Source organism: Luteimonas changyuni (assembly GCF_039548395.1).
Classification (GTDB): domain Bacteria; phylum Pseudomonadota; class Gammaproteobacteria; order Xanthomonadales; family Xanthomonadaceae; genus Luteimonas.
Genome location: NZ_JBCLUZ010000004.1, coordinates 113,416 through 168,535 on the forward strand (window position 1 = coordinate 113,416; position 55,120 = coordinate 168,535).

The following is a 55,120-nucleotide window of genomic DNA, read 5'->3' on the forward strand; positions in this document are numbered from 1 at the left end:
GTTCGTCGAGGATGTGCTGCGAGATCACGCTGCCGTCGGCCTGCCCCGCGCCCGACGGCTGCGCGTCCTGGGTCGAAATCGACGGCGCGGCGCCTTCCGCGATCGCGGCCAGGCGCTCAAGCAGGCGGTCGACTACCACCGGCTTGGTCATGAAGGCGTAGGCACCGGCACGCTCGCACTCGGCACGCGCCTCGGGCGTGGCGTCGGCGGTGAGCACGATGAACGGCGTGCGCCTGCGGCCGGCCTCCATGAAGCGCGCCTGCTTGAGCACTTCCACGCCGCTCTGGCCAGGCATGTGCAGGTCGATGATCACGGCGTCGAAGGCCTGTGCTTCGAGCGCGGAGAGCACGTCCTCGCCGTCGTCGACCACTTGCGCACGATGACCGGCCTTTTCCAGCAGGCGGCGCATCACCATGAGATTGGCGCCTTGGTCGTCGGCCACCAGCACGCGCAGTGGACGCACGCGCGCGCGGTGTCGCACGAAGGGGTCGCTGAAGGCGATGACATTGCTGCCGTCGGCAGCCGACGGCTGTGCCGCGACCGCAAACGGCAGCTCGACCCAGAAGTGCGACCCGCCGCCGGCCGTGCTTTCCAGGCCGATGCTGCCGCCCAGCTGCTCGACCAGTGCCTTGGCGATGGTCGTGCCCAGGCCGGAGCCTCCGAAACGACGCCCCAGGCCGCTGTCGACCTGCTCGAAGGCTTCGAAGATCCGCCCCTGCGCCTCTTCTGCGATGCCGATGCCGGTGTCCCGGACCGAGAAACGCAGCCAGATCGCGCTGTCATCGCGCGGCAGCCGCTCGACCTCGAGCGACACCCGGCCGTGGTCGGTAAACTTGATCGCGTTGGAGACCAGGTTCACCAGCACATGGCGCACATGGTTGCTGTCGCCGTGCATCTGCGCGGGAACACCGGCGGCCATCCGGGTCTCGAACAGCAGCCCCTTGGCCTGCGCCCCGGGCTCGAGCATCAGCTGGATGCCGCGGACCAGCTCGGTCAGCGAGAAGTCGGCATCCGTGCGCCTGAACTTGCCTGCCTCCATGCTGGACAGGTCGAGCACTTCGTCCACCAGCATCTGCAGCGAGCGCGCCGAGGTGCGTATGACCTCGGCGCTGTCACGCTGCTCGGCGCTGAGGGACGTGGAAGAAAGCAGCTCCGACATCCCGAGGATGCCGTTTAGCGGCGTGCGCAGCTCGTGGCTGATGTTGGCCAGGAAGCGGCTCTTGGCGCGGTTGGCCGCTTCCGCGGCTTCGGTGGCCTGAACCAGCTTGCGCAGCAGCGAGCTGAGGTAGAGCGGCACCGCGGCCAGTCCCACCAGCAGCCCGCTGCCCAGCAGCAGGTTCTGCTGCCAGTAGGGCGTGGTCATGAGCGCCGTGCCAAACGACACCGTCGCGAAGCCGATCGCCAGGTACAGCCAGCGCGGGCCGTAGCGCAGGCCGTTGCCGACCGTGACCCACATGATCACCACGTACATCCACGCCAGCAGGTCGCCCAGCAGGTACAGCCCCACGCCCATCAGGCTGTAGTCGGCGATCATGCCCAGCACCCGGCGCGGATACGACACGCCCGGCCGCGCCAGCAGCCACCCGAGGATCACGAAGCCGATCCCGAACTCCACGGTCAGCAGCTGCCACGACAGCCTCAGCGCGTCCGCCACCCCGGGCCGGCCGCTGACCACCACCTGCAGGTAGGCCGCCACCAGCACCAGCATCGCCATGCGTACCAGCGCCTGGCCGTGCTCGGTATCGGGGCGGCCGGTCAGGCGCTGCCTGGTCCATTGCAGGGCAGCGATCGTCACGCTCAGGCCTCCCTGGTCCCGGCCTCGGCCGACGCAGCCTCGGCGGCATAGCGGGCGCAGGTTTCTTCCACGCGCCGGCGGTTGGCCACCAGCGCATCGACACAGCGCGGGTCGAACAGTCGCCCGCTTTCGGACGTGATGTAGTCGAAGGTCTCGTCCATGCTCCAGGCGCGCTTGTACGGGCGCTGGGACAGCAGGGCGTCGAAGACGTCGGCCACCGCCACCACGCGCGCCTCCAGCGGGATGGCTTCGCCGACCAGCGCGTCGGGGTAACCGCTGCCGTCATAACGCTCCTGGTGGCGCAGCGCGATGCTGGCCCCCATCTGCACGAAGCGGTTCTGGCTTCCCTGCAACAGATCGTGGCCGATCTCCGGGTGCCTGCGCATCACCGCGAGTTCGTCTTCGGTGAGCGGACCCGGCTTCAGCAGGACGGCGTCGGGGATCGCGATCTTGCCGATGTCGTGCAGCGGCGCGGCCAGCTCGATGGTCCGGACCTCGTCTTCGCCCAGGCCCAGGCCTTCGGCGACGATGCCGGCCACCGCCGCCAGGCGCGCGAGGTTGGCGCTGGTGCCGGAGTCGCGGTAGGCGATCGCACGTGCCAGGCGGGTCAGGGTCTCGCGCTCGCGCTCCTCGACCTCGTGCATGCTTGAGAGCAGCCGCTGCTCGAGTGAAAGCGCGCGCTGCTTGACCGACTCCGCCTGCTGGCGGAGTTGCAGCAGGTTGCGGCAGCGCGCGCGCAGCTCGCGTGGGCGCACCGGCTTGACCAGGAAGTCGATCACGCCGGCATCGAGTGCCGCCTGCCGGATCGGCTCGTCGCCGACCACGGTCACCAGCACGATCGGCACGTCGCGGTGCAGCATCGGGCGGCGGAAGCGTCGGGCGAACTCCAGACCGTCCATCACCGGCATGCGGTAGTCGAGCAGCAGCAGGTCCGGGCGATTGTCCTCGCACCAGCGCAGCGCTTCCTGCGGGTCGCTGAAGTCCAGCACCTCGAGCTCGGGACTGATGTCCTCGAGGATGTGCCGCAGCATCGTGCGGGCCGAAGTCTGGTCGTCGACGATGACGATGTTCACGTGATTCCTGCCCCCAGCGCGATCGGTCCCGGCAAGGCACACGGGTGCCACCGGTAGTCAGGGCACGCACGACCCGTGCCCGCCCCGGCCCCCCGTTCTGGGGGGCCAAGATCCGAGAGTACGACAGAACCGGCGGAAATCGGGCACTTGCTGCCCTTCCTGGTCACCCGGGCGCCGTGCCGCTGGGGCGCATGTAGGGGAACAGCAGCACGTCCCGGATCGACGACGAGCCGGTGAGCAGCATCACCAGGCGATCGATGCCGACGCCCAGCCCGCCGGTGGGCGGCATGCCCACTTCGAGCGCGCGGATGTAGTCGGCGTCGTAGTGCATGGCCTCGTCATCTCCGCCGGCCTTGGCTTCGACCTGGGCGCGGAAGCGCGCGGCCTGGTCCTCGGGGTCGTTGAGCTCGGAGAAGCCGTTGGCCAGCTCCTTGCCGCCGATGAACAGCTCGAAGCGGTCGGTGATGCCTGGCTCCGAATCGGACTCGCGCGCCAGCGGCGAGACCTCCACCGGGTAGTGGGTGATGAAGGTCGGCTGCACCAGCCCGTCCTCGACCGTCGCCTCGAAGATCTCCAGGAGCAGCTTGCCCCAGCCCCAGGACGGCTTGACCGACACCTTCAGGCGCTGGCAATGGGCGGCGAGCGCGTCGCGGTCGCGGCAGTCGGCGGCGCTGATGTCCGGATTCAGTTCGCGCACCGCATCCTGCATCTTCCAGCGGCGGAACGCCGGCGCCAGGTCGATGTCGTGGCCGTCCCAGTCGAAGCGCGTGGCGCCGGTCGACTCCTGCGCCACGTCGCGGATCATGCCTTCGGTCAGATCCATGACCTCGATGTAGCTGGCATAGGCTTCATACAGCTCGAGCATCGTGAACTCGGGGTTGTGCCGGGTGCTGACGCCCTCGTTGCGGAAGTTGCGGTTGATCTCGTAGACGCGCTCGAAGCCGCCCACCACCAGCCGCTTCAGGTAGAGCTCCGGCGCCACGCGCAGGTAGAGCTCGAGGTCGAGGGCGTTGTGGTGGGTGGTGAACGGGCGCGCCGTGGCACCGCCGGCGATGTAATGCATCATCGGCGTCTCTACTTCCAGGAAGCGGCGCGCATCGAGCCAGCGGCGCATCGCGGCGATCACCTTCGAACGCACCACGAACACCTCGCGCGCGTCGGGATTCACGATCAGGTCGACGTAGCGCTGGCGGTAGCGCTGCTCGACGTCGGCCAGGCCGTGCCACTTGTCCGGGAGCGGGCGCAGCGACTTGGTCAGCAGGCGCAGTGAGTCGACCTTGACCGAAAGCTCGCCTGTGCGGGTACGCGTGAGCCCGCCTTCGGCGGCGATGATGTCACCCACGTCCCAGGACTTGAACGCGTCGTAGGTCTCGCCCAGCGCATTGGCCTGCAGGAACAGCTGGACGCCACCGCTGACGTCCTGCAGCTGCACGAACGCGGCCTTGCCCATCACCCGCTTGGCGAGCATGCGCCCGGCCACGGCCACGCGCCGGCCGGTTTCCTGCAGCGCCTCGGCGCTCCATGCCTCGGCATCGGCGTACTCATCCTGGAGGTCGCCGGCGTGGTCGGTGCGCCGGAAGTCGTTCGGGAACGCGACGCCCTGCCCGCGCAGCGTGGCCAGCTTGCCGCGACGCTCGGCGATGAGGCTGTTTTCGTCAGCGAGCTGCTGCGGCTGTGCGGGGGTGGTCATGGTGGTCTCTGGCATTGGGATTCAGGAACGGAGGTGACGATCAGTGGTGCATCGGGTGGAACATTCGCGGCTGTAGCCGCTCCCGCAAAGGCAAACGGCCCGTCAAGGGAGGTGCACCTAGCGTGGCGGCGCTCCTGTGGGAGCAGCCATGGCTGCGCGATGGCCTGTGCGATCAAATCGCATCCAGCCGCTTTGAACCCGCCTCCAGCCCGGATTTCAGGCTGGCCTCGATGAATTCATCCAGGTCGCCGTCCAGCACGTTCTGCGTATCCGAACGCTCGATGCCGGTGCGCAGGTCCTTGATCCGGCTCTGGTCGAGCACGTAGTTGCGGATCTGGCTGCCCCAGCCGATGTCGGACTTGGTGGCTTCCAGCGCATCCTTCTCGACGTTGCGCTTCTGCACTTCGAGCTCGTAGAGCTTGGCGGCCAGCATCTTCATCGCGGTGTCGCGGTTCTGGTGCTGGCTGCGCCCGTTCTGGCAGGCGACCACGGTATTGGTCGGGATGTGGGTGATGCGCACCGCCGACTCGGTCTTGTTGACGTGCTGGCCACCGGCACCGGAAGACCGGTACACGTCGGTCCTGAGGTCGGCCGGGTTGATCTGGATGTCGATGTCGTCGTCGACTTCCGGCGACACGAACACCGAGGTGAAGCTGGTATGGCGGCGGTTGTCGGAGTCGAAGGGCGACTTGCGCACCAGCCGATGCACGCCGATCTCGGTCTTCAGCCAGCCATAGGCGTACTCGCCCTCGATGCGCACCGTGGCCGATTTGATGCCGGCGACATCGCCGCCGCTGGCCTCCATGATCTCGGCCTTCCAGCCGCGGTTCTCCGCCCAGCGCAGGTACATGCGCAGCAGGATCTCGGCCCAGTCCTGTGCCTCGGTGCCGCCGGCGCCGGCCTGGATGTCGAGGAAGGCGTTGGCCGAATCCATCTGCCCGGAGAACATGCGCTGGAACTCCAGCTTCTCCACCTGGCCGCTGAGGCTTTCGACGTCGGCCTCGACCGCCTGCGCGGTCTCCTCGTCGCTTTCGGCATCGGCCAGGTCAAGCAGTTCGGCGGCGCCCACCAGGCCCTCGGTCATGTCGCGGATGCCGTTGACGGTCTTGTCGAGCAGCGAGCGCTCGCGCCCCAAGGCCTGCGCACGCTCGGGATCGTTCCAGATATCGGGATTCTCGAGCTCGCGCTCTACTTCCTCGAGCCGCTCGCGCTTGGTGTCGTAGTCAAAGAAACCCCCTCAGCGCATCCAGCCGACCCTTCAGGTCGGCGATGCGCTGGCGGACGGGATTGAGCTCCATCATGTGCTGTGGATCCGCATGGAAAGAGGCGGATTCTAGCAATTCCGGCGTGCTCCCTGCCGGCGCTCAGGATCGTGGCGCTGAGGCAAGCCGCGCACGGAGCGCTTCGCGATGGCGGCGGCTGCAAGGCAGCACCGTGCCATCGACCAGGTGCAGGCGGGCGTCGCCGGTGTCGAGTGGCTCGATCGAGGCGACCAGGTCGAGCCTGGCGATGTAGCTTCGGTGGATGCGCGCGAAGCGGGCGGGATCCAGCTTCGCCTCGATCTCGGCCATCGTGCTGCGCAGCGGGTAATCGCGCCCGGCCACATGCAGGTTCACGTAGTTGCCCGCGGCCTGCAGCCACTCGACATCGGCGGCGGCCACCAGGAAATCGCGACCCAGCTTGCGGACCAGGAAGCGCTCGGGCCGCCCCGGCGCGGGCGCCGGGACGCCCGGGTCGGGTTCGGCGAGCATGCGCACCTCCCCCTGCAGCCGCCGCCACAGCCAGCTGTACCCGTGCGCGATGAACACGATGGAAGCGAAGGTGCGGACGTCCTTCAGGTATTCGTAGGGCAGGCCCACGGCCCAGTCGAAGTCGTACCGGTCGCCCATGGCCGCATGGGCGAGCATGCGCATCAGCACCATCCCCGCCACGTGCAGCAGCGACCAGATGAGGCTCGCCGCCAGGTAGCCGGGCAGGCGCCGCAGCCAGGTGTCGACGTGCAGCGGCCAGCGCTCGCACAGCCACAGCAAGGGCGGCAGCAGGAGCAGCGACGCGATCGCGCTGCTGGCTTCCCAGACCGCCGGCTGCCAGGCCTCGAGCACCCGACCGTGGCGATCGGCATCGATCAATGCGACGGCCGTGTTGGCGATGGCGCCGAAGCCGAACACCAGCACCCACGCGGCGATCTCGACCGGACGCCTCCACGCCAGGTGCCTGTTCCAGAAATCCCGTTCGCGCGCGGCGGCGCGTCCCCTGTCGTCATGCATGCCGCGATTGTAATTGTCGCTCCGCTGCAGCCGGCCACGGTTCATCCCCGCCACCGGTCATTTCGTCCCCGGGGCGCGTCGTTACGGCACTTCCGGCTGGTCGCCTTCTCGTTTCCGGGGTGGAATCGCCCCTCTCCGAAAGGTACCCGGAACATGACGCGACGCCACGACATCGATGCCCTCAGGGTGATCGCCTTCGGCCTGCTGATCGCCTACCACGTGGGCATGGTCTACGTTGCCGACTGGGGTTACCACGTCAAGGCCGGGCAGCAGGCGCACTGGCTGCAGTGGCCCATGATCGCGGTGAACCGCTGGCGGATGCCGCTGCTGTTCATGATCTCGGGCATAGCCCTGGGCCTGGCGATGGCCGCCCGCCCAGCCCGGTCGCTGATGGGCTCGCGGAGCTGGCGGCTGCTGCTGCCACTGGCGTTCGGCATGCTCGCCATTGTGCCGGTCCAGGCCTACTGCGAAGCATTGTCGAACGGCACGATCGCACCGGGCTTCGGCTCCTTCCTCATGCGCTACCTGCAGCTGCGGCCGTGGCCCGGCGGCGGCTGGAGCGGCGCTCAGTACGGCGTGACCTGGAACCACCTGTGGTACCTGGCCTATGCCTGGACCTATACGGCGGTGGTGCTGGTCCTGGCCCGCGTCGCGGGCACGGCGGGCGCCGGCCGCCTCGGCGCATGGGTCTGCGGTCGCAGCGCCGCCTGCTGCGTGCTGGTCCCGGCCGCGTGGCTCTTCGCCTGCCTGTGGTGGCTGATGCCGCGGTTTCCCGAAACCCATGCCCTGGCGGGCGACTGGTACGCCCACGCGAAATACTTCGCCTTCTTCCTGGTCGGCTGGCTGGTGGCATGCGAGCCGCAATTCTGGGAGCGGGTGCAGGCGGCGCGCGGCCGGATGCTGGCACTGGCCCTCGGCGCGATCACGATCGAGCTGGGGCTGCGCGCAGCCGGGCGCAGCCTGCAGCCCGCCGACATCCCGGCGTGGGCGCTGCACGTGGACTGGGCCATGGTCGAACGCATGGCGCGGGCGCTGTATTCGTGGACCGCGCTGTTGGCGATCTTCGGCTGGGCAGGGGCGCTCCTGGACCGGCCGTTCCGCTGGCTGCCGTACGCCACCGAAGCGGTGTATCCCTGGTACATCCTCCACCAGAGCCTGATCGTGCCGCTGGCGTTCGCGGCGCCGGCGCTGGCGCCGCACTCCTGGCTGGAACCGGTGGTCGTGATCACGGGAACGGTCGCCGGCTGCCTGCTGCTGCACGAATGCCTCATCCGGCGCGTGCGCTGGCTGCGGCCCCTGTTCGGCCTGAAGCCCCGGGACGATGCGCAGAGCGTAAGCTTCCGGCGCCCGCCGTCGGGCCGTCCCGGAAAGCCCGCATGTTCGAAGCCGATCCGATCCTCTGGCTGCAGGGGCTGAGCGCGCCCTGGTTCGCGTGGTGCATGCACGCGATCAGCGCCCTGGGCGATGCCCGCGCCTATGTGCCCGCGATCCTCGTGCTGCTGTTCGGGCTGCGCCTGCGCCCGGGACTGGGGGTACTGCTGGCGCTGATGCTGGTGGTGATGGCGACCGACGCCGCCAAGCACGGCTTCGGGCTGCCGCGGCCCAGCGAGGTGGACGCGCGGATCCTCGACGAAGGCGAGGCCGGCCGGCACCTGGTGGGCGATGGCGCCGCGGACGGCTTCTGGGCGCTGCCTTCGCCGGAGGCCATCACCGCGGCCCGTGCCCGGCCCGACGCCAGCTTCGGCTTCGTCAGCGGGCACACCAGCGCCGCCACCGCCTTCGTGCTGGCCATGGCGCTGCTGATGCGCGCCCGGCGGGCATGGGCCTGGGGACTGGTGGTCGCCTGGCCGCTGCTGATGGGCGTGTCGCGGATGTACCTGGGCCGGCATTTCCTTGCCGACGTGCTCGGCGGGCTGGTGGTCGGCGTCGCTGCGGCGCTGCTGGCCGTGGCGTTCGTGCGCAGGCTCGAGGCGGGCGGCCCGGGTGCGTGGCGGACGTGGTTGCTCGGCCTGGCCGGGACCGTGGGCCTGGCGCTTGCGAGCGGCTTCGTGCCGTGGCTGGATCCCGGGCATGCCGGCGGCGTGGCGGGCACCCTGCTCAGCATCGGCGTGCTGATGCGCGCCGGCTTCCCCGACGACGCCGGACCCGCGGCCGTGCGGGCGGCGCGCGTGCTGATCGCGCTGGCGCTGGCCTACGGGATCCTTTCGCTGCTGGAAATCATCCATGCCGCCGGCGGCTGGCCGGTCCGGCACCCCGCAGCATTCGTGTCGACCGCAGGCGGCTACGTCGCGGTGCTCATCGGCGCGGTAGCGCTGCTGCGCGCGCTGCGGCTCTACCGGCCGGCGGCGGCCGCGACGGCGGGCTCGGCCGCGGGCTGATCCCCGGCGGCGGTGGCGTGTTCCACGATCAGCTGGATCGCATCGCCGCCGCGGTAGTCGTCGGGCGCAAGCCGGTAGGCAAGGTGCAGGCGCGACGGCGGCGGCTCGTTGCGCCAGCCGCCGAAGTGGATCGCCGCCAGCGGTGTCCGCGTACCTTCGCAGCGCAGGCCCAGTTTGAGGTGGCGTTCGCCGACCACGCGCCACTCGAGCACTTCGAACTCGCCGTCGAACAGGGGCTCGGGGAAGCCCTGGCCCCAGGGTCCGCCGTCGCGCAGCGCCTCGGCGTGGGCACGGTCGAACTCGGCGGGCGCCAGCGCCCCGTCGCTGTCGATGGTCGCTTCCAGGGTGGCGGCGTCTAGGGTGGCTTCGGCATGGGCGAGGAAGGCCGCTTCGAACGCGCCCAGGTTGCGCGCGTCCAGGCTGAGCCCGGCCGCCATCGCATGCCCGCCGAAGCGCTCGATCAGGCCCGGGTGGCGCGCGTCGACGGCGGCCAGCGCATCACGCACGTGGAAGCCGGGGATCGAGCGCGCCGAGCCGCGCAGTGCGCTTGCGCCAGGCTCCGCCGGCGCGAAGGCGACCACGGGCCGGTGCAGGCGCTCCTTCAGCTTGGATGCGACCAGGCCGACCACGCCGGGATGCCAGCCGGCGTCGTAGGCGCAGATGGCGGCGCGGACGCCGCCGCCCTGCCCGATCCCGTCCAGGGCCTGTACCGACAGGGCGCGCTCGGCCTCGTCCAGCATGCCCTGCTGCACGGTCCTGCGTTCGCGGTTGATCGCGTCCAGGCGCTGCGCAAGCTCACGCGCGCGCGCCGGATCGTCGCAGAGCAGGCACTCGATCCCCAGCGACATGTCTTCCAGCCGCCCGGCGGCGTTGAGGCGCGGGCCGACCGCGTAGCCGATGTCGCCGGCGCCCAGTCGCGATGCCGTACGACCCGCGACTTCGACCAGCGCCGCCAGGCCGGCGCAGCCGCGGCCCGCACGCAGTCGCCGCAGGCCCGCGGCAACCAGCGCGCGGTTGTTGGCGTCCAGGGGCACGAGGTCGGCGACGGTGCCGACGGCGACCAGGTCCAGCAGGCTCGAGAGATCCGGCCCCTTGCCCTGCAGGCGGCCGTCCGCGCGCATCCGCGCGCGCAGCGCCAGCAGCACGTAGAAGATGACGCCGACGCCGGCCAGCGACTTGCCGGCAAAGCCGTCGCCGCTGCGGTTCGGATTGACGATCGCGTCCGCCGCCGGCAGCTGCTCGCCCGGCAGGTGGTGGTCGGTCACCAGCACCTGCCACCCGAGCGCCTTGGCGGCGTCGATGCCCGCGTGGCAGGCGATGCCGTGGTCGACGGTGACCAGCAGGTCCGGCTGCAGCGGCGCCAGCTCGGCCACCAGCGAGGGCGACAGGCCATAGCCGTGGGTCACCCGGTTGGGCACCGCGTGCAGCACTCCGCGCGCGCCGAGCATGCGCAGGCCGCGCACGGCGACGGCACAGGCGGTGGCGCCGTCGGCATCGAAATCGCCAACCACGAGGATGCGGCGGCCTTCGCTGATTGCCGACGACAGCAGCGCGGTGGCGCGCTCGAGGTCGAGCAGGCCATCGGGCGGCAGCAGGTCGGCCAGCCGCGGGCGCGCGGAATCGATGTCCAGGGCCCCGCGCGCGGCGTAGATGCGGCGCAGCAGCGGCGGAATCTCCGCCGGCCATGCAGCGGCCTCGCGTCCGGCATCGCCGGGCATGGCGTCCGCCGGCAGCCGGCGCCGGATGCTGCGGAGCGTCGTCACGGGCCCGGCCACGGCGCGGCGCGGCGCCAGACGCGCAGCAGGTGTGCGCGCTTCAGCGCAAGGCGCCAGCCGTCGCCATCATCCAGGCACAGCGTGCCGATACCGCCCGCGCGCAGCGCCTCCAGCGCGGGCAGCAACCACTCGCCTTCGATCCACTGCAGGTCGCGCGTGCCCTCGATGTCGTAGACCCCGGGCTCGCCGGTGAACCGCGCAGGCAGCGGCTGGCCGCGTCCGCTGGCGGCGGCCAGCGCGCGCGCGGTGTCGTCGTCGCTGAAGCCGGTCGCGCCATCCCTGCCGCTTGCCGCCGGCAAGCGACCGCCGCCCCAGAACCACAGCGCATTCACCGGCGCCTGGCCGCGTGCCACCCGCCGTGCATTGAGCGGATGGTTGTGCAGCGTGACCTGGGCTTCGCTTTCCAGACTGCGCCAGCGCCGGCCTTCAGGGCTGATGTCGAGGTGGTCGAAGATGTCCTCGCCCAGCGCGTCGCCGGGATCCGAGAACTCCGGCACCTTCGCGTCCTTCGGCAGACGCAGGTACCAGCGCGCGGGATCCGGCGCATCGAGTTCGAAACCGGCGTCGCCGAACAGCGGACGCAGCGCCGGCAGCAGTTGGTCGCAGTCCTCGCGCGTCAAGGCCAATGCTTCGCCGTGCGCAAGCAGGCGTACGCCGTTGATGTCCGGGCGCAGCCAGACCGGGTCGGCGCGCAGCCAGGCGGAGCCGGCGGCGTCGCCAAGCTCGGCCTGTCGCGACAGCGCCGCGATCGGCCAGCCCTCGCCGTGCAGCGGGAAATGCCGGAGCAGCTGGGCGCGGCGCCCCGGGGCGCCGCTCGGGCCCGGGCGGCCGCGGCCGAGCAGCTTCATGCTCGCCGCGGACAGGCGCTGCCGCCCGAGTCGCGCGGCGGCCGGGAGCAGAAGGGTGATGCTGCTGGAAGCCGGCATCGCCGGATCAGCCGTAGCTGACCTCGACGATCTCGTACTCGCTGATGCCGCCGGGCGCCTCGATGGTCACCACCTCGCCGGCGTGCTTGCCGATCAGCGCGCGCGCCACCGGTGACGAGATCGCGATCAGGCCCAGCTTGATGTCGGCTTCGAGGTCGCCAACGATCTGGTAGCGCTTCTCCGCACCGGTTTCTTCGTCGGCCAGCAGCACGTTGGCGCCGAACACGACCTTGTCGCCGACCTTGAGCGTCGACACGTCGATCACCTGCGCGTGCGAGAGCTCGCTCTCGAGCTGCTTGATGCGACCCTCGATGAAGCCCTGCTGCTCGCGCGCGGCGTGGTACTCGGCGTTTTCCTTCAGGTCGCCGTGCGCGCGCGCCTCGGCGATCGCATTGATGACGGCAGGCCGCTGGACGCTCTTCAGTTCGTCCAGCTCCGCGCGCAGCCGCTGCGCTCCCTGCGACGTGATCGGTGGTCTCATGTCCGCTTCAATTCCTCATGCAGTTCGTGCAGTGCCCACACCGGGCCGCTGCCACGATATTCCAGAGAATGCAGCAAGGCCTTCGCACCGGCAATGGTGGTCGAATAGGTCACCCGCTGCTGCAGCGCCTCGCGGCGGATCGAGAACGAATCCGCGATCGCCTGGCGCCCTTCGGTGGTGTTGACGATGTAGGCGATGTCGCCGTTCTTGATCAGGTCGACAATGTGCGGCCGACCCTCGGCGACCTTGTTGACCTGCTCGCAGGCGACCCCGTGCTCGCTCAGCCAGGCGGCCGTGCCCGTGGTCGCGACCAGGCTGAAGCCGCGCTCCACGAGTTCGTGGGCCACGGGCAGCAGCCGCCGCTTGTCCGGGTCGCGCACGGAGACGAAGGCCTTGCCCGGCTCGGGCGCCTTGATGCCCGCCGCTTCCTGCGCGCGCGCGAATGCGGCGCCGAAGCTCTGGCCCACGCCCATCACCTCGCCGGTCGAGCGCATTTCCGGGCCCAGGATCGGATCCACGCCCTGGAACTTGGCGAAGGGGAAGATCGCTTCCTTGACCGAGTAGTAGCCGGGCACGACCTCTTCGGTCACGCCCTGGTCGGCCAGGGTGCGGCCGGCCATGCAGCGCGCGGCGATCTTCGCCAGCGGCACCCCGGTGGCCTTGGAGACGAAGGGCACCGTGCGCGAAGCGCGCGGATTGACCTCGAGCAGGAAGATCGTGTCATTGCCGTCCTCGTCGGACTGGACCGCGAACTGGGTGTTCATCAGCCCGACCACGCCCAGCGCGCGCGCCATCGCCGTGACCTGCTCGCGCAGGCGGGCCTTGGTATCGGCCGACAGCGAATACGGCGGCAAGGAACACGACGAGTCACCCGAGTGCACGCCGGCCTCTTCGATGTGCTCCATCACCCCGCCGATCAGCACCTGGCCATCGGTATCGGCAATCAGGTCGATGTCGACCTCCACCGCGTTGTCGAGGAAGCGGTCGAGCAGCACCGGCGAATCATTGGACACCTTGACCGCCTCGCGCATGTAGCGCTCGAGATCGGCTTCGGCGTGCACCACTTCCATCGCCCGGCCGCCGAGCACGTAGCTCGGGCGCACGACCAGCGGATAGCCGATCTCGCGTGCCAGCACCAGGGCCTGCTCGGCGCTGCGCGCGGTGCGGTTGGGCGGCTGCTTCAGGCCGAGCTTGTCGACCAGGTGCTGGAAGCGCTCGCGGTCTTCGGCAAGATCGATCGAGTCCGGCGAGGTGCCGATGATCGGCACGCCGTTGGCCTCGAGCGCGCGCGCAAGCTTCAGCGGCGTCTGCCCGCCGTACTGCACGATCACGCCCTTGGGCTTCTCGAGCTCGACGATCTCGAGCACGTCTTCCAGCGTCACCGGCTCGAAGTACAGGCGGTCGGAGGTGTCGAAGTCGGTCGAGACGGTTTCCGGGTTGCAGTTGACCATGATGGTCTCGTACCCGTCCTCGCGCAGCGCAAGCGCGGCGTGCACGCAGCAATAGTCGAACTCGATGCCCTGGCCGATGCGGTTGGGACCGCCGCCGAGCACGATGATCTTGTCGCGGTCGGTGGGCTCTGCCTCGCACTCTTCCTCGTAGGTCGAGTAGAGGTAGGCGGTGGTGGTGGCGAACTCGGCGGCGCAGGAGTCCACGCGCTTGTAGACCGGCTTGATGCCGAAGGCGCGGCGCAGCGCGCGCACGGCCTTCTCTTCAACGCCGACAAGCTGCGACAGGCGGGCGTCGGAGAAGCCCATGCGCTTGATCTCGCGAAGACGCGAAGCGGTCAATCCGTCAACGCCGGCTTCCGCGACCTGGCGCTCGGTGGCAACGATGTCTTCGATCTGGTCGAGGAACCAGGGGTCGATCCAGGACAGGGTGAACACCTCGTCCACGCTCATGCCGGCGCGGAAGGCGTCGGCGACGTGGAACAGGCGATCGGGACCGGGCTCGCGCAGCTCGCGCCGCAGCGCGGCCTTGCCTTCTTCGCTGTCCAGGTCCAGGCCGGTCGGGTCCAGCCCGGCCTTGCCGGTCTCGAGCCCGCGCAGCGCCTTCTGCAGCGACTCCTGGAAGGTGCGGCCCATGGCCATGACCTCGCCCACCGACTTCATCTGCGTCGTCAGGCGCGAATCCGCCTGCGGGAATTTCTCGAACGCGAAGCGCGGGATCTTGGTGACCACGTAGTCGATCGACGGCTCGAACGAGGCCGGGGTCAGGCCGCCGGTGATCTCGTTCTTCAGCTCATCAAGCGTGTAGCCAACCGCAAGCTTGGCCGCGACCTTGGCGATCGGGAAACCGGTGGCCTTCGACGCCAGCGCCGAGGAGCGCGACACCCGCGGGTTCATCTCGATCACCACCACGCGCCCGGTCTCGGCGTTGATGCCGAACTGGACGTTGGAGCCGCCGGTGTCGACGCCGATCTTGCGCAGCACGTCGATGGACGCCTGGCGCAGGCGCTGGTACTCGCGGTCGGTGAGGGTCTGCGCCGGGGCGACCGTGATCGAGTCACCGGTGTGCACGCCCATCGCGTCGAGGTTCTCGATCGAGCAGACGATGATGCAGTTGTCCGCGGTGTCGCGGACCACTTCCATCTCGAACTCCTTCCAGCCGAGCACGGATTCCTCGACCAGCACCTCGTTGGTCGGCGACAGCTCGAGGCCGCGCTTGACGATGTCCTCGAACTCTTCCCTGTTGTATGCGATGCCGCCGCCGCTGCCGCCCAGCGTGAAGCTCGGGCGGATGATGGTCGGATAGCCGACGGTCGCCTGGATCTCGACTGCCTGCTCGAAGGTCTTCGCGACCGCGGCCTTGGGGCACTCCAGCCCGATCTCGCCCATGGCCACGCGGAACAGCTCGCGGTCCTCGGCCATCATGATGGCCTCGCGCTTCGCGCCGATCAGCTCGACGCCGTACTTCTCGAGCACGCCGTGGTCGGCAAGATCCAGCGCGCAGTTGAGCGCGGTCTGGCCGCCCATGGTCGGCAGCAGCGCGTCCGGGCGCTCCTTGGCGATGATTTTCTCGACCATCTGCCAGGTGATCGGCTCGATGTAGACCGCATCGGCCATCTCCGGGTCGGTCATGATCGTGGCCGGGTTGGAATTCACCAGCACCACGCGGTAGCCCTCCTCGCGCAGGGCCTTGCAGGCCTGGGCGCCGGAGTAGTCGAACTCGCAGGCCTGGCCGATGACGATCGGGCCGGCGCCGATGATGAGGATGGTCTTGAGGTCGGTGCGCCTGGGCATCAGTGCGCCTCCATCAGCGCGACGAATCGGTCGAAGAGCGGGGTCACGTCCTGCGGGCCGGGAGCGGCCTCGGGGTGTCCCTGGAAGCTGAAGGCCGGCGCATCGGTAAGCGCGATGCCCTGGTTGCTGCCGTCGAACAGCGAGCGGTGGGTAACGCGGACGTTGTCGGGCAGCGTCGCCTCGTCGACCGCGAAGCCGTGGTTCTGCGAAGTGATCATCACCCTGCCCGACTCGAGGTCCTGCACCGGGTGGTTGGCGCCGTGGTGGCCGTTGGCCATCTTCAGCGTCCTGGCGCCGACCGCCAGCGCCAGCAGCTGGTGGCCCAGGCAGATGCCGAAGGTGGGCACGCCGGCGGCCAGCACCTCGCGGATCGCGGCGATCGCGTAGTCGCAGGGCTCGGGGTCGCCGGGGCCGTTCGACAGGAACACGCCGTCGGGCTTGAGCGCCAGCGCCTCGGCCGCGGTGGTGCGCGCCGGAACCACGGTCACGTCGCAGCCGCGGTCGGCGAGCATGCGCAGGATGTTGCGCTTCACGCCGTAGTCCCAGGCCACGACGCGAAAGCGCGGTGCCACCTTGCGGAAGGTCCCGGCATCGAGCTCGAGGTCGCCCTCGCTCCACTCATAGCGGCTTTCGGTGCTGACCACGCTGGCCAGGTCCATGCCCTTGAGGCCGGGGAACTTGCGCGCGGCCTCGATGGCACGGTCGATATCGATCTCGCCGGCCATCACCGCGCCGTTCTGCGAGCCGCGCGCGCGCAGCAGGCGGGTCAGGCGGCGGGTGTCGATGCCGGCGATCGCGACCACGCCGCGGTCGGCCAGCCATTCCGGCAGGGCGGCACGGCTGCGCCAGCTGCTCGGCCGGCGCGGAACGTCGCGCACCACCAGGCCCGCCGACCAGACCTGGCCGGACTCGTCGTCCTGGGCGGTGCAGCCGGTGTTGCCGATGTGCGGATAGGTCAGGGTGACGATCTGGCGCGCGTACGAGGGGTCGGTCAGGACCTCCTGGTAGCCGGTCATCGCCGTGTTGAACACGACCTCGCCAACGGAAAGGCCGGGCGCGCCGACGGAAACGCCTTCGAAGACCGTGCCGTCTTCGAGCGCGAGGATTGCGGGTGGGGTCACTGGCGGTCGCCTACGTGGGGTTGCAGGACGCCACCGGCCCGGCATTGGCCGGCCCGGAGGCAAGTGGTTCAGGCGAGCGGGAATGTTACCGGCGCGCGGCCTGCCGCGCCAGCGCGGAAGATGAACCCGGGCGGCTCAGAGCAGGTCGCGCAGCCGCCAGGCCCCTGCTTCGCGGCCGTGCAGGCGGCTCGCGGCCAGCAGCGCCCCGCGCGCGAACACGTCGCGACTGCTGGCGCGGTGGACCAGCTCGATGCGCTCGCCCATGCCGGTGAACTGGACCAGGTGCTCGCCGACCACGTCGCCGGCGCGGAGGCTGGCATAGCGCGGTTCGGCCCCGCCCCGCTCCGCTAGGGCGCCGAGGGCCAGCGCGGTGCCCGAGGGCGCGTCCTGCTTGTGCACGTGGTGGCTCTCGACGATGTCGCAGTCCCAACCCGCCAGGGCCGCTGCCGCGCGCTCCACCAGCTCCTCGAGCACGGCCACGCCGAGGCTGAAGTTGGCCGCCCACAGCAGCGGAATGTCCGCCGCGGCCGCGGCCATCGCCTGCCGCTGGGCAGCCGAGAGCCCGGTGGTACCCGAGACCAGCGCTGCGCCACGCTGCCGGCACAGGGCCAGCAGCGGATCGAAGCCCTCGGGCAGGCTGAAGTCGATCGCGACGTCGAAGGCGGGAACGCCGGACAGCTCGCTGGTGGAGAACTGCGGCACGCCATCGACCACGCGCTGCGGCGGCCGCCGCGACACCGCCGCGACCACGCTGCAGTCTTCCGGCACGCCCTCGGCGCAAAGACGCAGCAGCGCGCGCCCCATGCGGCCGCTGCCGCCGTGGATCAACAACCTGCTGACCGGATCGCCCATGCGGCTAGGCTAGCGACGCCCGGGGGCCGCGACAAGCAGGACAGCGGCGCCGCCGCGTCGCCACCGCGTCAGGACGTCATCCGCTCCCAGAAGCCCTTGACCCCATCGACGAAGGTGCTCGACCGCGGCGAATGGCGGCGTGCGCCCTCGCCGGAGAACGTGGCCTCGAACTGGTCCAGCAGCTCGCGCTGCGCGGGGGTCAGGTTGACCGGGGTTTCCACCACCACCTTGCAGTACAGGTCGCCCTTGGCGCGGCTGCGCACCGACTTCACGCCCTTGTCGCGCAGGCGGAAGACCCTGCCGGTCTGGGTCTCGGCGGGGATGCGGATCTCGGCCTCGCCGCCAAGGGTCGGCACGCGCACGGTGTCCCCAAGCGCCGCCTGCGAGAGGCGGATCGGCACTTCGCAGTGCAGGTCGTCGCCGTCGCGCTCGAAGATGTCGTGCGGGCGCACGCGCACTTCGACATACAGGTCGCCCGGCTGGGTGCCCGCGGGCCCGGCCTCGCCTTCGCCGGAAAGGCGGATGCGGTCACCACTGTCGACGCCGGCCGGCACCTTCACCGACAGCACCTTTTCCTCTTCCACGCGGCCATTGCCGCGGCAGGACGGACAGGGACTCTTGAAGGTCTTGCCGCGGCCATGGCAGGACGGGCACGGCTGCTGCATCGAGAAGATGCCGCGCTGGAAGCGCACTTGGCCGTTGCCGTGGCAGGTGTCGCAGGTCTCGAGCGTCCCGTCTTCGGAACCGCTGCCCCTGCAGGGCTCGCATTCGACCAGGGTGGGCAGGACGATGCGGCGCTCGACGCCGGCGACGGCCTCTTCCAGGTCGAGCTCCATCACATAGCCGATGTCGGCACCGCGGCGCGGACCGCGCGGGCCTCCACCGCCGAAGATGTTGCCGAAGATGTCGCCGAAGATGTCGCCCACGTCCGGACCGCCGCCGAAGCCGGGGCCGGCGTTGCCGCCACCCATGCCATGTTCGAACGCGGCGTGGCCGTGCTGGTCGTACATGCGGCGCTTGCCGCCGTCGGACAGCACCTCGTAGGCCTCCTTGCACTCCTTGAACGCAGCCTCGGCGACGTGGTCGCCGGGGTTGCGGTCAGGGTGGTGCTTCATCGCGCTGCGGCGATAGGCCTTCTTCAGCTCGTCCTCGGTGGCATTGCGGCCGACGCCGAGGACTTCGTAGTAATCGCGCTTGCTCATCGATCAAGGTCCGTGGTGCCTGGTGGACCCGAAGTACGGGGTCCGGATACGCGGCGGGAACCGGAGTTCATCCGGTCCCCGCCATGGGCGTGGCCATCGCGGCCGGGCCGCTTCCACGACTCCAGGGGCCGTCAGGCCTTGCTGTCGTCGTCCTTGACCTCGGTGAACTCGGCGTCGACGACGTCGTCCGCCGCCTGGGCGGCCGGATCCCGGCCCGCGTCGCCCTGGGCGTCGCCCCCCTGTCCGGCGGCACCGACCGCGGCGAACAGCGCCTGGGACACCTCTTCCAGAGCCTTGGTCTTGGCCTCGATCTGGCCCTTGTCGTCACCCTTCATCGCGGTCTCGACCTCGGCGATGGCGGACTCGACGCGACCGATCACATCGCCCGGGACCTTGTCGCCGTTGTCCTTGATCGCGCTGCGGGTGCCGTGCACCAGGGCATCGGCCTGGTTGCGGGCGCCGACCAGCTCGTGGAACTTCTTGTCGTCCTCGCGGTGCGCCTCGGCGTCGGCGACCATCCGCTGGATCTCGTCGTCGGACAGGCCGGAGCCGGCCTTGATCTCGACCTTCTGCTCCTTGCCGGTCTTCTTGTCCTTGGCGGTGACGTGGACGATGCCGTTGGCGTCGATGTCGAACGACACCTCCACCTGCGGCATGCCGCGCGGCGCGGAATCGATGCCGGACAGGTCGAACTTGGCCAGCGACTTGTTGTAGCGGGCCTGCTCGCGCTCGCCCTGCAGCACGTGCACCGTCACCGCGGACTGGTTGTCCTCGGCGGTGGAAAAGGTCTGCGAGGCCTTGGTCGGGATGGTGGTGTTCTTCTCGATGATCTTGGTGAACACGCCGCCCAGGGTCTCGATGCCGAGGCTCAGCGGGGTGACGTCGAGCAGCAGCACGTCCTTGACGTCGCCGGCCAGCACGCCGCCCTGGACCGCGGCGCCGATGGCGACCGCCTCGTCGGGGTTCACGTCCTTGCGCGGCTCCTTGCCGAAGAACTCGGCCACCGCCGCCTGCACCTTGGGCATGCGGGTCTGGCCGCCGACCAGGATCACGTCGTTGATGTCGCTGGCGCGCAGGCCGGCGTCGTTGAGCGCCGTGCGGCAGGGTTCGATCGTCTTCTTGACCAGGTCTTCCACCAGCGCCTCGAGCTTGGCCCGGGTCAGCTTGATGTTCAGGTGCTTCGGACCGGAGGCGTCCGCAGTCACGTACGGCAGGTTGACCTCGGTCTGCTGCGCGGTGGAGAGCTCGATCTTCGCGCGTTCGGCGGCGTCCTTCAGGCGCTGCAGGGCGAGCGGATCCTTGCGCAGGTCTATCCCGGAGTCCTTGTTGAATTCCTCGACCAGGTAGTCGATGACGCGCTTGTCGAAGTCCTCGCCGCCGAGGAAGGTGTCGCCGTTGGTGGCCAGCACCTCGAACTGCTTCTCGCCGTCGACCTCGGCGATCTCGATGATCGACATGTCGAAGGTGCCGCCGCCGAGGTCGTACACGGCGATCTTGCGGTCGCCGCCGTCCTTGTCCAGGCCATAGGCCAGCGCGGCCGCGGTCGGCTCGTTGATGATGCGCTTGACGTCGAGGCCGGCGATGCGGCCGGCGTCCTTGGTCGCCTGGCGCTGCGAGTCGTTGAAGTACGCCGGCACCGTGATCACGGCCTCGGTCACCTTCTCGCCCAGGTAGTCCTCGGCGGTCTTCTTCATCTTCTCGAGGATGCGCGCGGAGACTTCCTGCGCCGACAGCTTCTTGCCGTCGCTGGTCTGCACCCAGGCGTCGCCGTTGTCGTGCTCGACGATCGCGTACGGGACCAGGCCGAGGTCCTTCTTGACCTCGGCGTCGGTGAACTTGCGGCCGATCAGGCGCTTGACCGCATAGAAGGTGTTCTTCGGGTTGGTGACGGCCTGGCGCTTGGCGGACGCGCCGACCAGCACTTCGCCGTCCTTGGTGTAGGCGACGACGGACGGGGTCGTGCGGTCGCCTTCGCTGTTCTCGATGACGCGGGCCTTGCCGCCGTCCATGATCGCCACGCAGGAGTTGGTCGTGCCGAGATCGATGCCGATGATCTTTGCCATGGGAATATGCCTCTATGTCTGGATTCGGGGGGCGGCGATGCCGCCGATGACTGCTATCTGGGGATTGGCCACCACGCCTTCAAGCGCCAGCGGCCGCCGGAATCAACCGGCAGGGGTTCAATCGACGCTCAGTCGTCGTTCGACACCGCGACCAGGGCCGGGCGCAGCAGCTGCTCGTTGAGGCGGTAGCCCTTCTGGAACAGCTGGGCCACGGCGCCGGCGTCGACGTCGGGGGCCTCGACCACGCTCATCGCCTGGTGCAGATCGGGATTGAAGACCTCGTTGGCAGCCGGGGCGATTTCGTACAGGCCCTGGTTGCCGGTGACCCGGCGCAGCTCGCGCAGGGTCAGCTCGATGCCTTCGCGCAGCGGGCCGTTGCTCCCGGCAGCAGCCAGCGCCGCGTCCAGGCTGTCGAATACCGGCAGCAGGTCGCCCAGGATCTGCTTGTTGGCGAAGCGGCAGGCGTTCTGGACATCGCGCTCCAGCCGGCGGCGCTGGTTTTCAAGGTCGGCGCGGTCGATCAGCGACTGCGCGCGCACCTGCTCCAGCTCGGCGCGGAGGGTTTCGATCACGTCTTCCAGCGGAAGCTCGTCTGCGGGCGCCTCGGCGGCGTGGTCGGGCGTCTGTTCGGTGGTCATCGCTGTCCTGGGTCCGGAGTGTCTCGGTCCGCACTGAGTGGGGATGCCGCGTCGGGATTCAAGGCGGCGCCGAGGACCTCGGCGGTCGCCTGGACCACCGGGATCACCCGCTCGTAGGCCATGCGCGTGGGGCCGATCACCCCCAGCACCCCCAGGACGCGACCGCCGGCGCCGTAGGGCGCGGTCACCAGCGACATCCCGGCCAGCGGCGCGATCCCGGTTTCCTCGCCGAAGAACACGCGCACGCCCTGGGCCTTCACCGTGCGTTCGAGCAGCTGCAGAATCTCGCGTTTCTCCGTGAACGCGTCGAACAGGCCGCGCAGGCGGTCAAGGTCGGCAAGGTCCTGGAGCCCCAGCAGGCGCGCCTGCCCGGCAACCACCATGTCTTCGCTACCGGGTACCAGCACCTGTTCGGCCAGGTCGGTGGTGGCGCGAAGCAGGCCCTCCATCTCGCTGCGGGCGCTGCGGAGCCCTTCGACCAGCGCCGCGCGGATCCGCGCCAGCGGCTGGCCGGCGAAGTGGGCATTGAGGTAATTGGCCACCCGCTCCAGCTCGGCGGCGTCATAGGCGCGCCGGGTATGGACGATCCGGTTCTGGACCTCGTGGTCGGCGAACACCACGATCGCCATCACCCGCTGTCCGTCCAACGGCACGAAGTCGATCTGGCGGAAGGCGAACTGCTCGCGCCCGGGCACGCTGACCACGCCGACGAAACGGGTCATCGCCGAGACCAGCTCCGAGGCGCTGCCCAGCAGCGTCTGGGTCCCGGCACTGGCCGCCAGGCTGCCGCGCATGCGCATGAACTCCTCCTCCTCCAGCGGGCTGAGCTGGAGCAGCGAGTCGACGAACACGCGGTAGCCGCGGGCCGTGGGCACGCGCCCGGCCGAGGTGTGCGGCGCCGACAGCAGGCCCACTTCCTCCAGGTCGGACAGGATGTTGCGCACCGTGGCCGCGCTCACGTCGAGGCCGGCGTGGCGGACCAGGGTCTGCGAACCGACCGGCTCGCCGTCGCGGATATGGCGCGCGATCAGGGTGCGCAGCAGCTGGCGCGCGCGCGGGTCGAGGGGATCGGAACGGCGTCGGGACATGCCGCGGGTATACGTCCGATGCGCACGTGTCGCAAGCCGCCGGCTCGAATCGGCACGATCCGGCGATGACAGGCCGTGCATCTCCACGGCACAATCCGCGCACCATGCTCAAGCGACTGTCGATCAAGGATTTCGCCGTTGTCTCCGCCACCGAACTCGAGTTCGGGCCGGGGCTGACCGTCGTGTCGGGCGAGACCGGCGCGGGCAAGTCGCTCATCGTCGATGCCCTCGGCTTCCTGTCCGGGCTGCGCGCCGACGCCGGCATGGTCCGCCACGGCGCACGCCGCGCCGAACTCGACGCCGAGTTCGACCTCGGCGATTCGCCCCTGGCGCTGGACTGGCTGCGCGAACAGGAGTTCGACGACGGCCAGGCCTGCCAGCTGCGGCGCACCCTCCGCGCCGACGGCGGCTCGCGGGCGTGGGTCAACGGCCGCCCCGCCACCCTGTCGCAGCTGGGGGCGCTGGCGGCGCTGCTGGTCGAGATCCACGGCCAGCACGAACACCAGGCGCTGCTGTCGCGCGGCAGCCAGCTGGTCCTGCTCGATGCCTTCGGGCGCCACGAGGCCGAGCTGGCCGCGGTGGCCACGGCGGCGCACGCGTGGTCGTCATTGCTGCAGGAGCGCGCACGGCTCAGCGCCGCCGGCGACGTCTCCGACCGCATCGACTTCCTTGAGCACCAGCACGCCGAGCTCGAGCGCGAGGTGCTCGAACCCGATGCCATCGAAGAACTGGTGGCCGCGCACCGGCGCCAGGCGCATGCCACCGAACTGGTCGAGGCCTGCGATGCCGCGCTTGAGCGCCTGGGCGGCGACGGGTCGCTGCCGGCCGTGGTCCAGCAGCTGCGCGGCGCGCTCGCGCGGATGCAGGCCCATGAATCGCGCCTGGGCGAAGTGGACGCCATGCTCGATGGTGCCGCGATCCAGCTCGACGAGGCGGCGGTGCTGCTGGACCGGGTCCGCGCCGACCTCGATATCGACCCGGACCACCTGCAGACCCAGGAGCACCGCCTGTCGCGCCTCCACGAGCTCTCACGCAAGCACCGCGTGCCGCCGGAAGAACTGGCCGCGCATCGCGACGCGCTGGCCGCGGAGCTGGAGTCGCTTGCGGGCTCGGCGAAGCGCCTGGCGGGCCTGGAAGGCGAGATCGGGACGGCCGCAGGCGCATGGCGCAGCGCCGCCGCGCGCCTCGGCAAGGCCCGCGCCAGGGCCGCGACCGCACTGGGCAAGGCGACCACCGCTCTGATCGGCGAGCTCGGCATGGGCGGCGGGCGCTTCGAGGTGGCACTGGAACCCACGGGCGACGACGCGCCGGATGCACAGGGCGCCGAGCGCGTCGAATTCCTGGTCACCGCCAACGCCGGACAGCCGCCACGGCCGCTACGCAAGGTGGCATCGGGCGGCGAGCTGTCGCGCATTTCGCTGGCCATCGAGGTCGCGGCTCTCGGCCTGGACGCGGTCCAGACCATGGTCTTCGACGAGGTGGACTCGGGCATCGGCGGCAACGTGGCGGGGATCGTGGGGCGCAAGCTGCGCGACCTCGGCAACCGTCGCCAGGTGCTCTGCGTCACCCACCTGCCCCAGGTCGCGGCCCAGGGCCACGCCCATTACCGGGTCAGCAAGGCTGAAAGCGAGGGCATGACCCAGAGCGCCGTGCGTCTGCTCGACGACGCCGGCCGCCAGGAAGAGCTGGCGCGGATGCTGGGCGGGATCGAGGTCAGCCGCGAGGCGCGGGCGGCGGCCAGGCGCCTGCTGCGCGAGGCTGGGGAACCCGGCGCCGGCTGAGCGGCGGGCAGCGGCCGACCGCCCGGTTGGTCAGCGCTTCTTGCGCACGTAGAGCACCAGAGAGTGCTCTTCCAGGAGGTAGCCGTGCTTGTCGGCCACCTCGTGCTGCAGGGCCTCGATCTCCGGACTCTCGAACTCGATGATCTTGCCGGTGTCGACATCGACCATGTGGTCGTGGTGGCCACCGCGGTCGATCTCGTAGACCGCGGTACCGCCTTCGAAGTTGTGCTTGAGCACCAGGCCCGCCGCTTCGAACTGGGTGAGCACGCGGTAGACGGTGGCCAGGCCGATCTCGTCGCCGCCGTCCAGCAGCTGGCGGTAGATGTCTTCGGCTGACATGTGGTGGTGCGAGGTCTCCTGCTCGAGCAGCTGCAGGATGCGCATGCGCGGATGCGTGACCTTCAGTCCGGCCTTGCGCAGCTCGTTGGTTTCCATGCGATTCCCGTTCATTGGCGATTGCAGCGCCAGCTGCCGTGGTCCGGTCGCGGCGGCGCGGCGAGTGTATCATCGCCCCATGTCCGCCCCGACCTGGCCACCGATGCGCAACCTGATCGTCCCCGTCCTTGCCGCCTGCCTCTGTGCCGGCTGCAGCTTCGTCTACAAGCAACCCGTCTACCAGGGCAGCCTGGTCCAGCCGGCCAACGTCGCCCAGCTGCAGGCGGGAATGAATCGCCAGCAGGTGTCGGCGCTGCTTGGCACGCCCTCGATCCAGGATCCGTTCCACCACGAACGCTGGGATTACACCTCGACCGAGCGCGTCGGGCGCACCGGCAAGACCGAAGTGCACAACCTGGTGCTGTTCTTCGAGGGCGACACCCTGCAGCGCTGGGAGGGCGACTACTTCCCCGACCGCGACAAGGAGCTGATCGGCAACGTGCGCCGCCAGTTCGGCCCGAACCTGCCGCGAAGCGAATCCAAGCGCCGCTGATTACCCTGTCGCGCGCTCAGCCTTTGGCGGCCCTGGCCGCGCGGCGGCGGCGCGCATCCTTGGGGTCCACCAGCAGCGGACGCAGCAGTTCGACGCGGTCTCCGTCGCGCAGCGCGGCGCTGCCGGCCACGCGCACCCCGTACACCGCATAGGCATCGATGCCCTCCTGCGGCAGGCCGCTGGCCGCGACCGCATCGGCAACCGTGGCCGGCGCCGCCAGTTCCAGCACCACCGCGCGGCAGGCCTGCGGCAGCGCCAGGACCACTTCCACGCGCACCGCTCAGCTGCCGCGGTCGGCGACGCGCACGAAATCATCGACCATGCGGTCGGCCAGGCCCTGCAGCCCGAGCTTCATCGCCGGCAGCAGCAGGCGGCTGCGCGGCTCGAAGTCGAGCTGGAGGGTGACCTTGCAGGCGGATTCGTCCAGTGCGTGGAACTCCCAGCGCCCGGCCAGCCTGCGGAACGGGCCGTCGCGCAGCTCCATGTCGATGCGCTGCGGCGGGACCAGCATGTTCTCGGTGGTGAACCAGGTGCTGATGCCACCGATGCCCAGTTCGAGCCGGGCCAGCATGCGGCTGTCATCGGCTTCCAGCACCCGCGCCCCGCTGCACCAGGCAAAGCGCTGCGGGTAGGCGGCAACGTCGTTGACCAGCGAGAACATCCTGGTCGCCGAGTGTTGCACCAGTGCGGACCGTGTGATCGTGGGCATGGGCTGCGTGCATCCGTTCCTATCGCGCCCGGTGCCGTGGGACAATGGCGGGATGGGCAAGAGCGCAAAGGATAAGGGAAAGGCCAAGGCCGGTGGCACGATCGCGCTGAACAAGCGCGCGCGCCACGAATACCACCTTGGGGACCGCTATGAAGCCGGACTCGCCCTGCAGGGCTGGGAGCTCAAGTCGATCCGCGCGGGCCGCGCCAACATAGGCGAGAGCTACGCCGTGGTCCGCGGCGGCGAACTGTTCCTGTTCGGTGCCCAGGTCACGCCGCTGATCCAGGCCTCGAGCCACGTCGTCGCCGACGAGCGCCGCACCCGCAAGCTGCTGCTGCACCGGCACGAGATCGACAAGCTGGTCGGCCTGGTGCAGCGCGACGGCTTCACCATCGTGCCCACCGCGCTGTACTGGAAGGCCAACAAGGTGAAGATCGAACTCGCGCTGGCGAAGGGCAAGCAGTCGCACGACAAGCGCGATGCCGCCAAGGACCGTGACTGGCAGCGCGACAAGCAGCGCGCGATGCGCCACCACAACCCGAACGCCTGATCAGCCGCTGGCCGGCTCGTCCGGCAGGGTGAAACGGAAGCGCGCGCCTTTGCCGACGACGCCTTCGCCACTGATCGTGCCGCCATGGCGCTCGATGATGCGCTTAACCGAGGCCAGGCCGATGCCTTCGCCGGCGAACTCGTCGGCGGCGTGCAGGCGCTGGAATGGCCGGAACAGCTTGCCGGCATAGGCCTGGTCGAAGCCGATGCCGTTGTCCGAGACCTCGAACCACTCCTCGCCGCCCTGCCCGACGCGCTGGAACATGATCCGCGCCGCAGGGGTTTCCCGGGTGAATTTCCAGGCGTTGCCAAGCAGGTTGCCCAACAGGTTGCGCACCAGGACGCTGTCCCCGGACGCCACCATGCCCGGTTCGATCACCACCTCCACCTCGCGCCCCGGGTCACCCTGCGCAAGCTCGGAAAGAATGTCGCGGGCCATCGCCGACAGGTCCAGCGGCTCGCGCTTGAGTTCGCTGCGCGAGACCCGGCTCATCTTCAGCAGGGCATCGATCAGCTCGCCCATGCGCAGCGTCGCCGCGCGCACCCGCGCCACGTAGCCGCGACCGACATCGTCGAAGGCGTCGGCATGGCGCTCCGCGGCCATGCGGCTGAAGCCGTCGATCGCGCGCAACGGCGCCCGCAGGTCGTGGGAGATGGTGTAGGCGAAGGACTCCAGTTCTTCATTGGCGCGGGTGAGTTCGCGCGTGCGCAGCGCGACCCGGGCCTCCAGGGTGCGGTTCAGCGCCAGCACCTGCGCCTCGGCACGCAGGCGGTCGGTGATGTCCTCCACCTGGACCAGGCTGGCCACGTCCTGCCCGTGCTCACCCGGCACCTGGGCATAGGTCAGGTGCACGTGGCGGATGTCGCCATCGTCGCGGTGGAGGTCGCGGGTCACCCGGTACACGCTGCCCGATGCCGCGCGCGCGCGCGCCTCGGCGGCGTTGTCGCCGCCCGTGAACAGGCTGCCGAACATGCGCCCCATCAGCTCCTCCGGCGACGCGCGCAAGACGTCGGCCAGGGCCAGGTTGGCGTCGATGATCCTGCCGTCGCGGTCGAGCAGGGCCTTGCCGATGGCCGAGAACCGGATCGCGCTGCGGAAGCGGAGTTCGCTGCGCCGGTAGGAATCGCTCATCCGCGCAGCGATGTCCTGGGCCCGCGACTGGGTGCGCGCAAGGATCATGGCCAGCGCGAACAGCAGCAGCGAGGCGAGCACCCCCAGGGCGATCGTCCCCGCCGGGCCGAGCAGGCCACCGCCGCCGCCCGTCCGCGCCTGGTGGAAGTCGAGGCGCCAGCGGCGGCCATACACCTGCTCGACCAGGCTGTGCCGCACGCCATCGGCATCGGGGAACGCCGCGGAGTCGAGCGGGAACACCGGCAGGTCGTCGGCTTCGGCGTCGTCATCGCCGATGTCGACGATGCGCACCGACAGCCCACCGCCACCGGCCGGCAGCGCGGAGGCGACGAACAGATCGATGCTGAAGGGTGCGCAGACCCAGCCCGACAGCGCGGCCGGCCGTGCCGCCGGGTTCCCGGGCACGATGCCCGAGCGGTAGACCGGCGCGTAGATCACCAGGCCCGGCCCGGCACCCTCCTGCATCATCGGCAGCGGCGCCGTGATCCGGGCGGCCGCGCTGGTGCGCGCGGCTTCCATCGCGACCGCCTGCACCGGCTCGGTCAGCATGTCGAAGCCGACGACATCGGCGCTGGCCATGGTCTGCGGTTCAAGCAGGATGACGGGACCGTACTCGGCGCGCGCGCCCGGCGGATCCACGCGAAACAACTGGCGCGAGGCCGCCCGCTGTTCGAGCTGGAAATCCTGCAGCTCCGCCGGGGACATGGACGCGGCGTAGCAGAGCCCCAGCATCGCCGGGAACCGCTGCGACAGGTCGAGGCCGTCGGTGTAGTTGCGCCATTGGCGCTGGTTCGGGCGCTGGATCGCGGCCAGCAGGGACACACCGCCGCGGGTGACCAGCTCATAGGTCAGCAGCTGCTGGCGGAGCCGCGCCACGACCTGGTCGGCCTCGGCGGAGAGCCGCGCTTCGGACATCGCGCGCTCCCGGGCGCCGGCGCCGGTCGCGTAGATCGCGACCAGGGTCAGCGCGGCCACCAGCACCAGCACGGCAAGCATGTAGCCCTGGCGTACCGGTAGTGGTTCGCCCGGGGGCGTGTCGTCTGCCATGGCCATGGGCGACGAGCATAACGCCTGCCGACCGGCGGCCGTTCAGCGGCATGCGCGCCTGCTGAACGGACGGTGCCGATGCAAGCCGCGAACCCCTTGCCCCGGCGCCCGTCGCGCCTATACTGGCTGCGTCACGCGCGTTCACTGCCACCGGCAGGCGCCAGGTTTCCCGGAACACGGGGGTGCACTGGCTTCGACGGGGGTCGCGAAATCGCCTGGTGCATGCCGAGGGGGCCGCTTTCCTCGTTAATCCAGCAGCAACTTTTAGTTGCCAACGACGACAACTACGCTCTCGCCGCTTAAGGCGTAAGCCCCGAACCCACTTGTGCCCGTACTCGTGGATGTAGGGTCATCATTACGGGAATCCAGCCGCGGCGGCCGCCTGTCTGCCGCGGTTGAACTCACAGGCTGGTTCCCCGGTGCGCTTCGCACGCCGTGCTGTCGGGGAACGAGATCCAACGGCGAGCTAAGCATGTAGGACCGGGGATGGAGTGCCTTCGGACGGCGGTTCGATTCCGCCCACCTCCACCACCTTAGAGCGAAGCAAGTCCAGACCAGGCCGGAATCCTTGAGAAACAAGGGGATTCCGGCCTTTTCTTTGTCCGGCACCATCCGATCAGGACCATGCGGCCGCCCCATCGCCGACGTGTCGCCCCGCGAACTACTGAGCGCGATCAACCGGATCGTCGACCGCGGCGCCGTGGAGACTGCACTTCGAGTGCTGCAGAACTGCAGCCCCATCTTTTGGTACGCGATCGTCACCAGTCGAGCGGAGACCAACCCTGCCCTCGCCCTGCGCGCTGCTCTGCCCCCGGTGAAATCCGCGCACCACGCGGCCATCACCGACCCGACGGTGCTGGGCGCCCTGCTCCGCGCCCGGATGAGCGAGCGCGGCAAGAGGCGCTGCATATACCACGGCGGCTGCTCCACGGGGCCGCGGACAATTGAAGGCAAGGCACGCGTCGCACTCAACCTGCCCAGACTGCGCTGTCCTATAGCCTCGGGACAGCTCGGCGGTGGATCGATGGCTCGAAGTGCGGGCGCGATTCGCGTAGTAGGTACTGCGGATCACGACGCGATCAAGAAGAATCCCGGGGTGAACAGCCTGCACCAATAGCGCAACGAGGTGACGCGGCGCGTGGATCAGCCGGTGCGACGCTAGCAGTCATGACCAGCGCCACTTCCAGCCGAAGCTGAAACGATTCGCCTTATCCACTACGACACCCCCCGTCCATGGCCGGTTACGACGCCACTATGGCATGACGGCACACGAGCGAATCGGCGCTAATGTTGACCCCGCAAGGCTGGCCCATGTCGCGCGTATCGACCAGCGCCAAAGCAGCTCCCAACGCGGCCTAGGAGACGACCAGTGTTCGACGCGAAGAGAATCGGCCAGGCAATTGGCCGCCAGGCGTTCGAGCAGATCCAGGCCAGCAGTCTGCCGAAGAACGAAACGATGACGCTGCTGCAAATCTGGACTGAGAGCAGCCAGGCGAAGCTGAAGGCGCTCGCCGAGTCGGGTCAACTGCTACCGATACTGAGCCGGCAGCATCGAACCGCCCTGGACGAGGCGTGCGAGTTGCGGGTGAGCAGTCCGCACCTGACGCAGACGGAATGCCTCCGGAGCGCGGGGCTGCCGCTGGTCCTCTAGATATTCGATCCGGAGCGACGATGCCAAGTAGCGCCACCCGGACGAGATTCTGGCGGCCACTAGAGACGCCGACCACGATCACGTGTGGTCAGAGGTGCAGTGCATCCTCCGAGCTGCAGGGCTCATCCCGGCGACGATGAACCTTGGAGCGACGGCTAAGCCGGCGTCGCCTCACCAGTCGTGGCTTGGGCCGCCGCCGCGGGCGCCGGCGTGGCGCCCTTTTTCGCCCGCAGCGCCTTACTGGCCACCTTGGCGATTCGCTTCCGAGCTTCCAGCGCCTTGTCGCCCTCGCTGACCTCGCGCTTCAGCACTTCGTTGATCAGCACATCGCGGATCTGCTCGGACTCAATCTTCACGTCAGGGGACAGCCGGCGCAGCTCGCGGCGAATCACGTCCACCACAACGTCGGATTGCACCATCGCGCCCACGTAGAACCGCGAGAGCGCCTGCCGCTGGGTGCGGTACTCGCCCAGCACCGACCGCTGCCAGCCTTCCTTGCACCATAGGAACAAACGCTCCAAGTCGTCCTGCGAGCGCGTGCTGAGCGCGCAGAAGTCGATCTCGATCAGCAATTCCTGGTCGATCGGCTTGGCGAACACGATGTGGTACACGCGCCACACGATGCCGTTGGTCAGCAACACCCAGTCGACGCCCTGATTGGCCGCATAGTCCACGGCTTGTTTGACGTGCGCGTCCTTAAGGTCCAGGCCAATTGCCTTCACCTCGATCAGCGTTTCGAGCTGGCCGTCCAGCTTGATCGCCAGATCGCAGTAGGTCCCTCGAATGGCGTATTCCGAAGTGACGTCAGCGTACTTGTCGTAGCCGAACACGTCGGCCAGCATGTCCTTCACGATAGTCAACGTGTCGGATTCACCCACATCCCGAGACCGCGCCGCGGTCAAGATGGGTTGGTAACGCTTGATCCCGGCCACGAGCCGTTCCGTGACCCTCTTTGGCACCTGTGCCATGCCTAGCTCCCCTCCCCAAGGTGCTGGAACCATAGCACCAGTCTGGCGAACGAACCTGAGGATCGCTGCAGACCGGCAGTGCAGTTCGCTGATCGAGTGACGATGCCCGAAGAGGTAGCCAGCGGCGCCGCATCCATAGGACGCCCGCGCGGCTAAGCCGGCATTGCTGGCTCGCCGCTAGGCTACGACGGGGTGCGTCGCGCACGCTAAAGACGCCGGTCCCTATCCTGAAGACATGGAAGACGAGAGCAAGTGGCCCCTGCGCCCATGCACAGGCGAACCCCTCGGGACCCCGATGGGTCCTGATACACGCACACCGGAAGAGAAGGCCGAGGCGCAGCCCAGAGAGGACGCGAGCCGAAAAGGGCGTGGACGCAAGGACTGGTGGAAGAAGCAACCGATGTGACATTTTGAACACCTCCCAAGTGTCCACTTAGGCACTGGTCGAGGTGGCCGCGTGAAATGGGTGAGGTTGGCTAAGGTCAAGACAAACCTCTGCCGAGGCTCCGCCCGCGTCGAAGCCCTCTGGGCGCCAGCAGCACCCCCGTCCATCGGGACGCCCGCGGAGAGAGGCAGGAGTGATGCTCTTTGCTGACCGGATCAGCTTCCCCGCCAGTCGCGCCCGCTCTGTCGGGGAGCTCTGAAAACCACATCAGTCGCGCGGTGCGGCCTCGCTCGCGTCGTGGGCCCCCGCAGCTTCCTGCGCCTCCGCTGCGCGCGCCACGCGCGCCGTCAACTCAGCCGCCGCACTTCTCTCTGCAGCCGCAGCCTCTGCAGCCGCAACCGCCCGCAGGGCTACGTGGACGCGATCGCGCTCGTCTCCTTCTGGGATCGGACTGGGCTCTCTGACAGGCCGCCGCTCAAGTCATGTCCATTCAGCCGTACACTAGCCGCCAGGGGAAACGCCGTGGCAGGGAATCGGAATCCTAAAAGTAAGTGGCGGCAGGTTCGGATCGCATCCGAACGCGGCCGGCGACGCGCTGGGCGTCGTGACCGCGTTTACGACCCTACGCGGCACCTGTCAGGGCATCGGACTACCCCGAACCCAGATTTTCGGGTCAATGGGCGGCCTACGCGGAATGCACGGCTCGTTTTGGAACTGCCGCCTCGGCTTGACTACGACTGCGAAGAGGATTGGCTTCGTTTACTCGGCTTCGTCGGCAGGTTGCGCGACGCAGCGCTTAGCGGCGAGCACAAAAAAATCACGCTGGACTTCTCTGACGTGGAAACGCTGTCTGTCGAGGCCGCTGTATTGCTCGTCGCCGAGATCCATCGCTGCTCATCGTTCTTGGGACGCCGGACTCAGATCACGGGCACGTATCCAAGGGATCCGGCAATCTCCTCTCTGTTAACAGAGATCGGATTCTTCAAGGCACTGGACATCAGAGAGCCCCTGTTGCCCAAGTCGTACGCCCCCGTCACGTTCGTCCAAATTGAACGAGGCAATCGGACCGATGCGGAACTGGCAAACAGGCTGCTGGATTGCTTCACCCACGTCTTCGCCTTCGAACCCGCCGACCGAAGGCGACTACATGTCGCTCTCATCGAGTGCATGGACAACGTGTACCAGCACGCGTACGCCGAGCCTGGAAGGAACCCTTACCTGCTCAACGAGTGGTGGCTCGTGGGATTCGCCGATGAAGCATCTAGCACTATCAGCTTTACGTTTTACGACCAAGGCGCAGGCATCCCAACCACGATCCGGAGAAAGCAGCACAAGCGAATCGCCGACCGGCTCCGTCATTGGAACGACGCCAAGTGGCTTGAACGCGCGGTTCAGAAGGGGGTGTCTAGGCTCAGTTCGAAGCGACGAGGCTACGGCCTCACAAAGCTGAATGAATTTGTTCGCGAGTTGCAGGTCATAGGGTCCCTGACTGTGGTATCCAACCTAGGCGCCGTCATCTTCCCCTCCACTAGCTCGGTTAGACTTCACCCGCTGTCGGTTGGTCTCAAGGGCACCCTGGTTACGTGGCAGTTAACCGGGATCAGCAACATTCAAGTGTCGGACGCTACTCATGATCACATCGCCGATGTTTCGCTCCCATAAACCCACCAGCTCCCCCGAAGGCGCAATCATGTTCAAGGTCGCCGAGCAGTTCTCCCGCTTCCCGGGCGGGAGGAGGAAGATCCACGGACGATTCTCTGGCGAAGAGTTTCGTGAAACGTGCGCGTTGCCGCTACTCGAGAAGCACCGGTTTGTCATATTTGACCTGACAGGTAGCGCGGGGTACAGCTCGGGGTTTTTGGATGAGGCGTTCGGTGAGCTAGGTCTGCTCTTTCCGTTGGCAGAGCTCCGAGAGCGCCTACAGATCATCTCGGAAGACGATCCAGACGCAGTCGACATCGCATGGAGCCGCATCGAGGACGCTGCTTCCGAACGAGCGCACCACGCGTAAGGCATGCTGGCCGCACAGGAGTCCTCCTCATTTTTGACGACTGGCACCCCGATTTGGGTGTCAATACTGTTGCCTTTCGCTGCAGCCTATCTGACCCATCGCTTTGCGAAAGCTAGAGAAGAAGAAAAGGACCTGAGGGAAGCGCTGCGCGCGTGGCGCTACGATGCCAAGAGGTTGTTAGACGACATCGTTGATCTTGCGGTGCAGCACTATTACGACCCAAAGAGCTTGCCTTCGACAGAGATGGGCGCCTTTGAACTCAAGCGTAAGTTGAAGGCGTTCAGTGCCGCCATGCACAAGACTGACTGTACCGTAGCGTCTGACATGGTAGACGCCAGAGGATTGCCGGCCTGTCTCAGGGATCTCATATCGCTGCCTTTCGACTTCGATACCCCAGGCCGGGCCGTCAGGGCCAGCACCGACGACCTGGCCGACAAGCTTCAGGAAATCAGGGAAAGGCTAGACCTCTCGATTTCTGCGCCCCGGCGCTTTGTGACGAAATGAGGTAGCCGCGCTTCTCTGAGTGCTGAGCCTCTAACTTGCCAGCGCATCCGGCTGAGACGTTGAAACCGCGGTAGCGATCCCTCAGCGCATCGGCGCGCGAGACGGACCCCACAAAGAACCAAGGGGCTGGCTGAAAAGATCGGCAGGCCTTTCCGCACCTTGAAGGGTGGAGCTCAACAAGCCCGCAGCCGCGGTCGCGTGCTGGGGGCAACTATGGGGGCAACCTGACGCGCCATCATGTCTCAGAGGATTTTTTCCCGGCTTTTTCGTCGAATGTGATAGACCCCACCCCATTGCAAGTCCAGGAAACCCGCAGAAATGCGGGTTTTTTGCCGTCTGGCGGGCGGAACCGCTGTCCGCCGGCGCCAGTTGCGGCATCCTAGGCGCATGTCCCGCACCACCGCCGAACCCGCCAAGCCCGCAGCAGCTGCCGCTCCCGCTCCCGGCAGCGTCCTGCGCCCCGTCGAGCGCTGGCGCAATGGCGGCATGCGGCTGCTCGACGACCACGTCGCCGAGGAGGTCCCCGTGGCCTTCGTCTACAACGACGAGCCCTTCGCGGTGATGATGGCCACGCCCGCCGACCTTGCCGAATTCGCCATCGGGTTCGCACTCAGCGAAGGCATCGTCCAGGCCGCGCCCGAAGTCTCGATCGAACGCATCGAGGAGTTCATCGAAGGCATCGAGATCCGCCTGCGCATCCCGGTCGCGCGCGCCGAGGCGCTGGCCCTGCGCCGGCGCAGCATGAGTGGACGTAGCGGCTGCGGGGTCTGCGGCAGCGAGCTGCTGGAGGCCGCGCTGCGCTATCCGCCACCCGTCACGACCGAGCTGCGGGTTTCGACGCCGGCGCTGCGCCGTGCCCTGGCCGAGCTGCGCGCGGCACAGGCGGTCAACGCGCTCACCGGCGCCGTCCATGCCGCGGGCTGGGCGTCGCTCGATGGTGCGCTGCTGCTGGCGCGCGAGGATGTGGGCCGCCACAACGCGCTCGACAAGCTGATCGGCGCGATGCACGCGTCGGGGCACGCGCCGGCGGATGGCTTCCTCGTGGTCACCAGCCGCGCCAGCTACGAAATGGCGATGAAGGCGGCCAGCGTCGGCATCGCGCTGATGGCGGCGATCTCGGCGCCGACGGCGCTGGCGATCTCGCTCGCCCAACGGGCGAACCTGACCCTCCTCGGCTTCGCCCGCGACGATGGGCACGCGGTTTACACCCATGGCCGGCGCCTGCTTCCGGAGCCACCGGCTGGCGATACCGATGCCGGTACGGATGCAATCCACGACGGCGCACGCGCCGGCGGGAACGACGCGGCATGAGCAGCGACGGCCCGATCCGGAAATATGACGGCCCCGCCGGCGGCTGGGACGCGCTGAAGAGCGTTGCCCGCCAACTGATGAAGGAAGACGTGGGCGTTGGCGGAGCGCGCACCCTGCTGCGCACCAACCAGCCCGATGGCTTCGACTGTCCAGGCTGCGCCTGGCCCGACCGCGACCACGCCTCCACCTTCGAATTCTGCGAGAACGGCGCCAAGGCCGTCGCTGCCGAAGCCACGCGGCATCGCGCCGGCCCCGAGCTGTTCGCGCGCTACAGCGTCGCGCAGCTGGCCGGGTACAGCGACCACTGGCTCGAGGGCCAGGGCCGGCTGACCACGCCGATGCGCTACGACCCGGCCCGCGACCACTACGTGCCGGCGACCTGGGACGAGGCCTTCGCACTCACCGCCAAGCACCTCAACGCCCTGCCCTCGCCCGACGAGGCGATTTTCTACACCTCGGGGCGGACCTCGAACGAGGCCGCGTTCCTGTACCAGCTGTTCGTGCGCGAGTTCGGCACCAACAACTTCCCCGACTGTTCGAACATGTGCCACGAATCGTCCGGCACGGCGCTGGGCAAGCAGATCGGCGTCGGCAAGGGCACGGTGTCCCTGGACGATTTCGAACAGGCCGACTGCATCCTGGTGTTCGGCCAGAACCCCGGCACCAACCATCCGCGCATGCTCGGCGAGCTGCGCGAGGCCGCGAAGCGCGGCTGCAGGATCGTCGCCTTCAACCCGCTGCGCGAGCGCGGCCTGGAGCGCTTCGCCGATCCCAAGGACACGCTTGAAATGGCACGCGGCGGATCGACGAAGATCGCGTCCGACTATTTCCAGCTGAAGATCGGCGGCGACCTGGCGGCGGTCAAGGGCATGGTCAAGCACGTGCTCGAGCGCAATGCGGAGGCGATCGCCAAGGGTGAAGCGCCGCTGCTTGACCAGGCATTCATCGCCGCCCACACCGTGGATTTCGATGCGTTCGCCGCCGACGTGCTGGCTGAACCCTGGGACACGATCGTCACCGAGTCAGGCCTGGACGAAGCCGAGCTGCGCCGCGCCGGCGACATCTACTTGAAATCGCAGCGCGTCATCGCGTGCTGGGGCATGGGCATCACCCAGCACAAGCACTCGGTGGCGACCATCCACATGATCGCCAACCTGATGCTGCTGCGCGGCAACATCGGCCGTCCCGGCGCCGGCCTCTGTCCCGTGCGCGGGCACAGCAACGTGCAGGGCGACCGCACGATGATGATCTGGGAGCGGCCGCCGGCCACCTTCCTCGACCGGCTGCAGGATGTCTTCGGCTTCCAGCCGCCGCGCGAGGAGGGCTACGACACCGTTGGCGCGATCGAGGCGATGATCGACGGCCGCGCGAAGGTGTTCTTCGGCATGGGCGGCAACTTCGCCGTCGCCACGCCGGACAGCGAGGCCACCGCGCGCGGCCTGCGCAACTGCGCGCTCACCGTCAACGTCACCACCAAGCTCAACCGCAGCCACCTGGTCCATGGCCGCGACGCACTCATCCTGCCCTGCCTCGGGCGCACCGAGATCGACATCCAGGCCTCGGGGCCGCAGGGCGTGACCGTCGAGGATTCGATGAGCATGGTGCACTTGTCCGCCGGCATCCATGCGCCGGCCTCGGACACCCTGCTCTCGGAGCCGGTGATCGTGGCGCGGCTGGCGCAGGCCACCCTGGGGGCACGGTCGAATATCGAGTGGGCCCGGCTGGTCGAGGACTACGACCGCATCCGTGACCTCATCGCGCGGGTGTTCGACGACTTCCGCGATTTCAACGCGCGCGTGCGCGTACCCGGAGGCTTCCGCCTGTCCAACGGCGCCCGTGACCGCATCTGGGCGACCGATACTGGAAAGGCCCGCTTCATTGCCGCGGCCGTGCCCGTCGACACCCCTGTCCACCGCGCCCGCGGCACGCGCGGCACGCAGCCCGTGTTCACCCTGACCACCATCCGCTCGCACGACCAGTACAACACCACCGTCTACGGGCTGGACGACCGCTATCGCGGCGTGTTCGGCGAGCGCCGCGTGCTGTTCATCAACCCGCTCGACATCCGCGCACTCGACATGAAGGCCGGCGACCGGGTCGACCTGGAAAGCCTGGGCGAAGACGGCGTGCGGCGTCAGGTGAAGCACTTCCTGCTGGTGGAGTACGACATTCCGCGGGGCTGTCTGGCGGCCTACTACCCGGAGACCAACCCGCTGGTGCCGCGTTCGAGCTTCGCCGACGAGTCGCGCACGCCGACCTCGAAGTCGGTACCGGTGGTCGTGACCGCGCACCTGCCGGACCCGTCCGCGCCCCGCCAGCGCGACATTCCCGCCACGCTTTCCGGCTGAGCCGCGTTGCCGGTCGACGCCGCCCTGCTCCATTCGCTGCTGGTCGAGCTGGCGTCGCAGCCTGACGGCATGTCGACCGCGCGCCTGTGCAAGCGCCTGGGCCTGCGCATGAGCGTGTTGGTGCGCACGCTGGCGTGGATGGACGCGGGCACGATCGGCGGGGTCGCGGGGCCGGGCTGGGTCCGCGTGCACGCGGACGGCGCGCGCAGCCTGGTCCTGCTGACAGACGCCGGTCGACGCCTGCTCGACAGCCTTCCGCCGTAGACGCAGCGAAGGTCGCAGCGCGGCCCGCTGTGCGATGCTGTCGGCCGCGCTCCCACCCCTACGCTGCACCGCAATGAACAGCAACGCCACCGCCTCCGCCGCCGCTGCGTCCGGTCCCAGCGTGCTGGTGGTCGACGACGACATCGAAATCGTCGCCTTGATCGAACGCTATCTGTGCGGACACGGCTTCCAGGTCCGCGCCGCACACAGCGGGGCGGCGATGCACGAGGCGCTTGCCGGATACGACCCCGACGTCGTCCTGCTCGACCTGGGCCTGCCGGACGCCGACGGCCTGTCGCTGCTGCAGCACCTGCGCACGCACTGGCAGGGCCCGGTGATCGTGGTCAGCGGCCGTGGCGAAGCGGTCGAACGGGTGGTCGGACTGGAGCTCGGCGCCGACGACTACGTCGCCAAGCCCTTCGACTTCCGCGAGCTGCTGGCGCGTATCCGCTCGGTGCTGCGCCGGACAGCGCCCGTAGAGCCGCCTACTACACCGGCGCCACCGCGCCGCCTGGCCTTCGCGCACCTGGTCATCGACCTCGGCGCCCGCAGGCTGCACGAGGCCGGCGGCATGGAGATCCCGCTGACCACCGGCGAGTTCGATCTCCTGCGCGTGCTGCTCGAGCGACCGAATGAAGTCCGCAGCCGCGACGAGCTCATGAACGCCCTGCACGGGCGGGAGGCCGGTCCCTTCGACCGCGCCATCGACGTCGGCATCGCCCGCCTGCGACGCAGGATCGAGCTCGAGCCGGCGGCTCCCGAGCTGATCCGTTCGGTGCGCGGCATGGGCTATCTGCTGGCAACCGACGTGCAGCCGGCATGACCGGCGGCAGGCTTCCGCCCCTCGGCATCCCCGGCCTGTTCGAAGCGGTACCCGATGCGCTGGTGGTGATCGATGCCGATGGCCGGATCGTCCATGCCAACGCGCACACCGAAGTCCTGTTCGGCCACCCGCGCGGCAGCCTGGAAGGCCGCGAGATCGAAGACCTGGTGCCGGCCGGGGCGCGCAGCCGCCACCGCGCCTACCGCGACCGCTACATCGCGCAGCCGCACGTGCGTCCAATGGGCGCGAGCGGACAGGCGCTGCTGGGCCTGCGCAGTGACGGCAGCGAGTTTCCCATCGAGATCGCGCTCAGCCCGCTGCAGTCGGCCGAGGGCCCGCGCTATCTGGCGTCGGTGCGCGACATCTCCGGCACCCAGCGCGTACGGCAGGCGCTGGCGCGCGCACGCTATGACGCGATCGCCGCCCGCATCGGCCAGCTGGCGCTGGAGGCGAGCGCCGAATCGGACCTGCTGGAGACGCTGCCTCCCCTGCTTGCCGAAACCCTGGGCGTGGAATCGGTTGCGATCATCGCCACCGTGCACGAAACCCGGCGGGCCGAAGTGCGCGCGGCGACCGGGCCCGCGTGGCAGGTCGGCGCCACGCCGCCGCGGCCGTTCGCGGGCCAGCACCGGGATGCCTGGACCATCGATGACATCGCCGCCGACCCGTCGGCGGCGGCGCTGTTCCCGCTGCCGTTGCCGCGCTCGGGCAGCGCGGTGATGGTCCCGGTGCTGGAGCGCCACCAGGTCTTCGGTGCGCTGCTGGCCACCACCGGCGAGCCGCGCCGGTTCGACCACGACGCCCGCCACCTGCTGCAGTCCGCCGCCGGCACGCTGTCGGCCTTCGTGCGCCTGCGGCGGACCGAGGAGGAGCTTGCGCACGCGCATCGCCTGGACGCGATCGGCCAGCTCACCGGCGGCATCGCGCATGACTTCAACAACCTGCTGACGGTGATGTCGGGCAGCCTGCAGCTGCTGGAAACCGAAGTGGACTCCGGGCAGGGACGCGAGCTGCTCGCCAGCGCCCTGCGTTCGGTGGGCCGGGGTGCCGCGCTCACGGCCAAGCTGCTCGCCTTCGCACGGCGACAGCGGCTGCTTCCACGCGACGTCGACGTCGCGGCACTGCTGCATGACGTGGAGCGGGTGCTGCAGCGCACGCTTGGCGATTCCGTGCGCCTGCGCCTGGAGGTTGCCGACGGCCTGTCCACCGCCTACGTCGATGCCGGCCAGCTCGAGGCCGCCCTGCTCAACCTCGTGCTCAACGCCCGCGACGCCCTGCTCCACGGCGGCAGGATCGTGGTCGCCGCCGAAGGGGAGCGGGTCGCCAGTGCCCGCGCCGGCCTTGTAGCAGGCAACTATCTTCGGGTGTCGGTGCGCGACAACGGCCGCGGCATGTCGCCCGACATCCTGGCCAGGGCGATGGAGCCTTTCTTCACCACCAGGCAGGGCGAACACGGCAACGGCCTCGGCCTGAGCATGGTCTACGGCTTCGCGCGCCAGAGCGGCGGCGACCTCGAGATCGACAGCAGCCCCGGCAAAGGCACCGAGGTACGCCTGTACCTGCCGGTCGCTGCGGACGCTGCGCCGAAGGCCGTCGACGATGCCGATGCCGGGCCCGTCGATGCGGCCGGCCGCGGTGAGCGCGTACTGGTGGTCGAGGACGACCCTGCGGTGCGCGCGATCAGCGTCGCCTTCCTGGGCGCCGCGGGTTACGACGTGGAGGCGGTGCCCGACGCCGGGCAGGCGCTGGAACGCATTGCCGGCGACAGCGGATTCGCGCTCCTGTTCACCGACGTCATGCTGGGCCCCGGCATGGACGGCAAGACGCTGGCACGCAGCGCACGAGAACTCCATCCGGGCCTGCCGGTGCTTCTGACATCGGGCGACGAAAAACACGTGGCCGACGCCGAGGGCACGTCGGGACTTCCGCTGCTGCGCAAGCCCTGGCGGCGCGAGGACCTGGTCGAAGCGGTGCGCAGGGAGCTCGCCCGGGGCATCTGATCCCCCGAGGTCGAGCCGGTCCGGCTGCCGGCCGTCAGTGGCAACGTTCGCCGTGGCCTGCGAGCACCGCGCGCAGCCCGGCTTCGTCGACGATGCGGATGCGGCGGCCGTTGACCTCGATCATCCCCCGCGCCTGCATGCGCGACAGCGCCCGGGTCACGGTCTCCAGGGTCAGCGCCAGAAAGTTGCCGAGTTCGGCGCGGGTCATGCGCAGCAGCAACAGTTCCCGGTCCAGACCCATGGTCGCGAAGCGCGCCGACAGGTCGAGCAGGAAGGCCACCACGCGCTGGTCGGCACCAAGCGTGCCCAGGGCCAGCATCCAGCGCCAGTCGCGGCGGATCTCGCCGGCAAGCATCGCGGTCACCCGGACCTGGATCTCCGGCAGCATGTCCTGCAGGTTCGTGCAGGGCAGCTCCCAGACCTCGGCGGCATCCAGCGCGACCGCGTCGCAGGCGTGCGCGGGCATGTCGACGGCGTCGAGCCCAAGCAGGTCGCCACGCATGCGGAAGCCGGTGATCTTCTCGCGCCCGTCCTCGCTCAGCACGCTGGTCCTGAAGCAGCCCGAGCGGATGTAGAACAGCGAGCCGCGCGGCTGCCCGGCATGGAACAGGGCCTGGCGCGGATCGACGCGGTGCACGCGCGGCGGCCAGCGCAGCAGCAGCGACTCCAGCGCCGGCGCCGCATGCTGCTGGCGGGCATCCGCCCAGTCACCGGCTCCGGCCGGGCTGGCGACGTGGCTGGACAGGGCGTTCTGGAACATGGGGCACCTCCGATTCCGCGATGTCCCCACTCTATTCAGCCGGCGTCCGCGAACAGGCAGCGGGTGGTAACGGCTGGTAACAGAATGTAACCGCGCGTCCGGCGCCGGCGCAGGTACGGCTTGGCGACGCGCGCGGACTTGCGTCAAGCTGCGTCGCAATGTCCGCCGGAGAGACCGATGCAACGCCGCGACTTCCTTGTCCTTGCTGCAGGAACCACCACCCTTGCGCTCACCCTGCCCGGCTGGCGCGCCATCGCCGCGGCTGAACTCGCTTCCATGCTCGATCCCGCGCTCAAGCGCGCCTTGGCCGACGTCGCGCTGCAGGCCGCGCGCGACGCCGGTGCGAGCTATTGCGACGTGCGCATCGGCCGCTATCTCAGGCAGTCGCTGTCCACGCGCGAGTCGCGGGTGCAGAACGTCGTCAACAGCGAATCCACCGGCGTCGGCATCCGCGTGCTTGCCGACGGGGCCTGGGGCTTCGCCGCGACCAACGCGCTGCTTCCCGATGCCGTGGCCCGGGCCACCCGGCAGGCGACAGCGATCGCGCGCGCCAACGCCGGCATCCAGGACAGTCCCGTCCAACTGGCTCCCGCGCCCGCCCTGGGCGAACGCAGCTGGCGCACGCCGCTGCGGCGCAACGGCATGGAGGTGCCGGTGCAGGAGAAGATCGAGCTGCTGCTGGGCGTCAACGCAGCAGCCATGGCGGCAGGCGCCGACTTCGTCGAATCCAACCTGTTCCTGGTCAACGAGCAGAAGTACTTTGCTTCCACCGACGGCAGCTACGTCGACCAGGACATCCACCGGATCTGGGCGCCGTTCACGGTCACCGCCGTGGACAAGGCCAGCGGGCGCTTCCGCACCCGCCAGGGGCTCGGCGCACCGGTCGGCATGGGCTACGAGTACCTCGACGGCGACGCCTCGGGCAAGCTGCAGCTGCCCGGCGGCGTGGTCCAGTACCGCGACTCCTACGACATGCGCGAGGATGCAGTGGCCGCCGCCGGCCAGGCGCGCGAGAAGCTGCGCGCGCCTTCGGTCACGCCGGGCCGCTACGACCTGGTGCTGGATCCCTCCAACCTGTTCCTGACCATCCACGAGTCGGTCGGCCATCCGCTGGAGCTGGACCGCGTGCTCGGCTACGAAGCCAACTACGCCGGCACCAGCTTCGCCACCGTCGACAAGCGCGACGCGGGTTTCCGCTTCGGCAGCGAGCGGGTGAACTTCATCGCCGAACGCACCACCCCCGGCACGCTCGGCGCCGTCGGCTACGACGATGAGGGCGTGCCCGCCAAACGCTGGGACCTGGTGCGCGATGGCGTCCTGGTCGACTACCAGGCCACCCGCGACCAGGCGCACATCCTGGGCAAGGACGAATCCGACGGCTGCTGCTACGCCGACTCCTGGGCGAGCGTGCAGTTCCAGCGCATGCCCAACGTGTCGCTCGAAGCCGGGCGCGACCGGCTGTCGGTGGCGGACATGGTCAAGGACGTGGAGAACGGCATCTACATCCACGGCCGCGGCTCGTACTCGATCGACCAGCAGCGCTACAACGCCCAGTTCGGCGGCCAGCTGTACTACGCGATCAAGGACGGGGCGATCACCGGCATGGTCGAGGACGTCGCCTACCAGATCCGCACGCCCGAGTTCTGGAACGCCTGCAGCGCGATCTGCGACGCCCGCGACTTCAGGCATGGCGGCTCGTTCTTCGACGGAAAGGGACAGCCGTCACAGGTGTCGGCGGTGTCGCATGGCTCCAGCACGACGCGCTTCGACGGCGTGAACATCATCAACACCGCGCGCAACCTCGGTTGAGCGCGGCGACCATGCCATTAGTTCATTGACCCCCCGCTGCGGACACCGCAAGAATCAGAGGGTCCGGCGGCTGCGCATGCGTGCGCGTCTTCCGGAAATTCCAATCCATGCGCACACACCGGGGAGCCAGCCTTGGACAGACGTGATTTCCTGACTTTCAGCAGCATCGGCCTGGGCGGCCTGATGGTGCCTTCGCTGTTCACCCGGGCAATCGCCGCGGAGGACCTCGCCACCTCCATCGACGTCGTGCGCAAGAAGGCACTCGCCGATGCCGCGCTGTCGGCGGCGCGCGAATCCGGCGCGACCTACACTGACGTCCGCATCGGCCGCTACCTGCGCCAGTTCGTGGTCACCCGCGAGGACAAGGTGCAGAACGTGGTCAACACCGAATCCACCGGCGTCGGCGTGCGCGTGATCGCCGGCGGCGCCTGGGGCTTCGCGGCCACCAACGACCTGAGCGCCGACGGCGTCGCCGCCGCCGCGCGCCAGGCCGCGGCGATCGCCCACGCCAATGCGAAGATCCAGACCGCGCCGGTGCAGTTCGCCGCCGCGCCCGGCTACGGGGAAGTCTCCTGGCGCACGCCCATCCGCCGCAATGCCATGGACGTGCCGGTCAAGGACAAGGTCGAGCTGCTGCTGTCGGTCAACGCCGCGGCCACGAACGCCGGGGCCGACTTCGTCAACTCCACCCTGTTCGCGGTCAACGAGCAAAAGTACTTCGCCTCCACCGACGGCTCCTACATCGACCAGGACGTGCACCGCATCTGGGCGCCGATGAACGTCACCGCGATCGACAAGTCCAGCGGCAAGTTCCGCTCGCGCTCGGGACTGTCCTCGCCGATGGGCCTGGGCTATGAATACTTCGACGGCGACGCCTCGCAGAAGTACGTCTCGCCCAACGGCGTGGTCAACTACGGCCAGTCCTACGACATGGTCGAGGATGCCGTGGCCGCGGCGAAGCAGGCGCGCGAGAAGCTGTCCGCGCCGACCGTGAAGCCCGGCCGCTACGACCTGGTGCTCGATCCCTCCCACACCTGGCTCACCATCCACGAATCGGTCGGCCATCCGCTGGAGCTCGACCGCGTGCTCGGCTACGAGGCCAACTACGCCGGCACCAGCTTCGCCACCATCGACAAGCGCGAGGCCGGCTTCCGCTACGGCAGCGACGAGGTCACGATCGTCGCCGACAAGACCCAGCCCGGCAGCCTCGGCGCGGTGGCTTATGACGACGAAGGCGTGAAGTGCAAGCGCTGGGACCTGATCCGCGACGGCATCCTGGTCGACTACCAGACCATCCGCGACCAGGCCCACATCGTCGGCAAGACCGAGTCCGACGGCTGCTGCTATGCCGACTCCTGGTCGACCGTGCAGTTCCAGCGCATGGCCAACGTCTCGCTGGCGCCGGGCAAGGCGAAGCTCTCGGTTGCCGACATGATCAAGGACGTCGAGGACGGCATCTACATCGTCGGCGACGGCTCGTTCTCGATCGACCAGCAGCGCTACAACGCCCAGTTCGGCGGCCAGCTGTTCTATGAAATCAAGGACGGCGCCATCACCGGCATGGTCGAGGACGTGGCCTACCAGATCCGCACCCCGGAGTTCTGGAACGCCTGCGTCGCGGTCTGCGACGAGTCCGACTACCGCCTTGGCGGCTCGTTCTTCGACGGCAAGGGCCAACCTTCCCAGGTGTCGGCGGTCTCGCACGGCTCGAGTACCGCGCGCTTCAACGGCATCAACGTCATCAACACCGCCCGCAACCTCGGCTGACCGGACACAGGAACCCATAACATGCCCATGCTCACCGAAGCCCAGGCCAAGGCCATCCTCGACAAGGTCGTCGCGCTGTCGACCGCCGACGAGTGCACGGCCACGCTCAGCGGCTCCACCGCCGGCAACATCCGCTTCGCGCTCAACAACGTCTCCACCAGCGGCATCGTCGACAACACCGAGCTGGCCGTGCAGGTCGCCTTCGGCAAGCGCGTCGGCACCGCGAGCATCAACGAGTTCGACGACGCCGCGCTGGAGCGCGTGGTGCGCCGCGCCGAGGACCTTGCGCGCCTGGCGCCGGAGAACCCGGAGTTCATGCCGGCCATCGGCAAGCAGGACTACCGGCCCAGCGCCACCTGGGACGACGCCACCGCCGCGATCACGCCCGAGTACCGCGCGCAGGTCGCCGCGGACTCCATCGTCCCCAGCCGCGCCGACAAGCTCATCGCCGCGGGCTTCCTCGAAGACAGCCGCGGCTTCACCGCGTTCGCCAACAGCAACGGCAACTTCGGCTACCAGACCTCGACCAGCGCCGACTACACCTGCACCGTGCGCACGGAGGATGGCACCGGCTCGGGCTGGGTCGGCCGCAACGTCACCGCCATCGGCCCCTTCAACGCCGGCCGCGACGTGCGCACCGCGATCCGCAAGGCCAGCGCCTCGGCCAACGCGCGCGCGCTGGAACCGGGCAAGTACACCGTGGTCCTGGAGCCGCACGCGGCGGCCGGCCTGATCTCGTTCATGATGAATTTCTTCGACGCCCGCCAGGCCGATGAAGGCCGCAGCTTCCTGTCGAAGAAGGGCGGCGGCAACAAGCTGGGCGAGCAGGTCTTCGACCCGCGCGTCAGCATCCACGCCGATCCCTGGGACCAGGACGCACCGGTCCTGCCCTGGGACGGCGAAGGCCTGCCGCGCACGCGCATGCCCATCATCGACCAGGGCAAGATCGCCAACCTGCTGTATTCCCGCTACTGGGCAAAGCAGCAGGGCAAGCAGGAGATCGCGCGACCGGGCAACCTGCTGATGGCCGGCGGCGATGCGTCCACGTCCGACCTGGTGCGCGGCACCGAGCGCGGCATCCTGGTCACGCGCACCTGGTACATCCGCATGGTCGATCCGCAGACCGTGCTGCTCACCGGCCTGACCCGCGACGGCACCTTCTACATCGAGGACGGCGAGATCAAGTACCCGCTGAAGAACTTCCGCTTCAACGAGTCGCCGGTGATCATGCTCAACAACATCGACGAACTCGGCAAGCCGGTGCGGGTCAGCGGCGACGAGTCGCGCTTCAGCATGATGATCCCGCCGATGCGCCTGCGCGACTTCACCTTCACCTCGCTCTCGGACGCGGTCTGAGGGCGGGGGCCGAGGCGACGTGGACCGCCGCGGCGCCCTGCGCCTGCTCGCCGCCGGGCTCGCGGCCTCCGCCCTGCCGGCGACCGCGCGCGCCAACGCCGGCCATGACTTCTGGTTCACCCGCCTGAAGTACGACTCCGGCAACTGGGACGTCGACCAGCGCATGCCGGCCAACCTGGCCACCGCGCTGGTCGACTACACCAGCCTGCGCGTGGATCCGAAGGAGCACGTGGTCGCGCTGGCCGACCCGAAGATGCTGCTGGCGCCGTTCTGCTATCTCGCCGGGCACACGCTGGTGGAGTTCAATCCGGCGGAGCGGCGCAATTTCGAGCGCTACGTGCGCAACGGCGGCTTCGTCTTCGTCGACGACTGCAACCACGACATCGACGGCCTGTTCGCGAAATCCTTCGAACGGCAGATGGCCGACATCTTCGGCGGCGACGCCCTGCGCAAGCTGCCGGACAGCCATCCGCTGTATTCCAGTTTCTTCCGCTTCCCCGACGGCCCGCCCGCGACCAGCTACGAACTCAACGGCTGGGGCGACGACCTGGTGCACGACTACCTCAAGGGCATCGAGGTCGATGGCCGCCTGGGCGTGCTTTACAGCAACAAGGACTACGGCTGCGAATGGGACTATGACTGGCGCAACAAGCGCTTCCTGGCCGAAGACAACACGAAGTTCGCGGTGAACATCGTGGTGTACGCCCTGAGCGCATGACGCCCACCGCGACGCCCCCCTGCAGGAGCAGCGACAGCTGCGACCCGGTCCGCCAGATCCTGTTTCCCCCACGTCATTCCCGTGGCCGCACGATCGCAGCTGTCGCTGCTCCCACAGTCCAGACGAAAAACCGGAAGTGATTTGCCAATGAACCCCACGCCCGACGAATCCGGGATCCGCGAACAGCTGGCCCGCCTCGACGCCCTGCGCGCCGCCATCGCCCAGGCCGTGGTCGGCCAGGACGCAGTGGTCGAGCAGATGCTGGTCGCCCTGCTCGCCGGCGGCCACTGCCTGCTTGAAGGCGTGCCCGGCCTCGGCAAGACCCTGCTCGTGCGCTCGCTTGGCGAGGCCCTCGACCTCGGCTTCCGCCGCGTCCAGTTCACCCCGGACCTGATGCCCAGCGACATCCTCGGCACCGAGATCCTGGAAGAGGAGCACGGCACCGGCCGGCGCAGCTTCAAGTTCCAGCGCGGTCCGGTGTTCACCCACCTGCTGCTGGCCGACGAGCTCAACCGCACTCCGCCGCGCACCCAGGCCGCCCTGCTGGAAGCAATGCAGGAGCGCACCGTCAGCTACGCCGGCACGACGCATGCCCTGCCCTCGCCCTTCTTCGTGCTCGCCACCCAGAATCCGCTTGAACAGGCCGGCACCTATCCGCTGCCCGAGGCGCAGCTGGACCGGTTCCTGCTGCACGTGCGCGTGGAGTATCCGGACGAGGCCGAGGAGCGCGAGATCCTGCTGCAGACCACCGGCAGCGCCCGCGCCCCCGTCCTGAAGGTGATGGACGGCGACGAGGTGCTGGCACTGCAGGCCCTGGTGCGCGAAGTGCACCTGGGCGACGACCTGCTGGCCTGGATCACGCGCCTGGTGCGCGCCAGCCGGCCGGGCCCGGATGCGCCGCAGGCGGTGCGCGACTGGGTGCGCTGGGGCGCGGGCCCGCGCGCCGGCCAGTCGCTGGTGCTGGCGGCCAAGGCGCGAGCGCTCCTGCAGGGGCGCTACGCGGCCACGCGCGAGGACGTGCACGCACTGGCCGCGCCGGTGATGCGCCACCGCCTGCTCCTGTCCTTCGCCGCCGAAGCCGAACAGAAGGACGCCGACGACGTGGTCGCGGCCCTGCTGCAGGCCGTGCCCGCACCGGCTGCCTGAGCGGCCGCGCGATGTCCACGCCCGGTTTCCTGCCGGCCGATGTCCGCGCGCGGCTGCGGCAGATCGCGATCACCCCGCGACGGGCCCGGGGCGACCGCGGCTTCGGCCTGCACGCCAGCCACAGCCGCGGCGCCGGGGTCGAGTTCGCCCGCTACCGTGGCTATGAACCCGGCGACGAACCGCGCCAGATCGACTGGAAGCTCTATGCGCGCTCGGACCGCTGGTTCGTGCGCGAGGCCGAGCGCGACAGCCCGCTGGCGATCTGGATCCTCGTCGACGCCAGCGCGTCGATGGCGCAGGCCGATCGGGCGCGCCCCGACTGGTCAAGGCTGGATGCCGCCCGCGCACTTGCCGCCGCGACCATGGACATCGCGCTGCGCCAGGGCGACCGCTTCGGACTCGCCATGTTGAATGCCGATGGCCTGGCGATGCAGGCGGCCGCCGCGGGAGCGCGACACCGCGACCGCTGCCTGCTCGCACTCGATCGCCTGCATGCCGCTGGCGGCTGGCCGGGCACGAGCACGCTCGCGCCGCTGCACGGGCGCATCGCCCCCCGGGACCTGGTGCTGCTGCTGACCGACGGCTTCGATGCCGACGCGCTGGCCTTGGCCGGGCGCCTGGCGGCGGCACAGCGCGAGGTCCTGGCGATCCGCCTGCTGACCGTGGAGGAGCGCGACTTCCCCTTCGAACGCGGGCACCTCTTCCGCGACGTGGAAGCGGGCGAAGAGCTCCGCGGCGACGGCGGCGCCATGCGCGCGGACTTCCTGCAGCGGTTCGGGGCCGCACGCCGCGAGCAGACCGCGCGCCTGGCGGCCGCCGGCATCCGCCAGGTGGAGTACGTGCTCGACGAACCGCTCGACCTGCCGCTGCGGCGCCTGTTCGACGGCGGCGCGGGCGGCGGAGGCGGGGCAGCGTGAGTCCGATCCTGCTGCTGCCCGCCGGCCTTGCCGCACTGGTCGCGCTTGCCGTGCCGCTGCTGCTGCACCTGGCACGCCGGGAAGAGCAGCGCCCGGTCGACTTTGCAGCGCTGCGCTGGCTTACCGCGCGACTGCGCCCGCGCCAGCGGCTGCGCTTCGAGGAGCGGCTGCTGCTCATGCTGCGGCTGCTGCTCGTCGTCCTGCTGGCCCTGCTGCTGGCGCGGCCGGTCGTGCCGCTTGCGGGCAACGGCGCGCCGTGGATCGTCGCCGCGCCAGGAGTGGACGCCGACGCGCTTCGCGCTGCCGTGCACTCCTCCGCAGAGGCCGCAGCAGCGGATGCGCGCGGCGATCACGGCGGCGACAACGATGCCGACCCGGTGGACATCCAGCGTCGGTGGCTTGCGCCGGGGTTCCCATCACTGGACGACGCTCCGCCACCAGGCGACGCCCGGATGACCATCAGCCTGCTGCGCGAACTCGACATGCACATGGCGACCGGCGTCCCGTTGGTCGTGCTGGTTCCATCCGTGCTCGATGGCGTCGATGCCGAGCGTCCGCGGCTGTCGCGTCCGGTGGAATGGCGCGTGCTTCCCGCGGCCGCGGCGTCGTCGCCTGGCGCCCTGGAGACAGGCGATCCGGCATCACCAGCGCCGCGGCTCGTCATCGAAGACGCCGGGAGCGACGCCGGGGCGCGCTACCTGCATGCCGTGGCCGCCGCGTGGCGGGCAACCCACGGGCATGCTGGCGAAAACGAAGCCGGCGATGACGGTGACACCGCCGGCGAAGGCCGCACCGACGGCAGCCATGGCATCGGCCATAGCGACGGCAGCGCCTCGACCGGCCTGGTCGTGCGCGCCTGGCTGGCGCCCGGGACTCCGCCGCCTGAAGCGATCGCCTGGATCGAAGCCGGCGGCACCGCGCTGCTCGCCCACGACGCGCTGCTGCCGGGACTGGAAGACGCCGCGTCGATCTGGGAAGACGAACACGGCCAGCCACTGCTGCGGGCGGCCAGGCTCGGCCGCGGCCGCGCCCTGCAATGGACGCGACCGCTGGCCGCCGCGGCACTGCCGGCCCTGCTGGACGCCGATTTCCCGCAGCGGCTGCGCGTCGCCATCGAGCCGCCACCCGCGCCATCGCGCGTGCTCGCCGCCGAACATGCGCCGCTGCTGGCGGATGTCGGTCCCTGGCCGCAGGCCCTGCGCGACCTTTCGCCCTGGCTGGCGCTGGCAATCGCCCTGCTGTTCCTGCTCGAGCGCTGGCTGGCGGCAGGACCGCGGCGGGAGCGCGGGGCATGAGCAGGGACGCCTTCGCGCAGCTGCTGCGTGCCGCGCGGCGTCGCCGGTTCGCGGCCACGCTGGCGCCCGCCCTGCCCTGGGTGGCCGTCGCGGCCGCCCTGGCCTGGCGGCTCGGCCATGGACGCCCGGCGCTGCTCGCGGCCAGCGCGGCTGCCGCCCTGCTGCTCGCCCTGGCGGGGGCCTGGTGGTCCAGCCGGACGCTCGACCGCAGCTGGCTGCAGCGCCATCTCGACGCCAGCCAGCCACAGCTCGAAGACAGCAGCGCCCTGCTCGCCGACGATGGCGCCAGCCTGCCGCCGCTGGCCAGGCTGCAGCGCGATCGCATCCTGCAGCGACTGCCTTCCGCCACGGTCGCCGGCGTCCGCACGCCTTGGCCGCTGGCCCGCATCCTGGCCAGCGCCGCGGCCGCCGCCCTGCTGACCGCGGCCATCCTGCTCTGGCCGGCCGCATCGCCCGCCGACGCTTCCCCGGGCGGGAGCGACACCCGCGCCGCCGCGGCGACCACCCCGGTCGCGATCGAGTTGCTGGAATACCGCCTTGGCATCACCCCGCCGGCCTATACCCGGCTGCCAGGCCGGGAGGAAGCGGTCCTGGATGCCAAGGTCCCCGAGGGCACGACGCTCGCATGGACGCTGCGCTTCAACACCCCGCCCGATGCGGTGGCGCTGGAGTTCATCGACGGCCGGCGGATCGCGCTCGAACGCGATGGCGGGCGCTGGCGCGCGGACGCGGTCGCCGGGCAGCCCGGCCTGTATCGCATCGTCGCCAGCGCCAGCCTGCCCTGGCGGGACGATGCGCTGCACCGCATCGACGTCATCCGCGACCTCCCGCCATCGATCCGGGTCACCGCCCCGGCACGGACCCTCAGCCTGCGCACGCCAGGGCAGCGGCGCTGGACGCTGAACTTCGAGGCCGAAGATGACCACGGCCTTGCCGCCAGCGCCGAGATGCACCTCACCATGACCGAGGGCAGCGGCGAGGACATCCGGTTCCGCGATGAAGTCCGGCAGCTCGGCGGGCGCGGAGACAGGCACCGCCGGCGGTTCTCGCATCAGCTCGACCTCGACGCGCTCGGCCTCGCCGAAGGCGATGACCTGATCGTGTACTTCGTTGTGCATGACAATCGCCCCGGGCGCGCGCAGTCCGCGCGCAGTGCCAGCCACATCCTCCGCTGGCCGCCGCCGCAGGCCGGCGAGGACAGCGGCATGGACGGCGTGCTGCAGAAGGTGCTGCCCGCCTACTTCGCCAGCCAGCGCCAGATCATCATCGATGCCGAGGCCCTGATCGCGGCGCGGCCGCAGCTGGACGACGAGGCCTTCGGCGCGCGCTCGGATGCGATCGCGGTGGACCAGCGCCTGCTGCGGCTGCGCTACGGACAGTTCCTCGGCGAGGTGAGCGAGGGCGCGCCGACGCTGCCTTCGGCCGCAGGGATCGATGCCGACGACCTGCCGCCTCCGCCCATCCTGCTGCCGACCAGCGACGCCGAGGACGAAGCCGACGCATGGCGCGAGATGGTGTCCGCCGCGCAGGACCAGGCCCGCGGACACGACAGCGACGACGACAGCGGGCCCGGCGGCAAGGCGACCGGGGACGGCGAGGGACATGGCCACGGACATGCGTCCGGCGCTGCGCCTCCAGCGGGCGAGCCGGGCCGCACCGGATTCGGCAAGGCCGGCGACGTGCTCGAGGAATTCGGCCACGTCCACGACATCCCCGAAGCCGCGACCCTGCTCGCCCCGAAGACGCGCGCCCTGCTGCGCCGCGCACTGGGCGAGATGTGGCAGTCCGAACTCGCCCTGCGCCAGGCGCGCCCGCGCGACGCGCTGCCGGCTGCGAACCGCGCCCTGGTCCTGGTCAAGGAGATCCAGCAGGCTGACCGCATCCATCTCGCGCGCACCGGCACCGGGCTGCCGCCCGTCGACTTCGGCCGGCGGCTCTCGGGTGATCGCGAGGGCATCGCCAGTCGGCGCGCGCCTTTGGCGCCTGCCCGGCTGGAGGAAGACGTCCCCGCCGCGCTCTGGCGCGGCCTCGCCGCGCCGCCCGCCGACGGCAGCATCGACCCGGGTGCCCTGCAGGCCTGGCTGGCGGCCAACGGCGAGCGCAGCAGCGACCCGCTGGCGGTGATGGCCGCAGTCGATGCCGTGCAGCGCGACCCTGCCTGCGACGACTGCCGTGCCCGCCTCCGCGCCCTGCTCTGGCCACTGACCCGGCCACCCGCGGCGGTGCCGCTCCAGCGCACCGGCCCCGATGCCGCCGGCAAGGCCTATCTGGATGCGCTGCACGGGGACGGCGGCGAATGAGCTTCGCCACCACCATCGCCCTCGTGCTGGCGCTGGCGGCCGTGGCCGGCTCGCTGCGCCGCAGCCTGCGCTGGCGCCGCCTGCCGCCGCAGCGGCGACCCGGCGCCGGGCATCTTGCCGCCATCCTGCTGCTGCAGTGCGCTTGCGCCGCGCTGCTGTATGCAGCGCTGCTGCCGCCCGGGCGTTCGATCCAACAGGCCAGCCTGGCGCTCATGACCGCCGGGACCGACCCGGCCCAGGCGCGCCAGGCGGCGCGCGATGGCGCCCTGCTCGTCGCCCTGCCCGAGGCAGGCAGCGAAGCGATCGACGCCGCGGCTGCGCAGCGCATGCCCGACCTTGCCACTGCCCTGCGCCGGCATCCACAGGCGGGCCGGTTGCACGTCCTCGGCAGCGGACTGGAGGCACGCGATCGCGAGGCCACCCGGGGCCTGCCGCTCGCATTCGATCCGCCACCGCTGCCGCCGGGCCTCGTCGCGCTGCATGCGCCGGCGCGCGTGGCCAGCGGAGGCATGCTGCGCGTCACCGGCCGCCTGCAGGATGCGGTGACAGGCGGCGTGGAACTGCTCGACCCCGCCGGCACCGTCCAGGACCGCGCGACAGCGGACGACGAAGGCCGCTTCCGCTTGCAGGCCCCCGTGAGGGCATCCGGCCCGGCCATCTACAGGCTGCGGCTCGCGGGCGAGGTCGAAGCCGAAGCCGAAATTCCGGTCGATGCACGGGCCGGCGACGGCGCACGCCTGCTGCTGCTCTCCGGCGCACCGAATCCGGAACTGAAGTACCTGCGACGCTGGGCCAGCGATGCCGGCCTGGTCCTGCACAGCCGCATGGCGCTGGGCGGCGGCGTGGCCGTGGGCGACACGCCACTCGCCTTCGACCCCGACAGCCTGTCGGGCTTCGACCTCGTCATCGTCGACGAGCGCGGCTGGAACGGCCTGGGAGCACCCGCGCGCCGCGCCGTGCTGGCCGCGGTCGACCAGGGCCTGGGCCTGATGCTGCGCATCACCGTCACGCCCGACGCTGCCACCCGCGACCTCCTGCGCCAGCTCGGTTTCACGCTCGGACCGGGCGATCCCGCGCTCGATGCCGACGTGCTCCTGGATGCGGTCACCGCGCCCACTGCCGCTGCCGCCGCTACCACGCCTCCGCCCTCGGGCGAGGCCAGCGGCGACGCAGCCCCTGCGCTCGCACGCCAGCCGTATCCGATCCTCGCCGACGGCTCGGTGTCCCTGCTCGACGACGCGTCCGGCGCGTCGCTGGCGCGTTGGCGGCCATCGGGACGCGGCCGGATCGCGGTCTGGAACCTCGACCAGAGCTTCCGCCTCGTGCTCACCGGCCACGGCCTGCGACACGCCCGCCTGTGGAGCGAAGCAGCGGCCACGCTTGCCCGCGCCGGCGCCGCCAGGCAGCCGCGCTTCGAAGGCATCGCTCGCGCCGGCCGGCGCGCCACGCTCTGCGACTTCGCGCCCGGCTCCGCCCTGGTTGCCCGGGACGGCAGCCGCCTGCATCCCCGCGCCGATCCCCTTGCCGACGGCTGCGCCGCGGTCTGGCCGCGGGACAGCGGCTGGCATCGCGCGGGCGAGGGTGAAGCCGCGCCCATGCTGTACGTGCACGCGTCGGATGCCTTGCCGGGCCTCGCGGCGCGAGCGCGACGGGACGCCACGCTGCGCCTGGCCGGCACCGCCACGCCCGCCTCGCCAGCCACGGTGGCCGAAGCCAGGTCCACCACCGCCGCCGGCCCGCGCTGGCCCTGGTTCCTGGCCTGGCTGCTGGCCGCCGCCGCGCTGTGGTGGCTGGAGCGTGCCGCTCGCCGCAGCTAGCCTCGGGCCCTCGGCTTCCGGCCGGAGGCCGCGGGCGTGCGACCCCGCGTGGGAGGAGACCGCAAAAAAAGGTTCTTCTCCCGACTGCGTGGAGCTTGCGGGTGATTGCTCCGGGAGGGTGCGCGCTGCCCGCCGTGGAGGCAGGGGGGATGCCCAGCCGGAATATGCGCATCCTGCTCCCAGTTCCGGCCGCCGGCCATCCATGGCCGGCTCTGGGCATCCCCCCTGCCTCC

45 protein-coding genes and 1 other RNA gene (1 of these 46 cut by a window edge) are annotated in these 55,120 nt (G+C 69.7%); 25 read left to right on the forward strand and 21 right to left on the reverse strand.

Translation table 11 applies throughout. The features are described 5' to 3' along the window. The 5 genes from WCD84_RS02940 to WCD84_RS02960 all read right to left on the reverse strand — a co-directional run. A protein-coding gene (locus tag WCD84_RS02940; RefSeq protein ID WP_343280362.1) for an ATP-binding protein crosses the window boundary here: on the reverse strand, positions 1 to 1,795 show its 5' portion. Its footprint begins 347 nt before the window's first position; 1,795 of the gene's 2,142 nt are visible here — the first part of the coding sequence; its start codon is at positions 1,793 to 1,795; the stop codon falls past the left edge of the window. A gap of 2 nt (positions 1,796 to 1,797) precedes the next feature. Then, the gene (locus tag WCD84_RS02945) at positions 1,798 to 2,826 is read right to left on the reverse strand and encodes an HD domain-containing phosphohydrolase (protein ID WP_449280056.1); all 1,029 of its coding nucleotides are present in this window, start codon (positions 2,824 to 2,826) and stop codon (positions 1,798 to 1,800) included. A gap of 205 nt (positions 2,827 to 3,031) precedes the next feature. Continuing rightward, entirely contained in the window at positions 3,032 to 4,573 is a 1,542-nt protein-coding gene (gene lysS / locus WCD84_RS02950) for a lysine--tRNA ligase (protein WP_449280053.1), read from the reverse strand. Positions 4,574 to 4,730: 157 nt separating this feature from the next. Continuing rightward, a protein-coding gene (gene prfB, locus WCD84_RS02955) for a peptide chain release factor 2 (RefSeq protein WP_343280365.1) occupies positions 4,731 to 5,859 on the reverse strand; the annotation gives its coding sequence in 2 pieces (ribosomal slippage) (positions 4,731 to 5,783 and positions 5,785 to 5,859; 1,128 coding nt in all). 63 nt (positions 5,860 to 5,922) lie between these two features. Then, positions 5,923 to 6,825, reverse strand: a complete 903-nt coding sequence (locus tag WCD84_RS02960) for a LytTR family DNA-binding domain-containing protein (protein ID WP_343253903.1) — start codon at positions 6,823 to 6,825, stop codon at positions 5,923 to 5,925. Positions 6,826 to 6,978: 153 nt separating this feature from the next. Between WCD84_RS02960 and WCD84_RS02965 the strand changes: the two genes are divergently transcribed. Both WCD84_RS02965 and WCD84_RS02970 read left to right on the forward strand, forming a co-directional pair. After that, positions 6,979 to 8,241 (forward strand): acyltransferase family protein, encoded by a 1,263-nt coding sequence (locus WCD84_RS02965; RefSeq protein ID WP_343280366.1) that lies wholly within the window; start codon positions 6,979 to 6,981, stop codon positions 8,239 to 8,241. Continuing rightward, on the forward strand, positions 8,202 to 9,203 hold the full coding sequence (locus WCD84_RS02970) for a phosphatase PAP2 family protein (protein WP_343280367.1): 1,002 nt from the start codon (positions 8,202 to 8,204) through the stop codon (positions 9,201 to 9,203). Before WCD84_RS02965 ends, WCD84_RS02970 begins: the two co-directional genes overlap by 40 nt. Here the strand turns inward: WCD84_RS02970 and recJ are convergent. From recJ to hrcA, 10 genes are all read right to left on the reverse strand, one after another. Then, the gene (gene recJ / locus WCD84_RS02975) at positions 9,158 to 10,921 is read right to left on the reverse strand and encodes a single-stranded-DNA-specific exonuclease RecJ (protein WP_343280399.1); all 1,764 of its coding nucleotides are present in this window, start codon (positions 10,919 to 10,921) and stop codon (positions 9,158 to 9,160) included. The two genes, WCD84_RS02970 and recJ, sit on opposite strands and share 46 nt — an antisense overlap. 41 nt (positions 10,922 to 10,962) lie before the next feature. After that, entirely contained in the window at positions 10,963 to 11,904 is a 942-nt protein-coding gene (locus tag WCD84_RS02980) for a phosphoglycerate mutase (RefSeq protein ID WP_343280368.1), read from the reverse strand. Between the two features lie 7 nt (positions 11,905 to 11,911). Continuing rightward, entirely contained in the window at positions 11,912 to 12,373 is a 462-nt protein-coding gene (gene greA, locus WCD84_RS02985) for a transcription elongation factor GreA (RefSeq protein WP_343254029.1), read from the reverse strand. Between the two features lie 8 nt (positions 12,374 to 12,381). Next, complete coding sequence (gene carB, locus WCD84_RS02990) at positions 12,382 to 15,627, reverse strand: carbamoyl-phosphate synthase large subunit (RefSeq protein ID WP_343280369.1); 3,246 nt, start codon at positions 15,625 to 15,627, stop codon at positions 12,382 to 12,384. Continuing rightward, the gene (gene carA / locus WCD84_RS02995) at positions 15,627 to 16,748 is read right to left on the reverse strand and encodes a glutamine-hydrolyzing carbamoyl-phosphate synthase small subunit (protein ID WP_343253898.1); all 1,122 of its coding nucleotides are present in this window, start codon (positions 16,746 to 16,748) and stop codon (positions 15,627 to 15,629) included. Before carA ends, carB begins: the two co-directional genes overlap by 1 nt. A 135-nt stretch (positions 16,749 to 16,883) precedes the next feature. After that, on the reverse strand, positions 16,884 to 17,600 hold the full coding sequence (gene dapB / locus WCD84_RS03000) for a 4-hydroxy-tetrahydrodipicolinate reductase (RefSeq protein ID WP_343280370.1): 717 nt from the start codon (positions 17,598 to 17,600) through the stop codon (positions 16,884 to 16,886). Between the two features lie 68 nt (positions 17,601 to 17,668). Further along, positions 17,669 to 18,802, reverse strand: coding sequence for a molecular chaperone DnaJ (dnaJ, locus tag WCD84_RS03005; RefSeq protein ID WP_343280371.1), 1,134 nt, complete (start codon positions 18,800 to 18,802; stop codon positions 17,669 to 17,671). A gap of 131 nt (positions 18,803 to 18,933) precedes the next feature. Continuing rightward, positions 18,934 to 20,865: a molecular chaperone DnaK gene (dnaK, locus tag WCD84_RS03010; RefSeq protein ID WP_343280372.1), complete on the reverse strand. Its 1,932-nt coding sequence runs from the start codon at positions 20,863 to 20,865 to the stop codon at positions 18,934 to 18,936. 128 nt (positions 20,866 to 20,993) lie between these two features. Next, positions 20,994 to 21,503 carry a nucleotide exchange factor GrpE gene (gene grpE / locus WCD84_RS03015; protein ID WP_343253894.1) on the reverse strand — a complete coding sequence of 170 codons (510 nt, stop codon included), beginning with the start codon at positions 21,501 to 21,503 and terminating at the stop codon, positions 20,994 to 20,996. Then, on the reverse strand, positions 21,500 to 22,591 hold the full coding sequence (gene hrcA, locus WCD84_RS03020) for a heat-inducible transcriptional repressor HrcA (RefSeq protein ID WP_343280373.1): 1,092 nt from the start codon (positions 22,589 to 22,591) through the stop codon (positions 21,500 to 21,502). The genes grpE and hrcA overlap by 4 nt, the downstream gene beginning before the upstream one ends. A gap of 104 nt (positions 22,592 to 22,695) precedes the next feature. On the opposite strand from hrcA, the gene recN reads away from it, so the two are divergent. After that, positions 22,696 to 24,372, forward strand: coding sequence for a DNA repair protein RecN (gene recN, locus WCD84_RS03025; RefSeq protein ID WP_343280374.1), 1,677 nt, complete (start codon positions 22,696 to 22,698; stop codon positions 24,370 to 24,372). A gap of 30 nt (positions 24,373 to 24,402) precedes the next feature. Here the strand turns inward: recN and fur are convergent, their stop codons facing one another. Continuing rightward, positions 24,403 to 24,807, reverse strand: a complete 405-nt coding sequence (gene fur / locus WCD84_RS03030) for a ferric iron uptake transcriptional regulator (protein ID WP_343254028.1) — start codon at positions 24,805 to 24,807, stop codon at positions 24,403 to 24,405. Between the two features lie 103 nt (positions 24,808 to 24,910). Here fur and WCD84_RS03035 point away from each other — a divergent pair, with 103 nt between their 5' ends. Further along, positions 24,911 to 25,300 carry an outer membrane protein assembly factor BamE gene (locus WCD84_RS03035; protein WP_343254027.1) on the forward strand — a complete coding sequence of 130 codons (390 nt, stop codon included), beginning with the start codon at positions 24,911 to 24,913 and terminating at the stop codon, positions 25,298 to 25,300. A gap of 16 nt (positions 25,301 to 25,316) precedes the next feature. On the opposite strand, the gene WCD84_RS03040 is transcribed toward WCD84_RS03035, so the two are convergent. Beyond that, positions 25,317 to 25,577 carry an RnfH family protein gene (locus WCD84_RS03040; RefSeq protein ID WP_343253891.1) on the reverse strand — a complete coding sequence of 87 codons (261 nt, stop codon included), beginning with the start codon at positions 25,575 to 25,577 and terminating at the stop codon, positions 25,317 to 25,319. Between the two features lie 3 nt (positions 25,578 to 25,580). Next, positions 25,581 to 26,009: a type II toxin-antitoxin system RatA family toxin gene (locus WCD84_RS03045; RefSeq protein ID WP_343280375.1), complete on the reverse strand. Its 429-nt coding sequence runs from the start codon at positions 26,007 to 26,009 to the stop codon at positions 25,581 to 25,583. A gap of 52 nt (positions 26,010 to 26,061) precedes the next feature. On the opposite strand from WCD84_RS03045, the gene smpB reads away from it, so the two are divergent. Further along, positions 26,062 to 26,559, forward strand: coding sequence for an SsrA-binding protein SmpB (gene smpB, locus WCD84_RS03050; RefSeq protein ID WP_343253889.1), 498 nt, complete (start codon positions 26,062 to 26,064; stop codon positions 26,557 to 26,559). Here the strand turns inward: smpB and WCD84_RS03055 are convergent, their stop codons facing one another. Continuing rightward, on the reverse strand, positions 26,560 to 28,743 hold the full coding sequence (locus WCD84_RS03055) for a CHASE domain-containing protein (RefSeq protein WP_343280376.1): 2,184 nt from the start codon (positions 28,741 to 28,743) through the stop codon (positions 26,560 to 26,562). A 172-nt stretch (positions 28,744 to 28,915) separates the two neighbouring features. Between WCD84_RS03055 and ssrA the strand changes: the two genes are divergently transcribed. The 3 genes from ssrA (at position 28,916) to WCD84_RS03070 (ending at position 30,388) form a co-directional block, all read left to right on the forward strand. Then, positions 28,916 to 29,268, forward strand: a transfer-messenger RNA (tmRNA) gene (gene ssrA / locus WCD84_RS03060). Positions 29,269 to 29,335: 67 nt separating this feature from the next. Then, positions 29,336 to 29,854 (forward strand): phage integrase central domain-containing protein, encoded by a 519-nt coding sequence (locus tag WCD84_RS03065; RefSeq protein WP_449280054.1) that lies wholly within the window; start codon positions 29,336 to 29,338, stop codon positions 29,852 to 29,854. Positions 29,855 to 30,106: 252 nt separating this feature from the next. After that, positions 30,107 to 30,388, forward strand: a complete 282-nt coding sequence (locus tag WCD84_RS03070; RefSeq protein ID WP_343280378.1) for a hypothetical protein — start codon at positions 30,107 to 30,109, stop codon at positions 30,386 to 30,388. Between the two features lie 155 nt (positions 30,389 to 30,543). Here WCD84_RS03070 and WCD84_RS03075 read toward each other — a convergent pair whose 3' ends face one another. Then, on the reverse strand, positions 30,544 to 31,356 hold the full coding sequence (locus tag WCD84_RS03075) for a type I restriction enzyme HsdR N-terminal domain-containing protein (RefSeq protein WP_343280379.1): 813 nt from the start codon (positions 31,354 to 31,356) through the stop codon (positions 30,544 to 30,546). A 1,093-nt stretch (positions 31,357 to 32,449) separates the two neighbouring features. On the opposite strand from WCD84_RS03075, the gene WCD84_RS03080 reads away from it, so the two are divergent. From WCD84_RS03080 to WCD84_RS03115, 8 genes are all read left to right on the forward strand, one after another. Then, entirely contained in the window at positions 32,450 to 33,403 is a 954-nt protein-coding gene (locus WCD84_RS03080) for a hypothetical protein (RefSeq protein WP_343280380.1), read from the forward strand. Between the two features lie 28 nt (positions 33,404 to 33,431). Continuing rightward, on the forward strand, positions 33,432 to 33,752 hold the full coding sequence (locus tag WCD84_RS03085) for an STAS-like domain-containing protein (protein ID WP_343280381.1): 321 nt from the start codon (positions 33,432 to 33,434) through the stop codon (positions 33,750 to 33,752). Between the two features lie 3 nt (positions 33,753 to 33,755). Next, on the forward strand, positions 33,756 to 34,256 hold the full coding sequence (locus WCD84_RS03090) for a hypothetical protein (RefSeq protein ID WP_343280382.1): 501 nt from the start codon (positions 33,756 to 33,758) through the stop codon (positions 34,254 to 34,256). Between the two features lie 387 nt (positions 34,257 to 34,643). Then, positions 34,644 to 35,567, forward strand: coding sequence for a formate dehydrogenase accessory sulfurtransferase FdhD (fdhD, locus tag WCD84_RS03095; protein WP_343280383.1), 924 nt, complete (start codon positions 34,644 to 34,646; stop codon positions 35,565 to 35,567). Further along, complete coding sequence (locus tag WCD84_RS03100; protein WP_343280384.1) at positions 35,564 to 37,915, forward strand: FdhF/YdeP family oxidoreductase; 2,352 nt, start codon at positions 35,564 to 35,566, stop codon at positions 37,913 to 37,915. The genes fdhD and WCD84_RS03100 overlap by 4 nt, the downstream gene beginning before the upstream one ends. A gap of 6 nt (positions 37,916 to 37,921) precedes the next feature. Then, on the forward strand, positions 37,922 to 38,179 hold the full coding sequence (locus WCD84_RS03105; RefSeq protein ID WP_343253885.1) for a hypothetical protein: 258 nt from the start codon (positions 37,922 to 37,924) through the stop codon (positions 38,177 to 38,179). 73 nt (positions 38,180 to 38,252) lie between these two features. Then, positions 38,253 to 39,002, forward strand: a complete 750-nt coding sequence (locus WCD84_RS03110) for a response regulator (RefSeq protein WP_343280385.1) — start codon at positions 38,253 to 38,255, stop codon at positions 39,000 to 39,002. Beyond that, positions 38,999 to 41,002: an ATP-binding protein gene (locus tag WCD84_RS03115; protein WP_343280386.1), complete on the forward strand. Its 2,004-nt coding sequence runs from the start codon at positions 38,999 to 39,001 to the stop codon at positions 41,000 to 41,002. Before WCD84_RS03110 ends, WCD84_RS03115 begins: the two co-directional genes overlap by 4 nt. Positions 41,003 to 41,036: 34 nt before the next feature. Here the strand turns inward: WCD84_RS03115 and WCD84_RS03120 are convergent, their stop codons facing one another. After that, on the reverse strand, positions 41,037 to 41,762 hold the full coding sequence (locus WCD84_RS03120) for a helix-turn-helix domain-containing protein (RefSeq protein ID WP_343280387.1): 726 nt from the start codon (positions 41,760 to 41,762) through the stop codon (positions 41,037 to 41,039). Between the two features lie 177 nt (positions 41,763 to 41,939). On the opposite strand from WCD84_RS03120, the gene WCD84_RS03125 reads away from it, so the two are divergent. The 9 genes from WCD84_RS03125 to WCD84_RS03165 all read left to right on the forward strand — a co-directional run bounded on the left by WCD84_RS03125 (position 41,940) and on the right by WCD84_RS03165 (position 54,887). After that, positions 41,940 to 43,571: a TldD/PmbA family protein gene (locus tag WCD84_RS03125; protein WP_343280388.1), complete on the forward strand. Its 1,632-nt coding sequence runs from the start codon at positions 41,940 to 41,942 to the stop codon at positions 43,569 to 43,571. Positions 43,572 to 43,703: 132 nt separating this feature from the next. Continuing rightward, complete coding sequence (locus tag WCD84_RS03130; protein ID WP_343280389.1) at positions 43,704 to 45,338, forward strand: TldD/PmbA family protein; 1,635 nt, start codon at positions 43,704 to 43,706, stop codon at positions 45,336 to 45,338. 21 nt (positions 45,339 to 45,359) lie between these two features. Continuing rightward, positions 45,360 to 46,694 carry a TldD/PmbA family protein gene (locus WCD84_RS03135; RefSeq protein WP_343280390.1) on the forward strand — a complete coding sequence of 445 codons (1,335 nt, stop codon included), beginning with the start codon at positions 45,360 to 45,362 and terminating at the stop codon, positions 46,692 to 46,694. A gap of 19 nt (positions 46,695 to 46,713) precedes the next feature. Then, positions 46,714 to 47,412, forward strand: coding sequence for a DUF4159 domain-containing protein (locus WCD84_RS03140; protein ID WP_343280391.1), 699 nt, complete (start codon positions 46,714 to 46,716; stop codon positions 47,410 to 47,412). A 147-nt stretch (positions 47,413 to 47,559) separates the two neighbouring features. Continuing rightward, positions 47,560 to 48,558 carry an AAA family ATPase gene (locus tag WCD84_RS03145; protein WP_343280392.1) on the forward strand — a complete coding sequence of 333 codons (999 nt, stop codon included), beginning with the start codon at positions 47,560 to 47,562 and terminating at the stop codon, positions 48,556 to 48,558. Positions 48,559 to 48,569: 11 nt separating this feature from the next. After that, positions 48,570 to 49,475: a DUF58 domain-containing protein gene (locus tag WCD84_RS03150; RefSeq protein ID WP_343280393.1), complete on the forward strand. Its 906-nt coding sequence runs from the start codon at positions 48,570 to 48,572 to the stop codon at positions 49,473 to 49,475. Then, positions 49,472 to 50,770: a BatA domain-containing protein gene (locus tag WCD84_RS03155; protein ID WP_343280394.1), complete on the forward strand. Its 1,299-nt coding sequence runs from the start codon at positions 49,472 to 49,474 to the stop codon at positions 50,768 to 50,770. The genes WCD84_RS03150 and WCD84_RS03155 overlap by 4 nt, the downstream gene beginning before the upstream one ends. Beyond that, entirely contained in the window at positions 50,767 to 53,070 is a 2,304-nt protein-coding gene (locus tag WCD84_RS03160) for a hypothetical protein (RefSeq protein ID WP_343280395.1), read from the forward strand. Before WCD84_RS03155 ends, WCD84_RS03160 begins: the two co-directional genes overlap by 4 nt. Further along, the gene (locus tag WCD84_RS03165) at positions 53,067 to 54,887 is read left to right on the forward strand and encodes a carboxypeptidase regulatory-like domain-containing protein (RefSeq protein ID WP_343280396.1); all 1,821 of its coding nucleotides are present in this window, start codon (positions 53,067 to 53,069) and stop codon (positions 54,885 to 54,887) included. The genes WCD84_RS03160 and WCD84_RS03165 overlap by 4 nt, the downstream gene beginning before the upstream one ends. Positions 54,888 to 55,120: the final 233 nt, after the last annotated feature.

Bases quoted from the DNA above. Each gene is read 5' to 3' on its own strand.
- WCD84_RS02945 (WP_449280056.1), bottom strand. From the start codon at position 2,826: ATGCTGCGGCACATCCTCGAGGACATCAGTCCCGAGCTCGAGGTGCTG.
- lysS (WP_449280053.1), bottom strand. From the start codon at position 4,573: ATGCCAGAGACCACCATGACCACCCCCGCACAGCCGCAGCAGCTCGCT.
- WCD84_RS02960 (WP_343253903.1), bottom strand. From the start codon at position 6,825: ATGCATGACGACAGGGGACGCGCCGCCGCGCGCGAACGGGATTTCTGG.
- WCD84_RS02965 (WP_343280366.1), top strand. From the start codon at position 6,979: ATGACGCGACGCCACGACATCGATGCCCTCAGGGTGATCGCCTTCGGC.
- WCD84_RS02970 (WP_343280367.1), top strand. From the start codon at position 8,202: ATGTTCGAAGCCGATCCGATCCTCTGGCTGCAGGGGCTGAGCGCGCCC.
- recJ (WP_343280399.1), bottom strand. From the start codon at position 10,921: ATGCCCGGCGATGCCGGACGCGAGGCCGCTGCATGGCCGGCGGAGATT.
- WCD84_RS02980 (WP_343280368.1), bottom strand. From the start codon at position 11,904: ATGCCGGCTTCCAGCAGCATCACCCTTCTGCTCCCGGCCGCCGCGCGA.
- carB (WP_343280369.1), bottom strand. From the start codon at position 15,627: ATGCCCAGGCGCACCGACCTCAAGACCATCCTCATCATCGGCGCCGGC.
- dapB (WP_343280370.1), bottom strand. From the start codon at position 17,600: ATGGGCGATCCGGTCAGCAGGTTGTTGATCCACGGCGGCAGCGGCCGC.
- dnaJ (WP_343280371.1), bottom strand. From the start codon at position 18,802: ATGAGCAAGCGCGATTACTACGAAGTCCTCGGCGTCGGCCGCAATGCC.
- dnaK (WP_343280372.1), bottom strand. From the start codon at position 20,865: ATGGCAAAGATCATCGGCATCGATCTCGGCACGACCAACTCCTGCGTG.
- grpE (WP_343253894.1), bottom strand. From the start codon at position 21,503: ATGACCACCGAACAGACGCCCGACCACGCCGCCGAGGCGCCCGCAGAC.
- hrcA (WP_343280373.1), bottom strand. From the start codon at position 22,591: ATGTCCCGACGCCGTTCCGATCCCCTCGACCCGCGCGCGCGCCAGCTG.
- recN (WP_343280374.1), top strand. From the start codon at position 22,696: ATGCTCAAGCGACTGTCGATCAAGGATTTCGCCGTTGTCTCCGCCACC.
- fur (WP_343254028.1), bottom strand. From the start codon at position 24,807: ATGGAAACCAACGAGCTGCGCAAGGCCGGACTGAAGGTCACGCATCCG.
- WCD84_RS03035 (WP_343254027.1), top strand. From the start codon at position 24,911: ATGCGCAACCTGATCGTCCCCGTCCTTGCCGCCTGCCTCTGTGCCGGC.
- WCD84_RS03045 (WP_343280375.1), bottom strand. From the start codon at position 26,009: ATGCCCACGATCACACGGTCCGCACTGGTGCAACACTCGGCGACCAGG.
- smpB (WP_343253889.1), top strand. From the start codon at position 26,062: ATGGGCAAGAGCGCAAAGGATAAGGGAAAGGCCAAGGCCGGTGGCACG.
- WCD84_RS03055 (WP_343280376.1), bottom strand. From the start codon at position 28,743: ATGGCCATGGCAGACGACACGCCCCCGGGCGAACCACTACCGGTACGC.
- WCD84_RS03075 (WP_343280379.1), bottom strand. From the start codon at position 31,356: ATGGCACAGGTGCCAAAGAGGGTCACGGAACGGCTCGTGGCCGGGATC.
- WCD84_RS03085 (WP_343280381.1), top strand. From the start codon at position 33,432: ATGTTCAAGGTCGCCGAGCAGTTCTCCCGCTTCCCGGGCGGGAGGAGG.
- WCD84_RS03090 (WP_343280382.1), top strand. From the start codon at position 33,756: ATGCTGGCCGCACAGGAGTCCTCCTCATTTTTGACGACTGGCACCCCG.
- fdhD (WP_343280383.1), top strand. From the start codon at position 34,644: ATGTCCCGCACCACCGCCGAACCCGCCAAGCCCGCAGCAGCTGCCGCT.
- WCD84_RS03100 (WP_343280384.1), top strand. From the start codon at position 35,564: ATGAGCAGCGACGGCCCGATCCGGAAATATGACGGCCCCGCCGGCGGC.
- WCD84_RS03110 (WP_343280385.1), top strand. From the start codon at position 38,253: ATGAACAGCAACGCCACCGCCTCCGCCGCCGCTGCGTCCGGTCCCAGC.
- WCD84_RS03115 (WP_343280386.1), top strand. From the start codon at position 38,999: ATGACCGGCGGCAGGCTTCCGCCCCTCGGCATCCCCGGCCTGTTCGAA.
- WCD84_RS03120 (WP_343280387.1), bottom strand. From the start codon at position 41,762: ATGTTCCAGAACGCCCTGTCCAGCCACGTCGCCAGCCCGGCCGGAGCC.
- WCD84_RS03125 (WP_343280388.1), top strand. From the start codon at position 41,940: ATGCAACGCCGCGACTTCCTTGTCCTTGCTGCAGGAACCACCACCCTT.
- WCD84_RS03135 (WP_343280390.1), top strand. From the start codon at position 45,360: ATGCCCATGCTCACCGAAGCCCAGGCCAAGGCCATCCTCGACAAGGTC.
- WCD84_RS03145 (WP_343280392.1), top strand. From the start codon at position 47,560: ATGAACCCCACGCCCGACGAATCCGGGATCCGCGAACAGCTGGCCCGC.
- WCD84_RS03150 (WP_343280393.1), top strand. From the start codon at position 48,570: ATGTCCACGCCCGGTTTCCTGCCGGCCGATGTCCGCGCGCGGCTGCGG.
- WCD84_RS03160 (WP_343280395.1), top strand. From the start codon at position 50,767: ATGAGCAGGGACGCCTTCGCGCAGCTGCTGCGTGCCGCGCGGCGTCGC.
- WCD84_RS03165 (WP_343280396.1), top strand. From the start codon at position 53,067: ATGAGCTTCGCCACCACCATCGCCCTCGTGCTGGCGCTGGCGGCCGTG.